Origin of the sequence: Catenovulum maritimum (assembly GCF_001050375.1) — a bacterium.
Lineage (GTDB): Bacteria > Pseudomonadota > Gammaproteobacteria > Enterobacterales > Alteromonadaceae > Catenovulum > Catenovulum maritimum.
Genome location: NZ_KQ130503.1, coordinates 1 through 57,671, shown reverse-complemented (window position 1 = coordinate 57,671; position 57,671 = coordinate 1). Strand labels below are relative to the sequence as shown.

Annotated in this window: 51 protein-coding genes (1 of these 51 running past the window's edge); 34 read left to right on the top strand and 17 right to left on the bottom strand. The window is 37.7% G+C overall.

From position 1 onward, the window contains the following. Window positions 1-443: the 5' portion of a phosphoribosylaminoimidazolesuccinocarboxamide synthase gene (locus tag XM47_RS16205; RefSeq protein WP_048694873.1), read on the bottom strand. The gene continues 661 nt to the left of window position 1, outside the view; 443 of the gene's 1,104 nt are visible here — the first part of the coding sequence; its start codon is at window positions 441-443; its stop codon lies off the left edge, out of view. 126 nt (window positions 444-569) lie between these two features. Beyond that, window positions 570-1,043, bottom strand: a complete 474-nt coding sequence (gene bcp / locus XM47_RS16200; RefSeq protein ID WP_048694870.1) for a thioredoxin-dependent thiol peroxidase — start codon at window positions 1,041-1,043, stop codon at window positions 570-572. A gap of 282 nt (window positions 1,044-1,325) precedes the next feature. On the opposite strand from bcp, the gene dapA reads away from it, so the two are divergent. The 8 genes from dapA to rmf all read left to right on the top strand — a co-directional run bounded on the left by dapA (window position 1,326) and on the right by rmf (window position 10,553). Continuing rightward, window positions 1,326-2,210 carry a 4-hydroxy-tetrahydrodipicolinate synthase gene (gene dapA, locus XM47_RS16195; protein WP_048694867.1) on the top strand — a complete coding sequence of 295 codons (885 nt, stop codon included), beginning with the start codon at window positions 1,326-1,328 and terminating at the stop codon, window positions 2,208-2,210. Continuing rightward, window positions 2,203-3,291, top strand: a complete 1,089-nt coding sequence (bamC, locus tag XM47_RS16190) for an outer membrane protein assembly factor BamC (RefSeq protein WP_048694865.1) — start codon at window positions 2,203-2,205, stop codon at window positions 3,289-3,291. The genes dapA and bamC overlap by 8 nt, the downstream gene beginning before the upstream one ends. A gap of 74 nt (window positions 3,292-3,365) precedes the next feature. After that, window positions 3,366-4,106: an esterase/lipase family protein gene (locus tag XM47_RS16185; RefSeq protein ID WP_048694862.1), complete on the top strand. Its 741-nt coding sequence runs from the start codon at window positions 3,366-3,368 to the stop codon at window positions 4,104-4,106. A gap of 90 nt (window positions 4,107-4,196) precedes the next feature. Next, complete coding sequence (rlmKL, locus tag XM47_RS16180) at window positions 4,197-6,299, top strand: bifunctional 23S rRNA (guanine(2069)-N(7))-methyltransferase RlmK/23S rRNA (guanine(2445)-N(2))-methyltransferase RlmL (protein ID WP_048694859.1); 2,103 nt, start codon at window positions 4,197-4,199, stop codon at window positions 6,297-6,299. A 34-nt stretch (window positions 6,300-6,333) separates the two neighbouring features. Then, window positions 6,334-6,567: a glutaredoxin family protein gene (locus XM47_RS16175; RefSeq protein ID WP_048694856.1), complete on the top strand. Its 234-nt coding sequence runs from the start codon at window positions 6,334-6,336 to the stop codon at window positions 6,565-6,567. Between the two features lies 1 nt (window position 6,568). Then, on the top strand, window positions 6,569-8,467 hold the full coding sequence (gene uup / locus XM47_RS16170) for an ATP-binding cassette ATPase Uup (RefSeq protein WP_048694852.1): 1,899 nt from the start codon (window positions 6,569-6,571) through the stop codon (window positions 8,465-8,467). Window positions 8,468-8,469: 2 nt separating this feature from the next. After that, window positions 8,470-10,194: a DUF3466 family protein gene (locus XM47_RS16165; protein ID WP_048694849.1), complete on the top strand. Its 1,725-nt coding sequence runs from the start codon at window positions 8,470-8,472 to the stop codon at window positions 10,192-10,194. 185 nt (window positions 10,195-10,379) lie between these two features. Then, the gene (rmf, locus tag XM47_RS16160; protein WP_048694846.1) at window positions 10,380-10,553 is read left to right on the top strand and encodes a ribosome modulation factor; all 174 of its coding nucleotides are present in this window, start codon (window positions 10,380-10,382) and stop codon (window positions 10,551-10,553) included. An 80-nt stretch (window positions 10,554-10,633) separates the two neighbouring features. On the opposite strand, the gene fabA is transcribed toward rmf, so the two are convergent. Both fabA and XM47_RS16150 read right to left on the bottom strand, forming a co-directional pair. After that, complete coding sequence (gene fabA, locus XM47_RS16155) at window positions 10,634-11,146, bottom strand: 3-hydroxyacyl-[acyl-carrier-protein] dehydratase FabA (RefSeq protein ID WP_078061943.1); 513 nt, start codon at window positions 11,144-11,146, stop codon at window positions 10,634-10,636. Between the two features lie 77 nt (window positions 11,147-11,223). Beyond that, window positions 11,224-12,855: a S16 family serine protease gene (locus XM47_RS16150; RefSeq protein ID WP_048694842.1), complete on the bottom strand. Its 1,632-nt coding sequence runs from the start codon at window positions 12,853-12,855 to the stop codon at window positions 11,224-11,226. Window positions 12,856-13,135: 280 nt separating this feature from the next. Here XM47_RS16150 and thrS point away from each other — a divergent pair, with 280 nt between their 5' ends. From thrS to rplT, 4 genes are all read left to right on the top strand, one after another. Then, the gene (thrS, locus tag XM47_RS16145; protein WP_048694839.1) at window positions 13,136-15,049 is read left to right on the top strand and encodes a threonine--tRNA ligase; all 1,914 of its coding nucleotides are present in this window, start codon (window positions 13,136-13,138) and stop codon (window positions 15,047-15,049) included. Window positions 15,050-15,069: 20 nt separating this feature from the next. Beyond that, on the top strand, window positions 15,070-15,609 hold the full coding sequence (gene infC, locus XM47_RS16140) for a translation initiation factor IF-3 (RefSeq protein ID WP_077066588.1): 540 nt from the start codon (window positions 15,070-15,072) through the stop codon (window positions 15,607-15,609). 74 nt (window positions 15,610-15,683) lie between these two features. After that, entirely contained in the window at window positions 15,684-15,881 is a 198-nt protein-coding gene (gene rpmI, locus XM47_RS16135) for a 50S ribosomal protein L35 (RefSeq protein ID WP_048694830.1), read from the top strand. A gap of 17 nt (window positions 15,882-15,898) precedes the next feature. Beyond that, entirely contained in the window at window positions 15,899-16,255 is a 357-nt protein-coding gene (gene rplT / locus XM47_RS16130) for a 50S ribosomal protein L20 (RefSeq protein WP_048694828.1), read from the top strand. Between the two features lie 92 nt (window positions 16,256-16,347). Here rplT and XM47_RS16125 read toward each other — a convergent pair whose 3' ends face one another. Beyond that, window positions 16,348-17,538, bottom strand: coding sequence for an EAL and HDOD domain-containing protein (locus XM47_RS16125; RefSeq protein ID WP_048694826.1), 1,191 nt, complete (start codon window positions 17,536-17,538; stop codon window positions 16,348-16,350). 284 nt (window positions 17,539-17,822) lie between these two features. On the opposite strand from XM47_RS16125, the gene pheS reads away from it, so the two are divergent. From pheS to XM47_RS16105, 4 genes are all read left to right on the top strand, one after another. Next, window positions 17,823-18,803, top strand: coding sequence for a phenylalanine--tRNA ligase subunit alpha (gene pheS / locus XM47_RS16120; protein ID WP_048694824.1), 981 nt, complete (start codon window positions 17,823-17,825; stop codon window positions 18,801-18,803). A gap of 17 nt (window positions 18,804-18,820) precedes the next feature. After that, entirely contained in the window at window positions 18,821-21,211 is a 2,391-nt protein-coding gene (pheT, locus tag XM47_RS16115) for a phenylalanine--tRNA ligase subunit beta (protein WP_048694821.1), read from the top strand. A gap of 2 nt (window positions 21,212-21,213) precedes the next feature. Then, window positions 21,214-21,513, top strand: coding sequence for an integration host factor subunit alpha (ihfA, locus tag XM47_RS16110; protein ID WP_048694819.1), 300 nt, complete (start codon window positions 21,214-21,216; stop codon window positions 21,511-21,513). Window positions 21,514-21,957: 444 nt separating this feature from the next. Then, entirely contained in the window at window positions 21,958-22,803 is an 846-nt protein-coding gene (locus XM47_RS16105) for an HDOD domain-containing protein (RefSeq protein ID WP_048694818.1), read from the top strand. A 102-nt stretch (window positions 22,804-22,905) separates the two neighbouring features. On the opposite strand, the gene cysS is transcribed toward XM47_RS16105, so the two are convergent. Further along, complete coding sequence (gene cysS, locus XM47_RS16100) at window positions 22,906-24,282, bottom strand: cysteine--tRNA ligase (RefSeq protein WP_048694813.1); 1,377 nt, start codon at window positions 24,280-24,282, stop codon at window positions 22,906-22,908. 138 nt (window positions 24,283-24,420) lie between these two features. On the opposite strand from cysS, the gene XM47_RS16095 reads away from it, so the two are divergent. The 7 genes from XM47_RS16095 to phoR all read left to right on the top strand — a co-directional run bounded on the left by XM47_RS16095 (window position 24,421) and on the right by phoR (window position 31,268). After that, on the top strand, window positions 24,421-24,912 hold the full coding sequence (locus XM47_RS16095) for a peptidylprolyl isomerase (RefSeq protein ID WP_048694808.1): 492 nt from the start codon (window positions 24,421-24,423) through the stop codon (window positions 24,910-24,912). 65 nt (window positions 24,913-24,977) lie between these two features. Beyond that, window positions 24,978-25,709, top strand: a complete 732-nt coding sequence (locus XM47_RS16090; RefSeq protein ID WP_048694806.1) for a UDP-2,3-diacylglucosamine diphosphatase — start codon at window positions 24,978-24,980, stop codon at window positions 25,707-25,709. Between the two features lie 122 nt (window positions 25,710-25,831). Further along, window positions 25,832-26,977 (top strand): porin, encoded by a 1,146-nt coding sequence (locus XM47_RS16085; RefSeq protein ID WP_048694804.1) that lies wholly within the window; start codon window positions 25,832-25,834, stop codon window positions 26,975-26,977. A 10-nt stretch (window positions 26,978-26,987) separates the two neighbouring features. Beyond that, window positions 26,988-27,404, top strand: a complete 417-nt coding sequence (locus XM47_RS16080; protein WP_048694800.1) for a type 2 periplasmic-binding domain-containing protein — start codon at window positions 26,988-26,990, stop codon at window positions 27,402-27,404. A 125-nt stretch (window positions 27,405-27,529) separates the two neighbouring features. After that, window positions 27,530-29,005 carry a ribosome biogenesis GTPase Der gene (gene der, locus XM47_RS16075; RefSeq protein ID WP_048694798.1) on the top strand — a complete coding sequence of 492 codons (1,476 nt, stop codon included), beginning with the start codon at window positions 27,530-27,532 and terminating at the stop codon, window positions 29,003-29,005. Window positions 29,006-29,234: 229 nt separating this feature from the next. Next, the gene (gene phoB / locus XM47_RS16070) at window positions 29,235-29,927 is read left to right on the top strand and encodes a phosphate regulon transcriptional regulator PhoB (RefSeq protein WP_048694796.1); all 693 of its coding nucleotides are present in this window, start codon (window positions 29,235-29,237) and stop codon (window positions 29,925-29,927) included. Between the two features lie 9 nt (window positions 29,928-29,936). Continuing rightward, window positions 29,937-31,268 carry a phosphate regulon sensor histidine kinase PhoR gene (phoR, locus tag XM47_RS16065; protein WP_048694794.1) on the top strand — a complete coding sequence of 444 codons (1,332 nt, stop codon included), beginning with the start codon at window positions 29,937-29,939 and terminating at the stop codon, window positions 31,266-31,268. Between the two features lie 51 nt (window positions 31,269-31,319). Here phoR and ppx read toward each other — a convergent pair whose 3' ends face one another. The 3 genes from ppx to XM47_RS16050 form a co-directional block, all read right to left on the bottom strand. Beyond that, a complete protein-coding gene (ppx, locus tag XM47_RS16060) occupies window positions 31,320-32,822 on the bottom strand; it encodes an exopolyphosphatase (protein WP_048694791.1) in 1,503 nt (500 codons plus the stop codon). Window positions 32,823-32,847: 25 nt separating this feature from the next. Beyond that, window positions 32,848-34,932, bottom strand: coding sequence for a polyphosphate kinase 1 (ppk1, locus tag XM47_RS16055; RefSeq protein WP_048694884.1), 2,085 nt, complete (start codon window positions 34,930-34,932; stop codon window positions 32,848-32,850). Between the two features lie 187 nt (window positions 34,933-35,119). Next, window positions 35,120-35,641: a glycine cleavage system transcriptional repressor gene (locus XM47_RS16050; RefSeq protein ID WP_048694789.1), complete on the bottom strand. Its 522-nt coding sequence runs from the start codon at window positions 35,639-35,641 to the stop codon at window positions 35,120-35,122. Window positions 35,642-35,807: 166 nt separating this feature from the next. On the opposite strand from XM47_RS16050, the gene XM47_RS16045 reads away from it, so the two are divergent. The 3 genes from XM47_RS16045 (at window position 35,808) to XM47_RS16035 (ending at window position 39,849) form a co-directional block, all read left to right on the top strand. Beyond that, window positions 35,808-37,775: a methyl-accepting chemotaxis protein gene (locus XM47_RS16045; RefSeq protein WP_048694786.1), complete on the top strand. Its 1,968-nt coding sequence runs from the start codon at window positions 35,808-35,810 to the stop codon at window positions 37,773-37,775. Window positions 37,776-37,878: 103 nt separating this feature from the next. Then, the gene (locus XM47_RS16040) at window positions 37,879-38,556 is read left to right on the top strand and encodes a TIGR00153 family protein (protein ID WP_048694785.1); all 678 of its coding nucleotides are present in this window, start codon (window positions 37,879-37,881) and stop codon (window positions 38,554-38,556) included. Between the two features lie 15 nt (window positions 38,557-38,571). After that, a complete protein-coding gene (locus XM47_RS16035; RefSeq protein WP_048694782.1) occupies window positions 38,572-39,849 on the top strand; it encodes an inorganic phosphate transporter in 1,278 nt (425 codons plus the stop codon). 85 nt (window positions 39,850-39,934) lie between these two features. Here the strand turns inward: XM47_RS16035 and XM47_RS16030 are convergent, their stop codons facing one another. From XM47_RS16030 to XM47_RS16020, 3 genes are all read right to left on the bottom strand, one after another. Further along, complete coding sequence (locus XM47_RS16030) at window positions 39,935-40,522, bottom strand: HvfX family Cu-binding RiPP maturation protein (protein WP_048694882.1); 588 nt, start codon at window positions 40,520-40,522, stop codon at window positions 39,935-39,937. Window positions 40,523-41,016: 494 nt separating this feature from the next. Further along, window positions 41,017-41,619, bottom strand: coding sequence for a DUF2726 domain-containing protein (locus XM47_RS16025; protein WP_048694780.1), 603 nt, complete (start codon window positions 41,617-41,619; stop codon window positions 41,017-41,019). Between the two features lie 175 nt (window positions 41,620-41,794). Further along, window positions 41,795-42,400, bottom strand: coding sequence for an ANTAR domain-containing response regulator (locus XM47_RS16020; RefSeq protein ID WP_048694776.1), 606 nt, complete (start codon window positions 42,398-42,400; stop codon window positions 41,795-41,797). A 443-nt stretch (window positions 42,401-42,843) separates the two neighbouring features. Between XM47_RS16020 and XM47_RS18910 the strand changes: the two genes are divergently transcribed. Genes XM47_RS18910 through XM47_RS15995 form a run of 6 tightly spaced genes read left to right on the top strand, consistent with a single transcriptional unit; the run spans window position 42,844 to window position 47,432 of the window. Then, window positions 42,844-43,002, top strand: coding sequence for a periplasmic nitrate reductase, NapE protein (locus XM47_RS18910; RefSeq protein ID WP_077066587.1), 159 nt, complete (start codon window positions 42,844-42,846; stop codon window positions 43,000-43,002). 3 nt (window positions 43,003-43,005) lie between these two features. Further along, window positions 43,006-43,542: a ferredoxin-type protein NapF gene (gene napF, locus XM47_RS16015; protein WP_048694773.1), complete on the top strand. Its 537-nt coding sequence runs from the start codon at window positions 43,006-43,008 to the stop codon at window positions 43,540-43,542. Further along, window positions 43,535-43,804, top strand: coding sequence for a chaperone NapD (locus XM47_RS16010; protein WP_048694772.1), 270 nt, complete (start codon window positions 43,535-43,537; stop codon window positions 43,802-43,804). Before napF ends, XM47_RS16010 begins: the two co-directional genes overlap by 8 nt. A gap of 60 nt (window positions 43,805-43,864) precedes the next feature. Further along, complete coding sequence (napA, locus tag XM47_RS16005; RefSeq protein ID WP_172656551.1) at window positions 43,865-46,360, top strand: nitrate reductase catalytic subunit NapA; 2,496 nt, start codon at window positions 43,865-43,867, stop codon at window positions 46,358-46,360. Window positions 46,361-46,370: 10 nt separating this feature from the next. Beyond that, window positions 46,371-46,844, top strand: coding sequence for a nitrate reductase cytochrome c-type subunit (locus XM47_RS16000; RefSeq protein WP_078061941.1), 474 nt, complete (start codon window positions 46,371-46,373; stop codon window positions 46,842-46,844). A 3-nt stretch (window positions 46,845-46,847) separates the two neighbouring features. Beyond that, window positions 46,848-47,432: a cytochrome c3 family protein gene (locus tag XM47_RS15995; RefSeq protein WP_048694769.1), complete on the top strand. Its 585-nt coding sequence runs from the start codon at window positions 46,848-46,850 to the stop codon at window positions 47,430-47,432. 249 nt (window positions 47,433-47,681) lie between these two features. Here XM47_RS15995 and XM47_RS15990 read toward each other — a convergent pair whose 3' ends face one another. Continuing rightward, window positions 47,682-48,563 (bottom strand): substrate-binding periplasmic protein, encoded by an 882-nt coding sequence (locus tag XM47_RS15990; RefSeq protein ID WP_048694767.1) that lies wholly within the window; start codon window positions 48,561-48,563, stop codon window positions 47,682-47,684. A gap of 328 nt (window positions 48,564-48,891) precedes the next feature. Between XM47_RS15990 and XM47_RS15985 the strand changes: the two genes are divergently transcribed. Both XM47_RS15985 and XM47_RS15980 read left to right on the top strand, forming a co-directional pair. Next, window positions 48,892-49,386: a GNAT family N-acetyltransferase gene (locus XM47_RS15985; RefSeq protein ID WP_048694763.1), complete on the top strand. Its 495-nt coding sequence runs from the start codon at window positions 48,892-48,894 to the stop codon at window positions 49,384-49,386. A gap of 37 nt (window positions 49,387-49,423) precedes the next feature. After that, entirely contained in the window at window positions 49,424-49,867 is a 444-nt protein-coding gene (locus tag XM47_RS15980) for a GNAT family N-acetyltransferase (protein ID WP_048694761.1), read from the top strand. 523 nt (window positions 49,868-50,390) lie between these two features. Here XM47_RS15980 and XM47_RS15975 read toward each other — a convergent pair. From XM47_RS15975 to XM47_RS15960, 4 genes are all read right to left on the bottom strand, one after another. Further along, window positions 50,391-50,702, bottom strand: coding sequence for a hypothetical protein (locus XM47_RS15975; protein WP_048694758.1), 312 nt, complete (start codon window positions 50,700-50,702; stop codon window positions 50,391-50,393). A 219-nt stretch (window positions 50,703-50,921) separates the two neighbouring features. Next, entirely contained in the window at window positions 50,922-54,071 is a 3,150-nt protein-coding gene (locus XM47_RS15970; RefSeq protein ID WP_053084593.1) for a TonB-dependent receptor, read from the bottom strand. Between the two features lie 661 nt (window positions 54,072-54,732). Then, window positions 54,733-56,055 (bottom strand): ABC1 kinase family protein, encoded by a 1,323-nt coding sequence (locus tag XM47_RS15965; protein WP_048694755.1) that lies wholly within the window; start codon window positions 56,053-56,055, stop codon window positions 54,733-54,735. Between the two features lie 23 nt (window positions 56,056-56,078). Further along, window positions 56,079-57,641: a cryptochrome/photolyase family protein gene (locus XM47_RS15960; RefSeq protein WP_048694752.1), complete on the bottom strand. Its 1,563-nt coding sequence runs from the start codon at window positions 57,639-57,641 to the stop codon at window positions 56,079-56,081. Between the last annotated feature and the right edge of the window lie 30 nt (window positions 57,642-57,671).

The window sequence follows — 57,671 nt, the reverse complement described above, 5'->3', positions numbered from 1 at the left end:
CGTTCACCTTTGCTGTACGCTCGCCACATAGAGCCAGTTATATACTGACGACAGATTGCTTCAATTTTAACTGGTTTGGCTTTTTGGACGATCCAAACAAAAGGATGAGGTATATCTAGGATATGGCTATCAGCTAAACCATTTTGTTTGAATAGTTTAAACCAATGGTTTGAAACGGCATTTAATGCAGCTCCTTTACCAGGCACACCTTTCATGCCGCCTTCACCTTGCCAGATGCAGTCGAATGCTGAAATTCGATCGCTAATAACCATAATAGCAAGTGGCGCATCAGGTCGGACATTGTAACCTTTTTCTTGTATTAAACGGCGACTGTCTTCTTCTGTTAACCAGTATACAGAGCGAACTTTTCCGCTGTGAACTGGTTTATTAGTACGAATCGGGAGGTCGTCATTAACTGCTAAAACTTTATCAGCTAGGCTCATCAATCTTGTTCCTGTTGCAAGGTGAATAAAATAAAAATTAGGTATTATCTGTATCGGGATAATTTCGGCGTGATAATAGCAAATTAGCTTTTATCACGCCAATATGGAAAGGGGGTTTCTTTTAATTTAAGCTTGGTTTTTTAAGAAGTCGATAACCACTTCGTGGTGATCTTTGGTCTTAAATTTATTGAAAACATGGGTAATTTTGCCATCTTGTCCAACTAAAAAACTAATTCTGTGAATACCATCGTATTCTTTACCCATAAATTTCTTTAAGCCCCATACACCAAATGCGTCAGCAACTGCATGGTCTGGATCAGATAAAAGGTCGAAATTTAAGTTTTGCTTATCGACAAATTTAGCTATTTTCTCTGGCATATCTGGGCTGATGCCAACCGCCACTGTATTAAGCTCTGCTAACTCAGATTTAGTATCACGTAAGCCACAGGCTTGAACTGTGCAACCTGGTGTTGAGGCTTTAGGGTAAAAATAAACTAACACTTGGTTTTCTTTAAGTAATTTTTCAAGACTAACAGTTTGATTTTCTTGGTTTAGTAATTCAAATAATGGCGCTTGTGCACCGGCAGTTAAGGTATTCATATTTTTCCTTATATTTCTTTTTACTCATCTTGTGTACAAAACAAGAGGTTAGTATTGATTTTATATTAACTCAAAATCAGCTACGTCAGATCTACTTTTCTTAAAATAATCTAACTTACGGCTTAAAATACACTAGCTAAGCACCTTAAATATTTGAAAAATGGGCTCAAACAGGTGCATTTTAAAAAATATATGGTTATTTGTTCGCTAATTGACGCTTTAATATTGTCTTTCGTTGCTGTCGACATTACCATAGTGCGCTTGGTTTTATGGGGGCTTTAAATGATCCGAGGAAGTATTGTCGCGTTAATCACACCTATGACTGCAAATGGTCAAGTTGATTACCCAACGCTGGAAAAATTAGTTGAATTTCATGTGCAAGCTGGAACGCACGGTATTGTTGCAGTTGGCACCACAGGTGAGTCAGCAACTTTACCTGTTGATGAGCATGTGAAAGTTGTCGAAACTGTAGTGAAAGTGGTCAACGGTCGTATCGCTGTCATTGCAGGTAATGGCGCGAATTCAACTGCTGAGTCTATAGAGCTGAGCAAAAGAATGGCTCATTCAGGCATAGATGCCTTTTTATCTGTAACGCCATATTACAATAAACCTTCACAGCTTGGTTTGATAAAGCATTTTGAAGCAATTGCTGATTCATCTGAAATTCCACAGATTTTATATAATGTACCTGGGCGTACTGCGGTTGATATGTTACCGCCGGCTGTGGCTGAATTAAGTAAACATGAACGAATTATTGGCATAAAAGAAGCAACAGGTGATATTGAGCGCTTAATTGAGATTAAAAACTTAGTTGCAGATGACTTTAGCCTACTTAGCGGTGATGATGCGAGTTCGTTAGCTTTCTTAAAAGCTGGCGGTCATGGTGTTATTTCCGTTACTGCGAATATCGCCGCAAGTGAAATCGCACAAATATGCGACTTAGCCCAAGCTGGAAAATTTGATGAAGCAAAAGTAATCGATGACAAAATCCAAGTTTTGCATGATAAATTATTTATTGAATCAAATCCTGTGCCGGTTAAGTGGGCGCTTTACCGCATGGGGCTTATCCCTGAGAGTGTATTTAGACTTCCGTTATTAAATCCGGAACCAAATTCACAATTAGTAATCGAACAAGCTTTGCAACAATCAGGTTTTTTAAATGCTTAAAGCAAACTTATGGTTTCGTAGTTCCTGTTTAGTCTGTGTTTCTGCTGCGCTTATTAGCTGTGCTGGCAAACCTAAGCAAGCGGATGATAGTTTTGAATACTTAAAAGCCAAGCCGGCTAAAAGTATTCAAGTGCCTGCTGAATTAGACAAGATTGATGTCGATTCACCTTTTGATATTGACTTAGAAGCTGAATTAGCGGGTAATTTAGGGAAAAATATATCCATTTTTCCGCCTAGATTAATCGCACCAATTGTGACAGCGAGCCATATTGATGAAATTGATCCTCGAACTTCTATTTGGTTTGAGCAAACAGAGCACATTGACAATTTACATCAAGCGATTTGGAATGCCGTTAAAGGTTACTTAGCTAAATCCGAAGTTAAAATAGAAAAATTTGATGAGGTAAACCAAGTTCTTGAGAGTGGTTGGTTTGTACAGCAAAGAGAATTTGGTTGGTGGCTTTGGTCAGGAAAATTTGATTTAGAACGACAAAAATATCGTTTTAAATTAGAGATGAAGCCGCATGGACGGTCAGGTAAGTTAACTGTCGAGCTGATTAAGCGCGAACCTCTGCTTGAAATCTATCCGGATTATGATGTTGCGGATAATCAAGGTCTAGCAACTGAAAAATTAAATGCAGTCGCTGGACATTTTGAATATCGCTTAAGGTTAGATGCTGAAAATCGTCGTACTCAGTATGTTAAAGGTGTTACTTCTAATGTAGGTCAAGCTGAAAATGGTGATCCAGCAATCATAATTGATGCGAGCTATGAGCATAGTTGGATTCGAGTATTAGAAGCACTCGATCACTATGAATTAATTTTAACAGATATCAACAAACTCCAAGGTCGTATATACGCTAGAGTTAAATCAGATAATAGCGGATTTTGGTCAGGCTTATTTGGTAGTGAAAGTAAATCATTTGGGCTTAAAAAAGGTGACTATGTCATCGAGCTTTTAAGAAATGGCGAACAGACCCATTTAATATTTAATGATATTACGTTGGATTCGTTAGATAAAAAGCAGCTTGAAAAGATTTTCCCTCATATAGCGGAACGTTTAGCTGAAGATTTAGAGTAAAATTTTCGGAGTTTGAAAAAGGCGCGTAAGCGCCTTTTTTGTGCCCGCTATACCCTTAATAGTTATGGTTACTTATGCGATTACTTAAAATTTGTATTTTAACTTTTACTTTTATTTGTCAGTTTGCTATCGCCAAAGACTGCGTTATTTTATTGCACGGTTTAGCAAGAAATGCAGCTTCTATGGCAGAGCTTGAAACCCGGTTAGAGCAAAATGGTTTTTGGGTCGCGAATATAGATTACCCTTCTCGGAGTGAGAAGATAGAAACCTTAGCTGAGTTAGCTATTCATTCGGGTATTTCGAGCTGTCAAAAATATGCCCAAAATGACCCCTTTCGAATTCACTTTGTTACTCATTCTATGGGCGGGATTCTAGTTAGATATTATTTGAGCAAGCATCCTATTGAAAATTTAGCTAGAGTTGTCATGTTGGGGCCACCTAACAAAGGCAGCGAAGTTGTTGATAAGTTTAAAACGCTAGATTTTTTTACTTGGTTAAATGGTCCAGCTGGTCAGCAGTTATCAACGGATAAAACCTCTTTAGTCAATCAATTAGGTAACGTCGATTTTCCACTTGGAATTATCGCCGGTAACAAGAGTATTAATTGGATTTTATCCGGGATTTTACCAAATGCTGATGATGGTAAAGTCACTATAGCCTCTACTAAAATACAAGGTATGTGTAGCTTTTTAGTTTTACCTGTTACCCACACTTTTATGATGACCAATGACATAGTCGAAACTCAGGTATTATCCTTTTTAGAGTCGGGTCAATTTATGCATGAAAAGGCTAAGAATAACCTATGTCTCGACTAGCTTAGCTAAAACTTTACTCTGAAGCTAATGAGTCATGCACTTTATACTGGATTGGGTATATAATGCGCGCTCAGTCAATCGGAGTAAATCATGCCGCGTTTTTTAGTTACCACCTCAAAAGGCTTAGAGAATCTGCTCGAAGCAGAATTAAAGCAACTTTCTATTACAGATATGAAAATGTCTGTCTCTTCTATTTGGTTTGAAGGTACGCTCGAACAAGCTTACAAAGTTTGCTATTGCTCGCGTTTAGCGAACAAAGTTTTACTTGAATTAGGTGATGGTGACTGTAAAGGCAAAGAAGATCTTTACAAAATAGCGGCAGATATCGACTGGACTATGCATTTTTCAGATCGTCACACCTTTAAAGTTGAGTTTAATGGTACGACAGAAAAATTAAACAATACCCAGTTTAGCGCTCAAGTGGTGAAAGATGCGGTTGTCGATGTCTTTACAGAAGAAAACGGTCGTCGTCCTAATGTGAGCAAAATTGACGCTGATATTCGAATTCAGGGCCGATTAATGAAAAATCGTGCTCATATATTCTTAGATCTGGTTGGCCAAAGCTTACATCAACGAGGCTACCGTATTGAAGCTTCAAAAGCACCGATTAAAGAAAACTTGGCAGCTGCCTTAGTCATTCGTTCAGGTTGGTTAGAAGATACAAGTAAACCATTAATCGATTATTTTTGCGGTTCAGGCACAATTGTAATTGAAGCTGCGCAGATGGCGTTGTCTATTCCGGCTCAATACGACAGAGAAATCTGGGGATTTAGTCACTGGCTAGGACATAATGCTAGCTTATTTAATAAAGTAAGAGACGAATACGACGCCTTAATTGTCGAAGAGGCTAAGTTTAAAATTTATGGTTTAGATATCAACTCTCAAGCTTTAAAGATTGCAGAGCAAAATGCGCGTAGAGCGGGTGTTGCTGGACAAATTCATTTTCAGCGTGGCGATGCGACGAAAGAGTCTATAGAAGTCGCGGATACAGGTTTTATTATCTCTAACTTACCATACGGTGAAAGATTAGAAGATGAAATCACAATAGCCCATTTGTACTTAGATTTTGGCAATCAAATTAAGCATAAACATACCGATTGGTACTTAACCGTAATTAGCTCTGCGATAGACAATTTACGTCAATTAAAATTGAGTGCAATTAAGAAATATAAAGTTAGAAATGCAGCGCTTGATTGTCAAATTGCAACTTACCGAGTTGAAGCCGCGAAAGAAGACAGCCAGCCAAGAGAAACCCTAGCACTTGAGTTTCAAAACCGCTTGAAGAAAAATATCAAACAAGCCTCTAAGCTAATCAAAGCTGCAAACACAGAGTGTTATCGAATTTATGATGCCGATTTGCCGAATTATAATGTCGCACTTGATGTCTATAATGATTGGCTGGTCATTCAAGAATATGCGCCGCCTAAGAGTATTCCGGAAGAGAAAAGCAAAGCAAGATTAAACGAAGTTATTTTAACCGCGCCAAGTATTTTAGGTATTGAGCTTAATCATGTTGTGCTCAAAACCCGTCAGCGTCAAAAAGGTAACAACCAATATAAGCGTGAAGAAAAACGCGATGAGTACATTCAAGTGCTTGAAAATGGCGCTATGTTCCATGTAAACCTGCATGATTATTTAGATACAGGCTTGTTTTTAGATCACAGATTGATGCGATTAAAAGTGCAACAAGAATCTAAGGGCAAGAAAGTACTAAATTTGTTTTCTTACACATGTAGTGTGAGTGTTCATGCGGCAGTGGGTGGAGCTGAACAAGTCACATCGGTCGATTTGTCGCAAAAGTACTTAGACTGGGGTAAACGCAATTTTGAATTGAATAAAATAGATACGCGTTGGCATCCTTTTATTGCTCAGGATGGCGTATCTTGGTTGAAAGCAAATAAAGATAAATTTGATCTTATTTTTATTGACCCTCCAAGTTTTTCTAACTCGAAAAAATTATCGAATGATTTTGATGTGCAATCGGATTATTTAACCCTGTTAACACAAGCAAAGCGTGCTTTGAATGCTGGCGGTACTATTTATTTTTCGAATAACTTAAGATCATTTAAATTTGATGATGCAGCCATTGATGAATTAGGGTTGCAAAGTAAAGAAATTAGCTCTGAAACGCTACCTTTTGATTTTAAACGCCGACCTAATATTCGTCGAGTTTGGCAATTAAGCCTAAAGTAACACCTTAAGTAGGGCTATAGAGTAAGGTAAATTTATGAGTGAATTGATTTTTTATACTACTGAAGGCTGCCATTTGTGCGACTTAGCTGAGCAGGTTTTAAAAAACATAAATTTGCACCAGGCCGTTAAATTTGTCGATATCAGTGACAGTGAAGCCTTAGTTAAGTTATACGGTACTCGTATTCCAGTAGTAGAAGACACGGCAACCTCAGAAGTATTATGTTGGCCGTTTGATGAGAATAGTTTTATAGAGTGGTTAAAAGCTTAAAATGAATTTGTATAGAATTACCCGTGGTCAACTTGCTTTTGGCGATCATGCTCTCCTAGATAAAGCAGATTTTCACATAAATAAAGGTGAAAAAATTTGTATTTTGGGACGTAATGGCGCTGGCAAATCTACTTTAATGAAAGTGATTGCGGGAGAGCAACAACTCGACGATGGCGATGTAAATTTAAAATCAAGCACACGAATTTCTAGGCTACCGCAAGATCCGCCAAAAGCGAGTCAAGGCACAGCTTATGAATACGCGGCTTTGGGTTTAGGCGAAGTTGGTAAAGCCTTAGGTGAATATTATGCTCTATCGGTCGATCCTAATTGTGACCTTAACAAGCTTTCTGATGTTCAGCATAAAATAGATGAGCTTGATGGCTGGACATATGAACCTAAAATTCAGCAAGTTTTATCCCGTTTAGGCCTGACACCCGATCTAAAACTTAATGCACTCTCAGGTGGTTGGTTGAGAAAAGTGGCTTTAGCCCAAGCCTTGGTTGTCGAACCTGATATTTTATTGCTTGACGAACCAACTAACCACTTAGATTATCAGTCGATTGATTGGTTAGAAAAATTCCTTAACGAATATAACGGTGCGCTTGTCTTTATCAGTCATGACAGGGCTTTTGTGCGAAATGTTGCAAAGCGTATCGTTGATCTAGATCGGGGGAAACTAACCAGTTTTGAACGAGGCTATGATAGCTACTTAGAAGAAAAAGCAGAGATGCTTAGAGTAGAAGAAGAACAAAATAAGCAGTTTGATATTAAGTTATCGCAAGAGGAAGCTTGGATCCGTCAAGGCATTAAAGCAAGGCGTACGCGTAATGAAGGCCGAGTCAGAGACTTAAAAAAACTCAGACAAGAACGCGCGCAACGTCGAAATGTTCAAGGTACAGCTAAACTGAGTTTAGATGATGCGAATAAGTCTGGTAAGTTAGTCGCCGAAATTACTAACTTAGGTTACTCGTATGAAAAACAAAGCATAGTTAAAAACTTTGACTCTTTGATTATGCGAGGTGACAAACTGGCACTGATTGGCCCTAATGGCTGTGGTAAATCCACCTTTATTAAACTAATTATGGGCACATTAGCACCACAAGAAGGTGAAGTTAAAATAGGGACTAAGCTAGAGATTGCCTATTTTGACCAATATCGTTCTCAGTTAGACGAAGAAAAATCTGTCATCGACAATGTTGCTGATGGCAAGCAAGATGTCATTTTTAATGGTCAAAGCCGACATGCTTTAGGTTACTTACAAGACTTTCTTTTTTCACCTCAGCGAGCTAGATCGCCGGTTAAATCTTTATCTGGTGGTGAAAAAAATAGACTTTTACTTGCCAAATTATTTTTGAAACCAGCTAATTTATTAATACTAGATGAACCTACCAATGATTTGGATGTAGAAACTTTAGAGCTACTAGAAGAGTTAATCAGTAGCTATCAAGGGACTATGCTACTGGTCTCCCACGACAGGGAGTTTGTTAATAACACCGCCACGTCAAGTTATTTCTTCCATGGTGAAGGCTTTGTTGAAGAGTTTGTCGGTGGATATGAAGTTATTATTCCACATCTTGAAAATTTAGCGGCTCAGCGGAAACAACAAGAACAAGCAATAAAAGTTGAACCTCAAGCTAAAAAAACAGTCGAAAAACCTCAATCTAACAAAGTAAAGCTGTCTTATAAGCAAAAACTTTTGTTAGAATCGTTGCCACAGAAAATTGAAGAATTAGAAGCTCTAATCGAAACTATTCAATCAGAAGTGAATCAACCAGAGTTTTTCAGCTTACCTCAAGACGAAACTGCTGAAAAATTGCAACAATTAGCCGATGCTGAAGCTGAATTTGAGCAAGCATTTGAACAATGGGAAGAGCTAGAAAGCTTACAAAATAATAATTAGTTATGATAAAAAAATTAAATACCTACTCTTTAGCCTTTGTTAGTTGTTTTACCAACTTTTTCGTTCATGCAGCACCTGCTCAATATGAATTAGAAATAATCGAGACACCAACTGATTTTAAACACAGCTATCCAGTTGATATAAATAATAGTGGCTCTGCGATTTCAGCCTTAGTGACGCGATTTAATTATCCTATAGATATGTCGCTACTTGATTTAGATGATGTGGATAAAAGCTTAGCAGATACACTTGCTATTAGAATTGATACCAGTAATGGCAACACTTTATTGAACGAAGTGAAAAGAGGGCGTTTTAACAACGTTAGTCTTTCACTTATTTTGACTTACCTAGATCAGGTTCAGTCATCCGGTCGGCATCAAAAACTAGGTGCGATTTCAATTAGAGATGCAGTGGGCGTCTATCGTGCTGGCTTATCTCACAGTAGTGAAACGAGAGAATTAGCTATTTTTGATACCATCAGTGATGCAACTGATGAATATACTTATATGAATTCAGAAGCTGCTAGAGCCATCAATAATAATGCTTGGATTGTTGGTGATGCGAGCTCTCCTTACACTTTAACTGAGTTAAACGATATTAATTGGTTGGTTCCTGAATTTTCACATCGTGCATACGTTAGGTTAAATTCAGGCAAAGTAACCCCACTCATCGCTGAAGAATCAGAGTATTTTGGCGGTGTGAGTTACGCAACAGATATCAGCGACTCGGGTTATGTTGTGGGTTATGCTTCAGTTGGTACCACAACTTCTTTATTATCAGCTCAGGCTAGCTGCGAAGCGAATGATGATAATGTTCCAGAAAACTTATGTATGTCTACTCTGATGGAAACGGAAGGCAATCAATTAGCTCTTTATAAAACCCACGCTTATCGTTGGAAAGTGAATGGTAATGGTGAAGTGGTAGAGCAAACCGATCTTGGTATTGCGATAGATGACTCAGCAACGGCCGCTCAAGCACAATATTACAGTAAAGCTTATGCGGTTAATTATGATGGTGTTGCTGTTGGTGAGTCACACGTTATCAGTGTCAATAATCGTGTAAGCTCTCAAGCTACGGTTTTTTATCAGGGTGCAGCAACTACTTTAATTGATTCATCTGACTCTCCTAGCAGTAAAGCCGTCGATATTAACGATAACGGTATTGTCTTAGGTAATGTTGTTAATGTTATTGGATTTGGCAGTGCTAATAAAAGTTTCTATTATGACTACAGTAGTAATGCGATTAACGTAACTCAGCTGGATGATTTTGCTCAAAATGCAGATACGACTGCTAGAGCAATTAATAATTTGAATCAGATAGTAGGTAAAGCTGAAAAAGATTCACTATCTGGCTCTTCAGTACCAAGCATTGCGTTTTTATATGATATTGCGACTGAGTCAATTTACGATTTAAATGATTATTTAGCTTGTGACACTGACTTACACTTAGTTGAAGCTGTCTCGATAAATGACGATGGTGTGATCTTAGCCAGAGCGACTAAGTTAGATAACCAATATAATTTGCTTGGTGAAGCAGTACAGGACACCCAGGATACGTTACAGCTTATGGTCAAGTTAAAACCAGCTGCGGTAGACTTCCAGCAGTGTGATTTAAACCTGGCAGAAGATGATTTAATTACACGAAAAGGGGCGTCAATTTCAGTGCCATTTATGCTTGTTTTCTTTATTACATTTTTGTTTAAAACATCACTTATTAATAGAAAATAATTCTATAGCCCCCTCGCTTTGTAAACCCTTTTAACTCAATAGTTTAAAATCGGTTTACAAAGCCTTTCCAATATCTGCCTATTTTATACTTGCAATGAATTTCTGATTTGGCTAAGTTTTATGTGAAGCAATTATTACTTATTGCTTAGATTCTCCATCCAGACAATAAAAGTAAGGAAGGTTCAATGAAACGACAAAAACGCGACCGATTAGAAAGAGCTCATTCAAAAGGTTATCAAGCTGGAATGATAGGAAAAGCAAAAGAAAACTGTCCTTATCATGACAATGATACTAAAGCGCATTGGTTGGGGGGGTGGCGATCAGCCATCGATGATAGAACCGTATTGGGTGTGAAGTAAATAACACTCTCAGTATAAGGAGACAAATAAAAAAAGCCCTATCGGGCTTTTTTTATTTTAACAGCAGATTTTAATCAATATTAAAATGCTGAAGTATCTTGGAATAAACCAACTTTAAGGTCTTTTGCTTCGTAGATGATTTTGCCATCAACCGCAACGGTACCGTCAGCAATACCCATGTATAATTTTCTTTTAATTACACGCTTTAAGTTGATCTTGTAAGATACTTTTTTCGCTGTCGGTAATATTTGACCGGTAAATTTAACTTCACCAACACCAAGCGCTCGACCTTTACCCGGACCACCGCACCAACCTAAGAAAAAGCCGACCAATTGCCACATAGCGTCTAGGCCTAAGCAACCTGGCATTACTGGATCACCTGGGAAGTGACAGTCAAAAAACCATAAGTCAGGTGTAATATCTAATTCAGCTTCGATATAACCTTTGTCAGAATCACCACCGTTTTCAGTAATTGAAATAATGCGATCCATCATTAACATATTTGGAGCTGGTAATTGGCTATTGCCTGGGCCAAAAAGTTCGCCACGGCTACAAGCTAGTAAATCTTCTTTAGTAAAGCTATTTTGAGTCATTAGTATTCGATAGTTAAAATAAAAACGCGCATACTTTATCGAACCCATGTTCGGTTAACAAGTCTACAAGCTATAAATTAGTTATTTTTTGACAAAAAATAGTGGAATATATGGCCAATTCGACTAAATAACGAAGTTCTCGTCGCTTCTCCTTCACTAAATTCGAGTAGTGACTCTTTTACTAGATCAAATAAGCCATCTTGGTTTTCTGTTTCAGCCGGTAAACCAGTTAAAATTGAACTCGCCTGATTGGCATGGGAAATTGGGTAGATGATCAGCTTTTTGTTTTTGACGGCTTCAATTGTTTCCGAATTCAAGTTTAAATGAGCTTGGTTCGTTGCCGGTATTATAATGTGGTGCGTTTCATCAGGAGCCATTTTTTGTGCAAGCTGATAAAAGCCCTCAATTTTTAAATCGACACCACCGACAGCTAATACATTGCCTAGTTGATCGATTGCCCCTGTAATGGCAACATTCTGGTTAATTGGCACCTTAGCGATCGCAGATAGTAAAGCATATAGCTCAGCTAATGACGCGCTGTCACCATCTACGCCATGGTAAGATTGCTCAAACACTATGTTCGATGAGATAGACAAAGGCTCATTTTCAGCAAATTCCTTACTGACGAAAGAAGATATAATCATCATCGCCTTAGCATGAATATCTCCGCCTAAATCAGATTTTCTCTCTATATCACCTATATCACCCTCACCAGAGAATATATTTGCTGTAATACGTGAAGGCTCGCCAAATTCGGCGTTTTCAGTTTCAACCACTGAAAGTCCATTAATTTGACCTACAACTTTCCCGGTAAAATCAACTTTGACTGTACCCTTAGCAATTTGCTCATGATGTAAAACTTTATCTAAGGAATTTTGGCCACTGATGTCAGCCACGCTATTTTCAACGTCGCTCAAATCAAAATTGTCTGGGAGTGAATGGAGCAACTCCTCCAGATAAGCTAGATTTAAACTTAACCACGCTTGATCCTCTAATTGCCTAGATAAAGCCCATGCAATGGCATAAAGTTGTTTAATACTGAGTGACTTTTGATAGCTAAACTCAATAAAGCTTTTTAGTGCAGTTAAGTTCGATTTAGTAACAGGGACTGCATAATCTGATTCATAAACTCTTTGGCTTGCGACTTCGTTTAATATAGGTAGTGCAGAATAAAGTTGATATAGGCTATCAGAGTGGCCGTAAAAAATAATATTTTGGGTAAAATCTAATTGCTTATGTTGAAATTTGTAATGCTGCTTATCGTCAGCATGGTTAAATAACCACCTAGAATCAAATTTACCACTTGAGAGTATTTTGCCAATTAAGCCTACTAACTTTATGTCTTGCAAAATAGCGGAAGCAGAAATTAGTACAAACGGTTTATCAGTTTGAAATAACTCCCCGCTAACGAATCTAGCCAACCTAGCCCTTTTATTAAAATAGCCAATTAAATGCTCAGTATTTAATAAAGGTTTGCTTTGCCTGTTATGTGACAGCCAATTTAAATAATATTGAGGAGAGCTACTGACATTAAGTAAGTAGACTTTAGCTGAATTGCTTTGGCAGTCACATAATAACTTTGCGAGCTTGGGGGTGAAGCTAAGTTGCTGTTGTTTATCGCAGTCTTCTGTATTCGTGAGTATATTTTTTAATGACTCTAACAGACTTAGTTCTTTTGCTTCTAACTGGGTTAATTTTATTTCACTCATTTTTAGTCGAATATACTCTTAGATATTATTTTGATTAAGCTAAATCAATTATTTAACTAAGTATACTTGCTGGTACCTTAAAAAACAGTATTTTCCTGCGTTGTAAAATTACCGAGTGAATTCTGTCATTTTAGATTCGTTACAATTGAAAATTTATCCGCACTTGTGGTGGATTCTAACTCGACAGGTTTCTGATAAGCCTGTATTATCGCCAGCTTTCGAAAATTTCATTTTAAAACATGTGGCACTTGGTAGGTGTCACCACTGGTAAGGAAAAATCATGCCTGTCATTACGCTCCCAGACGGAAGTCAAAGATCATTTGAATCAGCAGTTACACCTTTGCAAGTTGCAGCCGATATTGGCCCAGGTTTAGCGAAAGCAACCATCGCAGGCCGTATTAATGGTGCTAGAGTTGATGCATGTGAATTAATTGAAGAAGACGTTAATTTAGAATTAATCACAGCAAAAGACGAAGACGGTTTAGAAATTATTCGTCACTCTTGTGCTCATCTTATTGGACATGCAGTCAAACAATTATGGCCAGACGCTAAAATGGCGATAGGTCCAACTATCGATAATGGTTTTTACTATGATATCGATATGGAACATTCACTTTCAGAAAGCGATCTTGAAGCGTTAGAAAAAAGAATGAAGGCACTTGCTGCAACTAACTACGACGTAGTTAAGAAAAAAGTCAGCTGGCAAGAAGCTAGAGACACTTTTGCTGCTCGCGGCGAAGCGTACAAAATTGAAATTTTAGATCAAAACGTATCTAAAGATGACCAGCCTGGTTTATATCACCACGAAGAATATATTGATATGTGCCGTGGTCCACATGTGCCAAATATGAAATTTTGTCAGCACTTTAAATTGATGAAAGTGGCTGGTGCATATTGGCGCGGTGATTCTGATAATAAAATGCTACAACGTATTTATGGTACGGCTTGGGCGGATAAAAAGCAGCTTAAAGGTTATTTGAAGCGCCTTGAAGAGGCTGAAAAACGCGATCATAGAAAAATCGGTAAAGCATTAGACTTGTTCCACTGGCAAGAAGAAGCACCAGGCATGGTGTTTTGGCATAATGATGGCTGGACTATTTATCGTGAATTAGAAGATTTTGTGCGTACAAAATTAAAAGAATATGATTACCAAGAAGTAAAAGGTCCGTTAATGATGGATCGTTCTTTATGGGAAAAATCAGGTCACTGGGATAAATATGCAGAAAACATGTTCACAACTGAATCAGAAAAACGTGAATATGCGATAAAACCGATGAACTGCCCAGGTCATGTCCAAATATTTAACCAAGGTTTAAAATCATACCGTGATTTACCTTTACGTATGGCTGAATTTGGTTGTTGCCACCGTAATGAACCGTCAGGTGCTTTACATGGTTTAATGCGCGTACGTGGCTTTACACAGGATGATGCTCATATCTTCTGTACTGAATCTCAAGTGCAAGATGAAGTAAGTGCATGTATCAAGATGGTTTACGATACGTATCAAACGTTTGGTTTTGAAAAAATCGTCGTTAAGCTATCGACTCGCCCAGAAAAACGAATCGGAGAAGATGAGATTTGGGATAGAGCAGAACAAGCCTTGATGGATGCGCTAACTAATAATGGCATTGAGTATGACTTACAGCCAGGCGAAGGTGCATTTTATGGACCTAAAATTGAATTCACACTATATGATTGCTTAGAGCGAGCTTGGCAGTGTGGTACAATTCAATTAGATTTTGCATTACCAAGTCGATTAGGTGCGAGTTATGTTGCAGAAAATAACGAGCGTCAAGTACCTGTTATGATTCACAGAGCTATTTTAGGCTCAGTTGAACGCTTCATTGGTATCCTTACAGAAGAATATGCAGGTCACTTCCCGACTTGGTTATCACCAAAACAAGCAGTTATTTTAAATATTACCGATAAACAAGGTGATTATTGTCAAAAAGTTGCTAGAATATTGAACGAAAGTGGATTTAGAGCCTCTGCGGACTTGAGAAATGAGAAGATTGGCTTTAAAATTCGCGAACATACGTTAAAACGTATCCCATACATGTTAGTTGTTGGGGACAAAGAGCTAGAATCAGGCCAAGTTGCAGTCCGAACTCGAAAAGGTGAAGACCTTGGCACTATGACGATTGAAGAATTCAGACAACGTCTAGCAGCTGATGTAACTAGCAAGAATATTTAAATTTCGTGGAGGAATAAGCCATTAAAGGTGCTATAAGAAAACCAGATACAGGCAAAGACCGTATTAATGAAGAAATTGATGCAAAAGAAGTTCGTTTGATATTAGCTGACGGCGAACAAAGAGGCGTGGTTTCTTTACAAGAAGCTATGAATGCAGCAGATGATGCTAAATTAGATTTGGTAGAAATCAGCCCCAATGCAGCGCCACCTGTATGTAAGGTTATGGACTACGGTAAGTTCCTTTACGAAAAAAGCAAATCTGTAAAAGAGCAGAAGAAAAAGCAAAAACAGATTCAGGTTAAAGAAATTAAATTTCGACCTGGAACTGATATAGGCGATTATCAGGTAAAACTACGCAACCTGACTCGCTTTTTAGAAGACGGTGACAAAGCTAAAGTAACTATCCGTTTCCGCGGACGTGAAATGGCACACCAAGAGATCGGTATCGAAATGATGAATCGTGTTAAAGACGATTTAGCTGAGATTGCCAATGTTGAATCTTTCCCTACTAGGGTAGAAGGTCGACAAATGATCATGGTGTTGGCACCGAAAAAGTCGTAACTATGGCCTAAAGCAGTTAGCTTGCTAACTCGCCATATTACATTTGTTAACTGACAATGCGGAGTAAATACTCAATGTCAAAAATTAAAAGCCACAGCGGCGCAGCTAAGCGCTTTAAAAAAACCGGCAACGGTGGTTTTAAGTGCAAACAATCACACTTACGTCATATTTTGACTAAGAAAAGCTCTAAGCGTAAACGTCACCTTCGTGCGAAAACTCAAGTTCATCAATCAGATGTTCCATTGATCGTTCGCATGTTGCCATACGCATAAAAACAGGAGACTAAAAAATGCCTAGAGTAAAACGTGGTGTAACAGCACACGCTCGTCACAAAAAAGTTTTAAAACAAGCTAAAGGTTACTACGGTGCTCGTAGTCGTGTTTATCGTGTTGCAGTTCAAGCTGTAACTAAAGCTGGTCAATACGCATACCGTGACCGTCGTCAGCGTAAACGTCAATTCCGTCAATTATGGATTGCACGTATTAATGCTGCTTCTCGTCAAAATGGTTTATCTTATAGCCGTTTCATCAATGGCCTTAAGAAAGCTTCTGTTGAGATCGATCGTAAGATTTTAGCTGACATCGCTGTATATGATAAAGCGACTTTTACTGCTTTAGTATCTAAAGCAAAAGAAGCTTTAGTTTAATAACCCATTGTTATTAAACTAAAAAAGGAGCTACGGCTCCTTTTTTTATTTGTGTTTAAGCATAGGCTTAACCATATAAATTCAATTCTAGCTCATTCTAAATTCTCAAATATATAAGCCGACTTTATCGATTCTTGATATATTTTGGGCAGTATATCTGGGTCAAGCCCCATTTTACCTGCAAGTAAATTAACTGCGGACCACTGTGCTTTTTCGTATAACTCACAAATTTTTAGAATCATCCCGTATTGGTTTGTACGGCTCAGTAGTGCAGTTTTGACACTTGGGTTTAATGCCAGTTTGCTCAATATATTTTCCATTGATTGATCTAGAATGGCATTTAACACAGAGAATAAACCTACGATGAAAGCAAAATCTGGGTTTAGTTTTAGGTTTGCCGCTAGGCTCTCACAAAAACGGGATCGGCTAATACTTAGGGTGACCAGTTCTGCTGGCTTATTATGTTGTATATAGGTTGTCGCGATAATACAGATTAATTTTTTGACCGCATTTTCACCTAAAAAAGCGAGCGCCTGCTTGATGCTCGAAATCGATTCTTTTTTGTTAAAATAGCAAGCATTTACATACTTAAATAATTTATAAGTAAGGGTTAGATCTTTGGCGAAAAGTTCAGCTAAACGCTTAATATTAAAGGTTTCTCGCATTGCTTCAGTGTAAATTGATAATACATAATTGGCATCATTTGTTAATGTATTATGCTCGATGATCTCAGGCTTACAGAAGAACTCTCCTCGAAACAAATGGAAACCTAATGACCTGCATAATTCGTATTGTTCGTGATTATCGATATCGTCAGCTAAAAGAATCGTTTTTTGTTGCTTCAAAAATGGCATGAGAGGTTCGAGGGTATTAAGCGGCGTTTGGCTTATCGAAAACTTAATCATTTTTGCAAAAGGTAAATATGCTTCCCATTCGTACAAAAAAATATCGTCATTAAAGCAAAAACGATAGCCTAAGTGATATAAGCGACGACATTTTTCCAGCAAATCTGGGCTAGCTTCAGTTAGGTGAGATAAATCGATGAAAAACTTTTTTTGATCGACATAAGCAAGGATATCTTCGGTTAACTCAGCTTCCGTTAAATGCACCATCATGCTTTTATTTGACGCGAGTAAATTTAAATTACTGGTTTGATTTTGCCTTGCTAAGCCTTGTGTTGCCAATGCCCAATATTGTGAAAATCCAGCTGAGAAATTAATTTGATAAGCTTTTACAATTTTGTGTTTATCAAAGATGGGCTGTCTAGAAGTAAACTGTTTCATTAAATCTTTTCCTACTGCGATTAACTCAATATTAATACATAGATAGAATCTTGGACAGGAGATGCAAAAACTATTAAATAAATAGGCACAATTATGTGGCTTAGAGCGGTATTTTATAAAAAAATACTGTAGAATTACGCGCTTTATTTTTTCACTTTCATCTTGTGATATTAGATGTTTAGTTAATTAGATAGGTTAACTAAATTACTTGAAAAGATTGGTTTTAAAGTAACTAAACTTGGCTCTTCAAGTGATTTAGGTTAAACGCACTAAAGGTTTATTAAATGAATTTAGATGGCATAGTCGCTCAAGCGCAAGAAGCAATTGAATCAGCAAGTGATTTAATTGCTTTAGATGAAATTAGAGTGCAATTTTTAGGTAAGAAAGGACTTTTTACTGAACAAATGAAAGGCTTAGGCAAATTGCCACCAGAAGAAAAGCCAAAAGCGGGTCAAGCAATCAACCAAGCGAAACAGCAGGTTCAAGCATTATTGAATGATAAGCGAGATGCTTTTCAACAAGCTGAATTAGATAAAAAATTAGCTGAAGAAAAAGTTGATGTTACCTTACCAGGTCGCTCAGCTGAAATCGGTGGTTTACATCCGGTAACGAAAACAATTGAGCGTATTGAGCGCTTTTTTGGCGAGCTTGGTTTTCAAGTTAGAACAGGCCCTGAAGTGGAAGATGACTGGCATAACTTCGATGCTCTAAATATTCCTGATAACCATCCTGCACGAGCCGATCACGATACTTTTTATTTTAATCCTAAGTTAGTTTTAAGAACTCAGACTTCAGGCGTTCAAATAAGAACTATGAAAGCCGAACAGCCACCATTAAGAATTATTTCACCGGGTCGTGTATATCGAAACGACTATGACCAAACACATACACCTATGTTCCATCAGGTCGAAGGGTTAATGGTTGATGAAAAAGTCAGTTTTGCTGAACTTAAAGGTATTTTATACGACTTCCTAACAAACTTTTTTGAAGAAGAGTTAGAAGTTAGATTCCGACCTTCTTTCTTCCCATTTACTGAGCCTTCAGCTGAAGTTGACGTCAAAGGAAAAAACGGTAAATGGTTAGAAGTATTAGGTTGTGGCATGGTACACCCAAATGTTTTGCAATCAGTAGGTATTGATCCTGAAAAATATACAGGTTTTGCCTTTGGTATGGGCGTTGAACGTTTAGCTATGCTGCGTTACGGTGTGACTGACTTGCGCTCATTCTTTGAGAATGACTTACGTTTCCTTAAGCAATTTAAATAAAAGATTCCGGAGTAGATATGAAATTTAGTGAATCATGGTTGCGTGAGTGGGTTAATCCAGCAATCAGTAGTGAAGAATTAGTCGCACAAATTACCATGGCTGGTTTAGAGGTTGATTCAGTCGAACCTGTTGCGGGCGAATTTTCCGGTATTGTAGTCGGCAAAGTAGTTGAGTGTGGCCCGCATCCAGATGCTGAGAAGTTACAAGTAACAAAAATTGATGTTGGTGCTGAAGAATTAATTGATATTGTTTGTGGTGCAAAAAATTGCCGTCAGGGCTTAACCGTTGCGGTTGCAATGATAGGCGCTATTTTACCGGGTAATTTTAAAATTAAAAAAGCAAAATTACGTGGTGTTCCTTCTCATGGCATGCTTTGCTCTGAAGCTGAAATGGGTATGGCTGACGAAGCGCCAGGTATCATTGAGTTACCAAGTGATGCTCCGATTGGCATGGATGTTCGCGAATATTTAAAACTTAATGACAGTATTATTGAAGTTGATTTAACGCCTAATCGTTCTGACTGTTTAAGCATTGCTGGTTTAGCTCGAGAGGTTGGCGTATTAAATCAAGCAGATGTCAATTCAATTACAATTCCAACGGTTGCCGCGACGATTTCAGACAGCGTAGAAGTTAATTTAAACGCAGGCGAAGCATGTCCTAGATATATTGGTCGTGTGATTAAAGGCGTTAACTTAACAAGCTCTGTTAGCCCACTATGGTTAGTTGAGAAGTTAAGACGTTCTGGCATTCGCAGTGTAGATCCTATCGTAGATGTAACAAATTATGTCATGCTAGAACTAGGCCAGCCAATGCATGCTTTTGATAAAGCAAAAGTATCAGGCGCAATTCAAGTTCGGTTTGCCGAAGAAAATGAAACTTTAACCTTACTTGATGGCAACCAAGTTAAATTAAAAACTAACACCTTGGTGATTGCTGACCAAGAAAAAGCGCTTGCATTAGCTGGTGTTTTTGGTGGCCAAGAGTCAGGCGTTAGTGATAGCACTCAAGATATTATATTAGAAAGCGCATTTTTTGCGCCAGATGCCATTATGGGCAAGGCACGCCAATATGGTTTGCACACTGACTCGTCCCACAGATTTGAACGTGGTGTTGATAGTCAAATTCAACAAATCGCAATTGAAAGAGCAACTCAATTAATTTTAGAAATTGCGGGTGGTGAAGCGGGTGAATTGTGTATTGCAGAGCAAAGTGAACATCTAGCTCAAGCTAAACAAGTCACGCTTCGCAAAGAAAGACTAGCACTAAAACTGGGTATCAATATTTCAGACGAAACCGTTTTAGAAGTTCTACAAAGATTAGGCTTAGAACCGAAAACAAACGAGATTGGTTGGGACACTCTAGTACCTAGCTATCGGTTCGATATCTCAATTGAAGAAGATTTAATTGAAGAAATTGCACGTGTATATGGTTATAACAATATCCCTATGATTTCGCCTGTTGCGTCATTGAAAATGTCACAACACAAAGAGTCTAAATTGGCTTTACGTGATATTAGACGGGTTTTAGTCAGTTTGGGATACCAAGAAGCAATTACTTATTCATTTGTTGATCCTAAAGTACAAGCTGCATTATTTAAAGATCAAGAAAGCTTAATTTTACCAAATCCTATTTCTGCTGATATGTCAGCAATGCGTTTAAGCACTTGGTGTGGGTTGTTAAGTTCTGTTGTTTATAACCAGAACAGACAGCAATCTAGAGTTCGTTTATTTGAAACCGGGTTAAAATTTGAACCCGATCAAAACGCTGAAAATGGCATTAAGCAAACACCCGTTCTTGGCGGTGTTATCACAGGTCTTAAGCATGGTGAACATTGGTCGCTAGATTCAACACCGGTTGATTTCTTTGACTTAAAAGGCGATTTTGAAACTGTTTTAGGTTTAACAGGCAAATTAAATGAGTATCAATTTGTCTCAGAAACACATTCTGCCTTGCATCCTGGCCAATCTGCTGCTATTTATAAAAATAGTAGAAAAGTCGGTTACTTAGGTGCGGTTCATCCGCAAGCTAATAAACCGATCGGTTTGAAGCAAAAAGCCTTTGTTTTTGAGATAGAATTATCGGCTTTATTAGACGCTTCAATACCTGAAGCTAGGGGCTTATCTAAGTTTCCATCTGTAAGACGCGATTTGGCATTTGTTGTTAATCGTGACGTACAAACAGGAAATATTTTAGATGAGATAAAAAAAATTGGCGGAAATCAATTAGTTGAATTAAACTTGTTCGATATCTACCAAGGTGAAGGTATCGCAGACTCTGACAAGAGTATTGCTGTGTCTTTAGTTTTCCAAAATGTAGAACGTACCTTAGAAGATGAAGAAATCGCGGCAATTACTAATTCAGTTATTGCTAATTTAGAAGCCAAATTTAGCGCCACGTTGAGAGATTAGGTATGGCCTTAACAAAAGCCGATATTGCAGAACATTTATTTGAAAACTTAGGTATCAATAAAAGAGACTCAAAAGAAATGGTTGAGCTCTTTTTTGAGGAAATTCGTGCTTCGCTTGAAAATGGCGAGCAGGTTAAATTATCTGGGTTTGGAAATTTTGACTTACGCGACAAAGCTCAAAGGCCTGGTCGTAATCCGAAGACAGGTGAAGATATTCCTATTTCAGCTCGCCGAGTGGTTACATTCAGACCCGGTCAAAAGCTAAAAAGCAGAGTTGAAAAGTTTGAAGGCGATGCAGAATAATTGATTACCTCTAATTGAGGTAATTTGGTTCAGCTGCACAGGAAAAAACCCATGAGTAATTGGGCTTTCTATTAATTTAGGAAGCACAATTGTCCATGGGTTTTTTGTTTTCATTATTTTAAGTCAGTAAATCCTCAATTAGTGCATAAATAAAACACTTTTTTATCTATTTTCTATAGACTTTAATTTCTATGATTCTATTATAAAAAGGCGATTATGAGTCAACACGCTATAAAACGTTTTAAGATTTTCATTTGGTATTAACACGCCATATGAAGGTATACGATGTACGCAAATGCTTATCTAGATAATGGATTTTCAGTTGCCGGTGTATATTTAATAACCAATTGATTCTCAACAGCTTGTTTAAACTTGCTAAATCAAAATAGCAAGCTACATTGAGAATAAAGATAAGAAATTTACGCTATGGATGTAAGGAACGCTATGTCTACTGAAAACGCACTACTCACTATTTTAGCTGAAAAAATAAAAAACGACTCTTTAGTATTACCAACCCTGCCGGAAGCTGCTATTCGGGTTAGAAAGGCTGCAGATGATCCTGATATTAACCTTAATCAAATGGCTGAGGTAATTGCTCAAGATCCTGCATTATCTGCACGAATGCTGAAAATTGCTAATAGTGCTTATATGGGAAGGGCAATTAAAGTTGAAACGATTAATCAAGCCGTTACCCGTATTGGTTTGAGGCAGATTAAAAATATTGCTACTGCACTGGCAATGGAGCAACTGTTTGTTTCTAAAAACCCTGTTGTGAAGCTTTTCTTAAGTAAGGTCTGGGGTATAACTATTGATGTTTCTGCATGTGCTATGGCGACATTGAAAGCCTATATCACGAGAAATAAACATACATCGTTAAACTTTGACACTATTACGCTTGCTGCTATGGTTCATAACATAGGTGTTTTGCCAATCTTGACTGAGGCAGAAAGACATGAAGAGGTATTTGCTAATCCGGAATTCTTAGAAGGCGCGATTTCTAAATTAGCGGGTCGAGTCGGCGGTTCAATTATGCGAGCTTGGGATTTTAGTCCAGAGTTTGTCACAGTTGCAGAGCGTTGGAATGATAAACGATATATTCCTGAAAACGTATGTTACATAGACTTTGTACGTATTGCTGCAGTACATGCTGGCGTTATGCCGATTGAGGGTAGCAAAGAAGATTTTTACGCTGAATACGTTGAGAAAGGAGTGTTAACGGATGTTAACTTCCTAGAGTCTGATGATTTTACTGAACAGTTTAATGCGGCTAAATCTATTTTTGCTGATTAATTAAAGTCGCTCAAACCTATACTAATTAAAAAAGGCCTAAATAGGCCTTTTTTATTGCAGTAAGAATAATATGACGGCGAGGATATTATACTCGCCCCGAAATTATTTTTTACGCCACTGAGTGCCATTTGGACCGTCTTCTAAAACTACGTTGAGTGCCGCTAGTTTGTCTCTTGCTTCATCAGCTTGAGCCCAGTTTTTGGCTTTTCTGGCGTCATTTCGCATTTTAATCAGAGCTTCAATTTCAGCAACTTCTGCATTATCACCTTGTAAAAAGGCATCTGCTTGTTGTTGTAATAGACCTAATAAACTGGCTAGTTTTACGAGCAAACTCGCTAAAACTGTTACTTTAGAAGCATCATCAGATTTTGACGAATTAATCTCTTTTGCTAAATCAAATAATACTGATAAAGCGACAGGTGTATTAAAGTCGTCATCCATCGCATTACAGAACTTAACGACATGCGGATTGGTTAAATCCAATTCCAAGTCACTAATTTCAACACCACGTAACGCATTATATAAACGTTCTAGTGAAGCTCTAGCTTGGTCTAAATTTTCTGTTGAGTAATTTAGCTGGCTTCTATAATGGCCGCTTAATAAGAAATATCTGACAGTTTCTGCATCATATTTTTCTAATACTTCGCGAATGGTGAAAAAGTTGCCTAAAGATTTACTCATTTTTTCTTGGTCAACTTGTACCATTCCTGTATGCAACCAATAATTGACATAAGGCGTATCGAGCGCGCAGCAAGATTGAGCAATTTCATTTTCGTGATGCGGAAATGATAAATCTGAGCCACCGCCATGGATGTCAAAATGATTTCCTAGCACTTTACTATTCATGGCTGAGCATTCAATGTGCCAACCTGGACGTCCATTACCCCAAGGTGATTGCCATGCTGGCTCGTTTTCTTTTGCCATTTTCCATAGCACAAAATCTAGTGGGTTTTGTTTGTTGTTATCAAGCTCGACTCTAGAGCCTGCTTGCAGCTGTGACAGGTCTTGCTTGCTGAGCTGACCATAATTGTCAAAGCTATCGACTTTAAACATGACATCGCCGTTTGGTGCGACATAAGCATGATTTTTATTGATTAGGGTTTCGACCATTTCGATAACGTCTTGCATATGAGCTGTCACTCTTGGCTCTATATCCGGTCGTAATAAATTAAGGGCATCAAAATCTTGATGCATATCGGCGATTGTTCTTTCAGTTAAAGATTCGCATGTCTCGTTGTTTTCGAGAGAACGTTTAATGATTTTGTCATCAACGTCAGTAATGTTTCTAACGTAATTAACTTCGTAACCTTTAAATCTTAAGTATCTCACCATGTTGTCAAATGCGATGTAGGTACGAGCATGGCCAATGTGGCACAAATCATAAACTGTTACACCACAAACATATAGACCGATTTTGCCATCGGTTAAAGGTTTAAAAATTTGTTTTTCACGGGCGAGAGTATTATAGATTTGTAACATTTTTTTTCCTACATTTAAGATTTTAATAGGCCGTTCATTTGAATTAACTATTGTATCATTTGAAATGATAAAAGGTTAACGACTTTTAGTAAGGATAAATTGTGTATAGAATATCAGTTTTTAATTAGAGGGTTAGATATGATCACTTTTTCAACGAATCACGGCGACATTAAAATTGAATTGTTTGCTGATAAAGCACCAAAAACAGCAGCAAATTTCTTACAGTATGCTCAGGATGGTTTTTATAACCAAACTATTTTCCACCGTGTTATTGATGGATTTATGATCCAGGGTGGTGGTATGGAGGCTGGCATGGCTGAAAAAGATGGTCGTGCGCCAATTGAAAATGAAGCAGATAATGGTGTAAGCAATAAACGTGGTACCTTAGCTATGGCAAGAACTATGGACCCACATTCAGCTAGTTCACAGTTTTTCATCAACGTAGCGGACAACACATTTTTAGATTTTCGTGCAAAATCTGCTGATGGTTGGGGTTACTGTGTTTTTGGTGAAGTTGTAGAAGGTATGGACGTTGTAGATAAGATCAAAGCTGTTGCAACAGGTCGTTCTGGTATGCATTCAGATGTACCTTTAGAAGATATCGTGATTGAAAGCACAACGGTTGCTTAAAAATTTTGGCCTAAGTGTTAACTTAGGCCAATCCCTTTGCTGCTTTACTGGAATTTTAAGCATTTATGTCCACCTTTTTTATTTCCGACCTACATTTATCTCAAGACCTGCCCGAAATTACAGAGTTACTGCTTAAATTTTTGTCTGAACTGCCTAGCGATACCGAAGCATTATATATTTTAGGCGATTTTCTCGAATATTGGGTTGGAGATGATGATGATGCTAGTTGGCTAAATCCGATTAAGCTAGCTCTAAAAAAGGTCTCAGTGGAAAAGTGTCCGATTTATTTTATTCATGGCAATAGAGATTTTTTGATTGGTCAAAAATTCGCAAATGAAACCGGCATGACAATATTAGCGGAACCCAGCGTTGTGAATTTGTATAATCAAAATGTGCTTGTATTACATGGCGATAGTTTATGTACACAAGATATTTCTTACCAAAAATTTAGGAAAGTCGTTCGCAATAAGTGGATTCAGCGGATTTTTTCTTTGCTGCCATTAACCACTCGGCACAAGATTTTTGGTGTGGGTAGAAATAAGAGCCAGGAAAAGCAAAAAGGCATGAAAAACAACCAGATACTTGATGTTACTCCTGAAGCCGTTAGTCAATTGATGCAGTTTCATCGTGTTGACATAATGATTCATGGCCATACTCATAGACCGAAAATTCATACTCATACTATTTCAACTGGGAAGGGCACTCGTATCGTGTTAGGGGACTGGTATCAGCAAGGTAGTGTGTTAGAAGTAAACAATGATGGCTACTATTTATACAACTTAGCTTTTGCACAATAAAAAATTTTTCGATTAATTAGGCGATTATCTGAGTTATTGGCTATATTTTCAGTATTCAACTCTAGTAATTGAGCTTTATTCTTCTGTTGAACCAATCCGTTCGTTTTTTAAGTGAGAAAAGTATGAATCAAAAATTAAAGTTATTATGTGGGGCGTGTTTAATTACTTCCTCCTTCTATGCAGCCGCCGATATTAGGTTAAACGGTTTTGCCCGTATTGCTGCAGGAAAAACTTTGAGTGACGATCAAAATCATATGGGCTATGACAACAAACTTGATTTTAGAAACGAAAGTTTATTTGCCCTACAGGTCACAGGTGACATGGGCGATGGGCTTTCAGCTACTGCTCAATTTATGGCGCGAGGGGAAGACGACTTTGCGGTTGAAGTGGAGTGGGCTTATTTATCTTATCAGTTGACAGACTCTACTCGATTAAATGCTGGTCGATTGAGAATTCCATTTTTCCGTTACTCAGATTTCCTTGATGTTGGCTATGCATACACTTGGTTAAGGCCGCCAGCCGCAGTTTATGATTTACCTTATACCTCTTATGATGGAGTTAGTTTACTTTATAACACTTATATGGGAGATGCTGATATTGAAGTACAAGCTTTTACTGGTGCAGCCAAAGATACCATTAGCGTTGAAGGAGCTCCAGCAGAGACAGAGCTGGCAGATGTGTATGGTGCAAATGTTACCTTTAATATGGATTGGCTTTATTTGCGCGGTGTATATTTAACCTCAAAAGCGACTTTTAATGTCGGCGCGCCTGCTTTTCAAGGGTTAATTAGTAATCTTGAAGCAGCAGGCCAAGCAGAAGCTATTGATCAGGTTTTAGTCAATGAGGATACCGGAAGTTTTGCTGGAGTTGGGGTAGGTTTGTTATTTGGGAACCTGAATTTGCAGGGCGAAGTAACCAAGGTTGGTGTGGCTGATTCGTTTATTGCCGACAGAACAAGAAGCTATGTTTCAGCATCTTATCAATTTGATCAGTTAACACCTTATGTTTTAATACAAAAAATTGATGACGAAGCAAATTTAGATGGCGCTAACTCGATTCCAGATGTCGCTCCACTTGCTGGTTTGAAAGCGGGTTTAGCTGGATTTTTGCAAGATCAGGAAAATACAGAAGATGGTAAGTATTATAGTGTCGGCTTTAGGTATGACTTCCACCCATCTGCTAGTTTTAAAACGGACTTAACTCGTTGGAAAGGTGACGACGGTGAAGATGATAAAGTACTTACGTTTGCAATCGATATGGTTTTTTAAGGGGAGAGTTATGAGTAAATTCATTAAAGCCATATTTGTTTTGGCAAGCTTTTTTAGCTTCTCTGTACTAGCTGAAATTTCTATTATTGTCCACCCTAGTAATGCAGCTAGTGTGAGTTCTGATGATGTATCACGTATCTTCTTAGGGAAGAAGAAATCTTTCTCTGATGGGAATACAGTTGTTCCTATTAACCTAAAAGAAGGCAGTGACACGAGAGAAACTTTTAACTCGACTGTGTTAAATAAAAATAGCAGCCAGTTAAAAGCTTATTGGTCTAAGCTAGTGTTTACGGGTAAGGGCGCTCCGCCTAAAGAAGTCGCCTCTGCAGCTGAAATGCTGAAGTTGATAGCAAATAACCCAAACATGATAGGTTATTTGGATTCTTCAGCCGTTGATGCCAGTGTAAAAGTTGTGGCTAAATATTAAAAACCCAAAAATATAAAAAAAACCGCTTAAATGCGGTTTTTTTATGTCTGTAAAAATTTTATTTATGCCAAACATGCTATAATCCGGCGCCATTTTTTAGTTTGTCCTGATATTTCGGAGATTACATGATACCTGTTGTTGCTTTAGTTGGTCGGCCTAATGTAGGTAAGTCAACTTTATTTAATCGGTTTACTCGAAGCCGAGATGCACTCGTTGCTAATTTTCCTGGACTGACAAGGGACAGACAGTATGGCCAGGCGGAGCATGGCGAATATAAGTTTATCGTAATAGATACTGGTGGTATCACTGGCGACGAGCAAGGTATAGATGAAGAAATGGCTAAACAGTCGTTGTTAGCGATTGATGAAGCTGATGTCGTTATGTTTATGGTGGATGCTCGCGCGGGTGTAACCGCTGCGGATCAACTGTTAGCAGAATACTTACGCAAGCAAGAAAAGAAAGTTTACCTAGTTGCTAATAAAATCGATGGTATAGATGCAGATTCAGCGGTTGCTGAGTTATATAGTTTAGCTTTAGGTGAAATTCACCAAATAGCAGCATCGCATGGCCGTGGCGTTACCGCATTACTTGAAAAAACTTTACTGCCTTTAGCTGATGAATTTACTGATATGTATACCAGTGAAGTTGAAGCGGCAGAAAAAGCCGAGTTAGAAAAATTCGCGTTAGAAAATGAAACACAAGAAGAAAATAAACTAAAAGATAAGCCAATCAAATTAGCTATTATCGGCCGGCCAAATGTAGGTAAGTCAACACTTACTAACCGTATATTGGGTGAAGAGCGCGTTATCGTGTTTGATATGCCGGGTACGACTCGTGACAGTATCTATATTCCAATGGAAAGAGATGAGCAAAAATATGTGATCATAGATACGGCAGGGGTAAGAAGACGAAAACGTGTTAATGAAACCGTCGAAAAATTTTCTATCATTAAAACGTTAAAAGCGATCGACGATGCCAATGTTGTTCTACTCGTCATAGATGCGAGAGAAGGCTTAAGTGAGCAAGATCTGACTTTATTAGGATTTAGCTTAAATGCGGGTCGTTCAATTGTTTTAGCGGTTAATAAGTGGGATGGACTCGACACACATGTGAAAGACAGAATTAAATCTGAAATTGATCGTCGATTAGGTTTTATCGATTTCGCTCGATTACATTTCATTTCTGCTTTGCATGGAACTGGTGTTGGGCATTTATTCGAATCAGTTGATGAAGCATACGAATCAGCTACTCGACGCATTTCAACTTCTATCTTGACTAAAATTATGGAAGCAGCACAGTTTGATCATCAACCACCTTTAGTCGATGGACGTCGAGTTAAACTTAAATATGCCCATGCTGGTGGTCATAATCCGCCTATTATCGTTATTCATGGTAATCAGGTTAAGAAGTTACCTGAGTCATATAAGAAATATCTAATGAATTATTACCGTAAGTCATTAGAAATTATGGGTACACCAATAAAAATCGAATTTAGAGAAGGCGATAACCCATTTGCAGATAAAGGCGATAAGAAAAAATTAGCTCAGTTACGTAATAGACGAACTATGCAAAAATTCGCCAAGAAAAAACGTGAGAGATAGTCTGGATTACGGTTGTTTTATGATGTTTTTGTTACATTAAGAAGTTGTATTTATTGATAGGTTTGTAAATATTTAAAATAACTCAATAAATTCAAGGTTTAACAAATTCCATCAAGAACTTTTGATGATAAAAATATTTCAGTTTTGTCTTAAATTTTGCTTATTTTCATAAAAGTGTCAAAATTAGAGAAGATAATGAATTTATCAAAAGTAATATGAGATAAAAAATATGTCACGCCGTGTTCTTGTTGTAGAAGATGAATTGCCAATTAGGGATATGCTGGTTTTTGCACTTGAGCAAAAAGGCTATTACACACTTGAAGCAGAAACTTATACTGAAGCTTTAGATAAAATTGTAGAGCCTTATCCAGATCTGATCCTATTAGATTGGATGTTGCCTGGCGGTAGTGGTATTCAGCTTGCAAAACAGTTAAAACAAAATGAATATACCCGTCAAATTCCTATCATAATGCTAACGGCTCGTGGTGAAGAAGAAGATAAAATTAGAGGCCTAGAAGTTGGGGCTGATGATTATGTGACTAAGCCATTCTCGCCAAAAGAACTGCTTGCTCGTATTCGAGCTGTGATGCGTAGGTCAACACCGACAAGTTCAGAAGATATGATTCAAGTTCAAGGCTTGAAACTTGACCCAGTGTCACATAGAGTAACAGCAAATGAAGATGGGCTTGATATGGGTCCAACAGAATTTAAATTATTACACTTTTTTATGTCTCACCCTGAACGTGTCTATAGCCGAGAGCAACTGCTAGATCATGTATGGGGCACGAATGTGTATGTTGAAGACAGAACGGTTGATGTACATATTAGGCGTTTGCGTAAAGCGATTTCAACTCATGGACATGATAAGTTAATACAAACTGTGCGTGGCGCAGGCTATCGCTTTTCTTCAAAGGTTTCATAATTAAATTATATGCCCAGTTTATTAATTAAGGTTTTATCTAGATGCATACTCATGGTGAGTATCTCTTTTACACTAGGTTATTTTACTGGGTCTTATGCTTTAAGCTTTTTATTTGTTCTTAGTCTCGTCTTCATCTGGTTTAACTATAATTTAATTAGACTCAACGATTGGCTATGGAGTAAGAAAAATCTCTATCCGCCTAAAAGTAGTGGCTTATGGTCAGAAGTATTTGACGGTATCTACAGGTTACAGAAAAAAAATCGTTCTAGGCGTAAAGAACAAGGTCAGTTATTAAAACGCTTTAGAGATGGAGCAGAGGCTCTGCCTGATGCTGCAGTTGTTGTTCAAACTAATGGTCAGATAATCTGGTGTAATAAACTCGCTTCACATGTTTTTGGCCTGCGCTGGCCCGAAGATAGCGGCTTAATTATCACTAATTTATTACGTAATCCTATTTTTCTGGAGCAATTTAAGCTAATTAAAGACAATACTGAGATATTAGATGAATCTTTAATTATCCCTTCACCGATTGAAAGAGACTGTACGATTGAAATTAGGATTGTACCTTATGCGTTCGGCCAGCTCCTGATATTAGGCCGAGACGTGACTCAAATAAGTCGCCTCAACCAAATGCGTAAAGATTTTATTGCGAATGTCTCGCATGAACTCAGAACACCATTAACCGTACTTCAAGGCTATCTAGAAATGATGGATGACCCAGATATGGCTAATGCACTGCATAATAAAAAAGCAATTGGCATGATGTCTGACCAGTGTGAGCGCATGTTCTCATTAGTAAATCAACTGTTGGTGTTATCTAGGATAGAAGCGAATCGAGATAACATATTTGATCATCTTGTTGATGTCCCTGCGATGTTGCTCTTACTAGAAACTGAAGCCGAACAAATTAATTCGGATAGGGGGCATAAAATTAGCTTTCATGTTGATCATGACTTATTGATCCATGGTGTTGAAGACGAGTTGAGAAGTGCTTTCACTAATTTAGTTAAAAATGCGATTCGTTACACACCTAACGGTGGTGACGTTGTTGTCAGATGGGAGCTGATCAATGCTCAAGCCAAGTTTAGCGTAACTGATAATGGCGACGGTATAGAAGCCCAACATTTAAGTCGTTTAACTGAACGCTTTTATCGAGTAGATAAAGCAAGAGCAAGATCAACAGGTGGCTCTGGTTTGGGTCTGTCTATCGTTAAGCATGTATTAGCCCATCATAGAAGCCAATTAGAAATAGAAAGCGTGGTCGACGAAGGCAGTTGCTTCTACTTTGAATTTCCAGCTGAATTGGTCGTAAAAAGACAAAAGCGTTCTAAATCAGCATAGCGGTTTAGAAGGATTAACTTTATCAAGTCACTACGCTTTCAAGCAACTCACTTAGCCAAAAGTAAAATGGTAACCTGAATTACTTTGCATTAACTGCTCAGTTTCTAAGTCAGCAAACAGCAAAGTCTCAACATCTAAAAAGCCTTCAGGAAACTGAATATGCAAGTTATCTTGCTCTAAACTAACCTTGTAGCTAGGCAAATAATCGTCTCTTCTTCTTAAATTTAAAATAGCGGCGACTCTTAAGATACGAGTGATTTTTATGATGTGTTGCTTTTTAAACAGACTAAACTCGATACTGTCATCTAACTTAAATTTCTTTCTGTGGTAGCGAACAATAAAGGCTAATACAGCTTGCTCTTCCTGATTAAAGCCAGGCATATCTGTGTATTGCAAAATATAAGCAGAGTGTTTATGGAAAGCGGTTGAATGGATGTGCAGACCGATTTCAACTAGCTTACTCGCCCAAAGTAGTAAAGCATGATATTTAGGTGAAAGTGACCAATCATGTTTAATTTGTTGGAAGATAAAATCGGCACTTCGCGCAACTCTTTTGACCTGCGCTGTATCGATTTGATAGCGGGTGGTTAAACTTTCAATTGTCCTTTCGCGAATATCAAAATGTTTAAATCTGACTTCTGTCTCGTAAAGCACACCTTCCCTTAATGCCGCATCTTCATATCTGAGCTGTTTAATTTCAAACAACTCAAAGACACCGATTAATATCGAGAGTCCGCCAGCCAAAACAGGGTTTCTTTGCTCACTTACGCCTGGAATGAGTACATTCTCAGTTGAACCAAACTCGATTAATAAGCTTTTTAATTTATATAAATGGTTTAATTCAATTTTGTGTTCGGTGCTCCAATTATTCTGGATGATCGCTTCCCTTATTGCTTTTATCGTACCAGAAGTACCATGACAGCTTGACCAAGATAAATCTTTAAAATCATCGGAATAGTCTTCTAACTCTTGTTTTGCCGCTATGATGGCTTTCTTAAAAGCCCTATCTGTGATTTTACCATTAGCAAAGTAATTCTTAGTAAAGCTCACGCAACCCATAGAGCGCGAAGTGAGCTTTAATGGCTTAAAACCGTCACCTATGATGAGTTCGGTACTACCGCCACCAATATCAATAACTAATTTTCTGCCTTCATCTGAAACTGTATTGGCTATGCCTTGGTAAATTAACCTAGCTTCTTCTTTACCGGGAATTATTTCAATCGGGAAGGGAAATACAGCTTCTGCTTGTTTGATGAAAGCTCTGCTATTAATTGCTTTTCTTAACGTATAAGTGGCAACTACTCGGACATTTTCAGGCGGGATAGCCGCGAGGCTTTCTCTCATTTGAGCCAAACAAGCTAAGCCTCTATCCATAGCTTCTTGGTCTAAAATATCATCATCAGATAGCCCTTGAGCTAGCCTAACATTTTGTTTTACCTTATGCAGTACCTGCAAGGAGCCATCTATTATTCGAGCAACAATTAAATGAAAACTATTTGAGCCAATATCTAAGGCGGCTACTACGTTATTATTGCCAGTTTGCGGTTCTGTCATTGTCGCTCCAGAGTAATAAATGACATTAGTTATCTGTCATTTTAGCGGCTTCTAAATTTTTTAGGTAATCATATATTGCAATTTGAGAGCGAATTTTTCTTTTATTGCCTCTCGCCACATACTGGTTGCTCATTTTTTCATCTAAACAGCGGGCTTTAGTGGTATCTTTGAAGTGGAGATCAAATATGGTTTTGATTTGTTTTTTTAAGCTTTTATCATAAATTGGGCAACTCACTTCTATTCTGTGCTCAATATTACGAGTCATCCAATCTGCAGATGAAATAAATACTTTTTCATCACCATTATTATGAAAAATCATGACTCTAGGATGCTCTAAAAACCTATCTATAATACTGATTATTTTAATGTTCTCACTTAAGCCTTTTTTCCCGGGAATTAAGCTACACATACCTCGAATAATCATTTTGATTTTGACCCCAGCATGACTAGCTTCATATAACTTAGTAATAATAGCTTCGTCTACTAAGTTATTAATTTTAAGCATGATCTCAGCCGTATTTCCCATTCTGGCATTATTAATCTCTTGGTCAATCAACTGGGTAATGCCACTTCTGGTATTTAATGGTGACACCAATAAATGGTAAAATTTAAACCTTTTATAACTGTGTTGAATAAAATCAAAAACATTCTCTACTTCTTCAGTAATTTCAGGGTGGCAGGTAAATAAACTAAAGTCAGTATAGATTTTAGCTGTCTTTTCATGGAAGTTACCTGTGCCGAGATGCGCGTAACGGACAATCTCATTATTTTCTTTACGGTGAATTAGACACAATTTTGAATGTATTTTTAAAGTTGGGATGCCAAACTGAACTTTAATCCCAGCATCAGTCATTACCTTAGCCCATTCAATATTATTTTCTTCATCAAATCTCGCTTTTAGCTCGACAACAACAGTAACGTTTTTACCGTTTTTAACTGCATCAATTAAAGAGTTAATCACTCTAGAGTTTTTAGCGACACGATAAATATTTAAGCGGATATGTAAGACTGCTGGGTCAAAAGACGCTTGGCGAACTAACTCAGTGAAATGGTCAAAACTATGATAGGGGTAATAGAGCAAGATGTCGTTTTTTTGTATCGCTTCAAAGGCGCTGGTTGCGGTTGCAAAATCAGTATTTTCAAGCGCGGGCAAACTTGAATTTTCTAAGTAACTGCGACCAAAGTTTGGAAAGCCAATAAAATCTTTAAAATTTCTATAGCGTCCGCCGGATAGCAAGCCTTCATTGGTATTAGATATTTTTAACTGCTTCTTTAAAAATTTGAGCATGCCATTAGGCATCTCTCGGTTATAAACGACCCGAGTCGGTTCTGCATTGATTCTTTGTTTTAAGCTTTCCGACATTTGTTCAACTATACTTTGATCAATCTCATCTTCAACAAAGTAATCGGCATCTCGAGTTACCTTAAACGAATATGCGCAGATTTCGTCAAATTCAAAAAATCCGGAGAAAATTTCAGCTAAGTTGTGTTCAATTACATCATCTAGCAAGATAACTTCTTTTTTTACTTTACTGCGTTCGGGTGGTAACAAGATGAAGCGCGATAATTCATCTGTTGGTACTTCAATTACCGCGTACTGATGTTCGCCTGATTTTGAAATTTGTACCGCCAGATAGGTTTCATTGTCACTGATTAGATCAACTAACTTTTTACCTGTCGAAGGGATAATAGGACGAATGTGTTTAACAACTTTATTTTTATAAAATTGCTTTAACCAATTTTCATGAAAATCAGATAAATTAGTATGATCAACAAAATATATTTTGTATTTAGCTAAAGTTTTGGTTACGTCTTGAAAGATTAAGTCAAAATCGGCTTGCATGGTTTTGACTTTTTGCTGCACTTGTTCCAGTAAAGTTAAAAACTCATTGCTTGAGCTTGCTTCAGCATTCTCAGCTTCAATAATTGATTTTCGTTTTAACTCAGCGACTCTGACTCGGAAAAATTCATCTAAATTACTAGAAAAAATACCTAAAAATCGCATTCTCTCGACAACAGGAACAGAGGTATCTGCCGCTTCCTGTAACACTCGGGCATTAAATGATAACCAGCTTAATTCTTTTGCAATGAATAGTTTTTCTTTTGACATGAGAGACATAATTTACCTAAAACAACTAGTAGTCAATTAAACTGTTTTTTTATGACAGTATGATTTCAAATTTGAAATATATTTTGAAGAGAAAAATTTTCAAAACCTAATAAGCTCAATAAAAATAAGGGATTAAACTTATTAGGCACCATAGTTGTTGATGTAAGGTTAATGTCATAAAAGGCGATTAACCCGGCACTTGAAACTCTACTTCAACAATTAAGTCATTGGCAATATCTTCTATCGCTTCTTGAATAAGATCAAAATCTATATCTTCAGATAATTCTAAAGTGGCTGCTGCTTTGAATAGTTGACCACCCCAATTAGGTGCTGGCTCACAGCTTGATTCTAATTTAAGTAAGTTGACGTGGTGCTCAGCTAAAACTCGAGATATCTCATTAATAATGCCTAATTTATCATTACCTATTATTGATAATGAAACTGTTTTAACCGTATCGTGATGGTGCTCTTCGCCTTTAGCTAAATGCAGTTGAAACCCTTTAGACTGAAGTCGATTAAGATCTTGCTCAATCTCAGAAGAGAAATTCGTAGGGCAGCTAAATTCAACTATACCTGCAAATTGACCTGATAGGCGGGTGAAGTTACTCGCTAACCAATTGCCCTTGTTTTTGTTGATAATGGAAGAAAGTATTTCAATAATGCCAGGCTTATCAGCTGTGATGACAGACACAACAAAGTTTGATTGCATAAGGCTTTCCTATATTTGTTATTAGTTTATTTTTAGATTTAATCTACATAAAGTATAGATAATATTTATTTCTATCGTTAGTTAATTACTGGAATATGACAGGTGTAACAAAAGTGTCATAAAACTTTGCTATCTTGCCGCACAACTTAAGTCGTCAGTTTTTGTTATGAAAATTTCAAGTTTTTCCATTTTATCTTCAAGTTTGTTAGCGATCATTGCTATTGGACTTATTATTCTCATTACTTGGTCGAATACAAAACAAGATAATGCACAACTTACTTTGAATCAATATCAAGTTAACAAAAACCTTTTAACTCAGGAGTTTAGAGTTAAAGTTGATGACTATATTAAAACCAGCGACTCACTCAAACTCAATCAAGCAGTCGAACAGCTCAATAGCCTTAAAGCGAACTTTTCAAATCAAGACAACTCTGTTTTTGTCCCTTTTATTCATCAAATCGACGAGCTACTTAATTTTATTGAGCAGGACGTAAGAGCAGCAGGCAAGCTCGGCCGAAATGCCGCGGCTTTATTACAATATGCTGAGCAAGGCATGTTATCGAGTAATAAAGAGCTATATGATTATGCGTTAAAAGGTATATCTCAAAATACTGAGCTAGCGACAGAATATTTAAAACTGAGCAGTGAAGCTGGTTACTTACTCCATAAATTGAGCTATCGTCGAGAACGCACTTTTCAAGCGGAAGAAACCAATCAATCTAATGCTAACCTATTATATAAAGCGGCTGATGAGCTGCTAATTGTGCTTAAAGCATTGGATAAATTAGAAAGATTAGAAATATATTACCCACAGCAAGAAATTGAAGAAGATGAGTTTTCGTTGGGCAACGAAGATGAGGCAGAGGAAATTGGCGATACGGTTATTGCTGAGTTAGTTTCACTGGGGAAAAGGTATCCAAAAGAAGTAAAAAATACTCAGACTAATCAAAATCTAGTTAAACAGGCTTTATACAAGTTAGAATCAGCGGTTAATAATTTTGAATCTTCTTTTTTAACCATTGAAAATCAGTTAGTTAACCAGCAAAAACAAGTCTCAGCACAAACTCAGCTTTTACTATACTCTGCAGCCGCTGTTTTACTGATAGTGGCGGCTTTATTAATGGCCTTTCAGTACATTTGGGTCGTAAAGCGAATTCGTAAATTGGCCAAACGCTTCAAGAATTTGGTTGAAACTGGTGAAGTTAAGCGTATTGAAGTACAGAGTAATAGCAGCGAAATTGATATAGTCGCTAACTGTTTTAATCGTTTGTTGGATCAAATAGAAGCCGAAAATACATCCAAAAATCAAAAATTGATTAATATTTCGGACACATTAGGTAATTTGGTTGAAGAAACAAAAGACATAGAAACTTTTACGAGCCATATTCAAACGGATGTCAGAAGCATAGAGCCCATCTTGAATGAACTCATTGAGTTAGCTCAAGAAGTATTTTCTGGCTCAGAGTCTGTTCAATCTAATGCAGGGCTAACAGAGACTTCGATTTCAGACAGTAATCAAAAAATTGAATTAGTCACCTCTAATACAGAAGAAATTGTCGCGGCAATCCAAACCAGTTACCAATCAGTAGAAAGCCTATTAGTTTCCGTTGAGCAAGCTTCAACCATAGTTGACACAATTAGCACAATAGCCGATCAAACTAACCTACTTGCGTTAAATGCAGCGATAGAAGCAGCAAGAGCAGGTGAGCATGGCCGAGGGTTTGCGGTTGTGGCCGATGAAGTTAGAAATTTATCTAAGGGTACTCAGGCGTCGCTAGCGGATATTTCAAACATCTTAGAGAAGTTAAAAATATCTTCAGGTGAATTGGATTCAGTTATCTCTAGCATACACAAACTTTCAAGTATTCAAAAAACCACAGCGACTGAGCTGCATCAAAATGCGGATTCTGTTCGTTTACAAGCGCAACAATCTGCTAGTGCTGCAATGCAAAGTGTGCATAATGCTCGGGTACAACTCGATCATATAGGCAAATTTAAACAGTCGATTGAAAAAATTATTGGGGTCATAGCACAAGCACAAATTAAGGCGAATGATGTGACTAAAAGTACGCAAAATCAAGCTTCTAACATCATAGAAACGCTTGGTGAACAACAACCAAATAGATTGGCATAAGTACTTTCTGCTTATCTATTTGATACTTGTCATTTTATTGATGTGATTTTCGTGTAAAATCCGCGCCAGTAAAATTACTCAACGCAAACAAAAGGGTTTAATTATGTCTGCGAATTCATTACTGGGATTATTTGGAAAATCTCCTTTTAAAGCTTTGGAAAAGCATATAGATCTTGCAAAAGCAACATCTGAACAGCTAGCGCCATTCTTTGATGCCGTTTTTCAAGAAGATTGGACAGCCGCTGAATCCGTTCGTTTAAAAATATCTGAGTTAGAACAACAAGCAGATAAAATTAAGCGTGACATTCGTGTTCAGTTACCAAAGGGTATTTTCTTACCAGTTGATAGAGCTGATTTATTAGAGCTTATTGTTCAGCAAGATAAAATTGCGAATAAAGCGAAAGATATTGCTGGTCGTGTTGTTGGTCGTCAGTTGACCATTCCTCAAGCTATTCAAGAAGATTTCCGTAACTATTTAAACCGAAGTTTAGATGCGGTAGCTGTAGCAGCTAAAGCAATTAACGAGTTAGATGAATTGTTAGAAATGGGCTTCCGTGGTCGCGAAGTTGACATTGTTGAACAAATCATCCAAAAAATCGAAGCGATCGAAGCTGATACTGATTTAATGCAAATTAAAATTAGGCAGTCTATTCGAGCTGCTGAATCAGAGTTGAACCCGATTGATGCCATTTTCTTATACGATATTATCGAGTGGGTTGGTGATTTAGCAGATAAAGCTGAATCAGTTGGTGGGCGACTTGAGTTGCTGTTAACACGTTAATTATTGGAGATATCAATGGATATTTTACAAACTTACGGTTTACTTTTAGTTGGTTTTGCCGCTGTAGTTGGCTTTTTCATGGCTTGGGGTATTGGTGCAAACGACGTTGCCAATGCTATGGGTACATCTGTTGGCTCTAAAGCGCTAACGGTTAAACAAGCAATTTTTATTGCAATGATCTTCGAATTCGCTGGTGCTTACCTAGCGGGTGGTGAAGTTACTTCTACAATTCGTAAAGGTATTATTGATTCCACACCATTTATAGATATTCCTGAAGTCTTCGTCATCGGTATGATTTCATCTTTGCTCGCGGCTGGTACCTGGCTTGCAGTGGCTTCATACATGGGTTGGCCTGTTTCTACTACTCACTCTATTGTTGGTGCGATTATTGGTTTTGCGTTAATTAGCGCAGGGACTGAAGCGATTCACTGGGGTAAAGTAGGAGGGATTGTTGGTAGTTGGATTGTTACCCCGCTGCTATCCGGTATCTTGGCATACATCATATTTATGAGTGCCCAACGATTTATTTTTGACACGGATAACCCAATTAAAAATGCGAAGCGATATGTTCCAGTATACATGGCACTAGCCGGCTTCGTATTGGCGTTAGTGACAATCAAAAAAGGTTTAAAACACGTATTTAAAGATGCACATTTAAACATTTCTACTGGTGAAGCATACTTATATGCAGCGCTAGTTGGTTTAGTTGTTGCTGGTATCGGTGCTTATTTTATCTCTAAAGTTAAGTTGGAAGAAAAATCAACACGCCAAGTTCAGTACGAAAATGTTGAAAAAATCTTTGCTGTATTAATGATAGTAACTGCTTGTTGTATGGCTTTTGCGCATGGCTCTAATGACGTTGCAAATGCAATTGGTCCATTAGCTGCGGTTGTTAGTGTTGTAAGCAATGACGGTGAAATCGGTAGTAAAGCTGCTTTAGCATGGTGGATATTACCACTAGGCGCATTTGGTATTGTTGCTGGTTTAGCTTTATTTGGTCACAGAGTTATGGCGACTATAGGTAAAGGTATCACTCACTTAACACCAAGCCGTGGTTTTGCTGCTGAGCTAGCTGCGGCAAGTACGGTTGTTATTGCATCTGGTACAGGCTTACCTATTTCAACTACACAAACACTCGTTGGTGGTGTATTAGGTGTAGGTTTAGCACGCGGTATCGCTGCACTTAACTTAGGCGTTGTTAGAAATATCGTTATCTCTTGGGTTGTAACATTACCTGCAGGTGCTGGTTTAGCGATTATCTCTTACTTAGTATTAACTGCTATTTTACTTTAGTCAGTTAACTCACTCGCTATAATGAACTGCCGCTTAAAAAGCGGCATTTTTAGTTTTAAACTACCTAAACTGCATGATTTAGTGCTTAGTGACTTGGCTTTCCAACCTTGTTATAAAGCCAAAAATCAAGACTAGTAAAACGCCCGCCACCGGTAAATAGCAAGCTAATCAATATAATCAAATAGGTTGCAGCAAACTCAATACCGTTGTTTAAAATAACGAATTTTCCACTCGATGTGAGCCAATCAAAATGCCCATGCTGCTGTAAAATTTGATTCGCAGCGGTTAATTTTTCAGCTGAATCCATAATGTTTTGATTGAGTAGGATAGTGCCATTAGCCAACCAGCTTGACGAATCTGCTATGGCTAACCAGCCATTAGGCCAATGCACACTAAAAATAGCGACCAACATGGTAATAATTAACGGGATACTGACGAGTCGAGTGAGCAATCCAAGCAGTAATAATATCCCGCCAATTAGCTCTGCTGCTGTGGCTAAAAAAGCCATGACCATAGGTAATGGTAAGCCTAATCCCCACTCAGTATTACCAAACCAATTAACTATATCGTCAAAATTACTATATTTGCTCCAACCCGCCTGAATCATAATAGGGGCTAAGTAGATTCTAAATAATAACGGCGGTAGTCCATCTAATTGTTGGATGCATTTCATTTTACTTTGGTAATAATTTAAAGAATTTTGGATTTGGTTCATTGCGTTCTACTTTAAGTTTTTCATATTTATGTAGAACGGAAAAAGAGGGCTTGTCTTTCAATATTTGAGGTTTAATTGGATTTAAGCTTGTTGCTTAGGGTTCAGAGAACTTAAAGAAATAAAATCCAGCGGCGGGCAACCGCTGAGTTTTAAACCGAGTAGTATAGAACTAAATCAATTTATATTGGTTTAGCCCTAGCTACTCAAGCAGGTGTTCAGTAGTAGATCAAGGTTTGCTCTACTACCTGAGAATTGACGAAGGGCGGTGTCAATTCTCGACTCAAATCACATTTAGCAATTTACTAAACTAAGCGAAGTACACAAAAGCAAAGAGTGAGTTTGCTGTTGAACTTGAAACTACAAATTTAATGATTACTCCCTGTAATAATTAAGACTTCAACTCAGCTTATTTAGTTTTAAAAATACTCAATGTGATTTGAGTGTCGAACGCGTTAAGCAACAGCAGCTCTATCTGCTTGCTCGTTAATATGTTTGGTTAGCATGTTACCTATCGGTCTAGTTAGTCCCTTAGGTTTTACTTTTCTGACATTTAAAGGTGATAACTGCTGGTTTTTAATTTTGCTTGCGAGGCATTCTCTTATCTCAGACGATTTGTAACCTGCTTTTAATTTGATTCGAATATGCGGCAGGTTTACAGTATCTAAAGCGCCTTTTACAAACCAATCTTGTTTGGTTTTGTAGCCTGTTTTAGATTCCATATTGACGAGATCAATCGCTGCGATAGGCTCTAATGTGTTACGGTCAATTAATACAAAATCTAGCATCTTGCTGGCTGCTTTTACTTTTGCGTTTTGCTCACTTCTTTTGTCTGTTCCTGTGCGTACCGTGACGAGATCACTTAACCTAACGCGATTAACGATTCTGTATTGATCGCCAACCGCATGCTCTAGTTTCAGCATAAAGGCGCGCTCTGGCTCAGTAAAAAGTGCATTTTTTTTCTGGTAAGGGAAAGGCGCACCCGATTGTGTCATTTTTAAGGAAACAGCAGCAACCATTAACAATATAATCATCATTATTACAACGACAAGTTCCATAAGTATCTCCAAAATATTCAGCAACTAGCGCAACAGAAAATTGACGCTAAAACATAACTCTAAGCTTAATTGCAATGCTTGTGCCAAATAAGAAAATAAAATGGATTGGAACGGGGGTGAAAAGGTGGGCTAGGTGATTATTTAAAAAGTAGTAAGGAAACTTGGGCGGTTTAGGCTAACCCATGGTTTCCATAAAACTAATCACATTTTTTGCAACTTCGTCGATGCGTTGGCTTCTATCCATAGCCATTTTACGTAGTGCTTGATAAGCTTGATCTTCATTGATGCCTTTATTGCTCATTAACAAACCTTTGGCTTTATCAATCCATTTTCTGCCTTCAAGTTTACGTTTGGTTTCCGTGAGTTCTGATTTTAGTGACTCAACTTCTTTGAAACGAGCAATCGCAATTTGTACGGTTGGACCAACATGATGAGGTAATTTATCACCCACAATATAAGCATTAATTTTAGAGCTTAATATTTTTTCTATCATACTGGCGTCTGTAAACTCAGTAAAAATGACCATAGGTTTAGGATTCATTTCACTAATGATTAACAAACTATGTAGGTCATCATTACTTAACCTATCTATATCTAAAATAATGACATCAGGTTCTATTTCATCTACTTTTTTTAAAACCTTCATGTTCATGATATTTGGATAAACATCATAACCAGATGTGACTAATGAATTTCGTAGATCTCTGTCGTAGTTTTCCGTTTCTACTAATAAAAGCGCTTTTAGTCCTATGCTTCTATGCGACTCATACTTACTTTGCATTTTCGTTAACCGCTACTTTGCTGCTTACTGGTTACACAAGCACGAAGCATGCCTACTTTAAAATAGGCCTAAATCGGCTTAATTTAAGCCAAAATACGTGTTTTTTTCGAAAATTAAGCACAACCAATGAACATTAAAGATTTACTGCTATTGCGTGGTGCATTTTTAAAAAGCGGCTTTGCTTAAGAATAAGCATGATCTAGATCATGCTTTTTGACACTTAAAAACGAACCAATTTCATAACCTGATCTATATCAAGGTACTGCCCCTCATCATGATTCATTATCACTGCATCGAAAATCACAAATTAAAAATTCTACTAATTTAATTTGAGAGATGTCGATGTCTTACGCGAGACAGGTCAACGCAGACGCAGCGTTGACCAACTTTTATTTCTTAAGTATTTGCTCAAGGGTGAATACATTTAAAAGTGAGAACTGAAGATGAGCAACGAAGCTAATTCAACCACTAAAAAAACAGAAATGAATGTATTTTTGTTTATCACAGTTGTGCTATTTCCACTATTAAGCATTTTGTTAGTCAGTGGCTATGGATTTTCTATTTGGATTTACCAATTATTATTTGGCCCAACTGGATTTTAGATCATGGTCGATTTGGCAAAACGTAGCTTACTACGTGGCAGATTAACGCAAAAAACACAACTAGTCGTGATGCGCCCACCATGGAGCGCAGCAGAAGATACATTTACTAATGAATGCACTCAATGCAATCAATGCATTGAAGCGTGTCCAACTAAAGTGATTCAAAAAGGTGAAGGGGGATACCCTGAGCTTAATTTTGCAAAGGATGAATGTGACTTTTGTGAAGATTGTATAAAAGCCTGCCCAACCAAAGCCATTGACCAAACTAATCCCAAAACTAATCAATTTTTTCCAGTGCTAACAGACAACTGCTTGGCGCAAAAAAATATTTATTGCAGAAGTTGTGGTGAAAACTGCGAGCCTCAAGCCATAGAGTTTAAATACATTAATGGTGCCATAGCGCAACCACAAATTAACTTAGATGCTTGTATACAATGCGGTGCATGCGTATCTCCATGCCCAACCCAAGCCGTCCAGTTTAAGCCTTTAGCACAACTTAAAACCACTAACCAAACACTACAGGAGCAAACTCATGTCTGAATATCATGTCGCGAGTTTTATTGTTAGAACCCAACAAGAAAATTTAGTCACAGTGATTGACTCATGTAATCAAATTCATGGTTGCGAAGTACATGGGCATGATGGCCAAGCGAAGATTATTGTCACGCTAGAAGCGGCAAATCATAAAGAAATCGCTAATTTATCAGATCAGCTAGCTGCGGTGAAACAGGTTATCGATATTAGCCCTGTATATCACGAATACATAGATGAATCAGAAAACGAAGATGCAAGCGCAGCTTAAATCATTAATAGACAGATTAAAAAATAACAGAATTAAAAATTAGCCAATATAGGTGAGATTATGAATATAACACGAAGAGGTTTTGTAAAGGCAAGTGCCGCCAGTGCTGCAGCAACAGCAGCAGGCATTACACTGCCTGCAACAGCGAGTAATATCATTACTCGTACCGGCTCAACTGAGCTTAAGTGGGACAAAGCGCCATGTCGTTTTTGTGGTACAGGATGTAGCATTAATGTCGCAACTAAAAACGGTAAAGTCGTTGCTACTCATGGTGATATTAAATCACCCGTAAACCGAGGGCTAAACTGCGTTAAAGGCTATTTCTTATCAAAGATAATGTATGGCGAAGACAGATTAACCCAACCATTGCTAAGAATGAAAGATGGCAAGTATGACAAAAATGGCGACTTTGCTCCAATAAGTTGGGACGCTGCTTTTGACATAATGGCTGAAAAATATAAAGCCGCACTTAACACTAAAGGCGCAGGCTCTATAGGTATGTTTGGCTCAGGTCAGTGGACTGTTATGGAAGGTTACGCTGCGGTTAAACTAATGAAAGCTGGGTTCAGAACAAATCACCTAGAACCAAATGCGAGACACTGTATGGCATCTGCTGTAGGTGGCTTTATGCGTACATTTGGTATTGATGAACCTATGGGTTGCTATGACGATTTTGAAGCTGCAGATGCGTTTGTATTATGGGGCTCTAACATGGCCGAAATGCATCCTATCTTATGGACTCGCTTAACCGATCGTCGTTTAAGTAATCCAGATGTTGACGTTGCCGTATTATCAACTTACCAGCACAGAAGCTTTGATTTAGCTGATCTACCCATTATTTTTGAACCACAATCAGATTTAGCCATATTAAACTACATAGCTAACTACATTATTGAAAAAGACAAAGTGAATTGGGAGTTTGTCAACAAACACACTAATTTCCGTCGTGGTGTCACGGATATTGGTTACGGCTTAAGAGACGAGCATCCAGCACAAAAAGCGGCTAAAAATGCAGGTAATGCAAAAGGCTCAACGCCAATGACATTCGCTGAATTCAAAGAATTTGTGAGCGAATATACGGCAGAAAAAACGGCAGAAATTTCAGGTGTTGGCGAAGCTCAACTTGAGAAGTTAGCAAAACTCTACGCAGATCCAAACAAAAAAGTTATGTCATTATGGACTATGGGTATGAACCAACATACACGTGGTGTATGGGCAAATAACCTAATCTATAATATTCACTTACTAACAGGCAAAATCTCTACGCCAGGTAACAGCCCATTCTCATTAACGGGTCAGCCTTCAGCTTGTGGTACAGCTCGTGAAGTCGGTACTTTTAGCCATAGATTACCAGCAGACATGGTCGTCGCTAATCCTAAGCATAGAGCTTACGCTGAAAAAATCTGGAAATTGCCAGAAGGCACAGTTCCACCTAAACCGGGTTACCACGCCGTTTTACATAACCGTAAATTAAAAGATGGCGACTTAAATGTTTACTGGGTGCAATGTAATAACAACATGCAAGCAGCAGCAAATATTAATGAAGAAGGCTTCCCAGGTTATCGTAACCCTGACAACTTCATCATAGTCTCTGACGTCTATCCAACAGTAACAGCGCAAGCCGGCGACCTGATTTTACCAACAGCAATGTGGGTAGAAAAAGAAGGTGCATATGGTAATGCAGAGCGACGTACCCAATCTTGGTACCAACAAGTTAAAGCGCCAGGTGAAGCAAAATCTGACATGTGGCAAATGGTAGAGTTTTCAAAACGCTTTAAAATTAACGAAGTTTGGCCCGCAGATTTAATCGCTAAACAACCTGAATTAGCGGAAAAAACCTTATACGAAGTGCTATTTAAAAATGGCAACGTAGATGCATACGGCTTAAACGAAGTGCCTGACGATAGACTAAATGATGAAGCGAGAGAATTCGGCTTTTACATTCAAAAAGGTTTATTTGAAGAATATGCAGCTTTTGGCCGAGACCATGGCCATGATTTAGCACCATACGACAGATATCACCAAGAGCGTGGTTTACGCTGGCCAGTTGTGGATGGTGTCGAAACTAAATGGCGCTATAGAGAAGGCTCAGATCCTTATGTTAAAGCGGGTAAAGGCTTTGAGTTTTACGGCAAACCAGACGGTAAAGCGATTATATTTGCCTTGCCTTATGAAGCTGCGCCAGAAGTCCCAGACAAAGAATATGACCTATGGTTAAGCACTGGCCGAGTACTAGAGCACTGGCATAGTGGCTCTATGACTCAACGTGTACCAGAGTTACATAAAGCCGTGCCTGATGCGTTAATTTACATGCACCCACAAGATGCTAAAAAACGCGGCTTACGCCGAGGTGACGAAGTAAAACTAACTTCTCGTCGAGGCCATATTAATATTCGTGTAGAAACGCGTGGACGTAACAAACCACCGCAAGGCCTAGTTTTTGTACCATGGTTTGATGCGGCAAGGTTGATTAACAAAGTCACGCTTGATGCAACGGATCCAATTTCTAAACAGACAGATTTCAAAAAATGTGCTGTTAAAGTTGAAAAAGTTTAGGAGAAACGTCATGAAACAAAAAACATTTATCGGTTTTACTTTAACCATGGCCATTGCGTTTTTCTCTACGGTGATGACACAAGTAAATGCAGATCCAATTAACCCAATTTTGAAAGCTGAAATTGACGAAGAAGTGACAGCGCCAGAAATTGCAAAGCCAATTAAAAACGACATTAAGCAAGCTCGTAACTACCCAATGCAGCCGCCTTTAGTGCCGCACAATATTAGAGGTTACGAAATTAACTTAAACGTTAATAAATGTATGGCTTGTCACAACCGAACTCGAACTGAAGAAAGCCAAGCGCCTATGATCTCTGTTACTCACTACATGGACAGAGATGGAAACTTCTTAGCGGAAATTTCACCAAGACGCTATTTTTGTAACCAATGCCATGTCCCGCAAACCGACGCCAAACCCGTGGTGAAAAATGAGTTTGTTGATATGGAAAAAATGGTGATTAAAGCCGAAAAAGAAGAGGAGTAAGCTATGAAATGGTTGAAAAACTTCTGGCGGACTTTTAATCGCCCCAGCGTTCACTTTAGCCTAGGCTTTTTAGCCCTAGGCGGCTTTATCGCCGGCATTATCTTTTGGGGTGGCTTTAACACCGCATTAGAAATGACCAACACAGAAGAGTTTTGTGTTGGATGCCATGAAATGCGAGATAATGTATTTGAAGAGTTACAACCAACTATTCATTACTCTAATCGCTCAGGTGTTCGAGCAACTTGTCCTGATTGCCATGTGCCACATGAATGGTCAAACAAAATTGCACGTAAAATGGCAGCCTCTAAAGAAGTCTGGGGTAAAATATTTGGCACGATAGCAACTCGCGACAAATTTTTAGAAAAACGCCGTCATTTAGCAGAGAATGAATGGGCAAGGTTAAAAGCAAACGACTCATTAGAGTGTCGTAACTGCCACAACTTTGATTCTATGGATTTTACCCTGCAAGGAAAACGCGCAGCAGCGATGCATAGCACGGCACTGGCAAGTGGTGAAAAAACCTGTATAGATTGCCACAAAGGGATTGCCCACCATTTACCGGATATGAAAGGTGTTAAAGGCTGGTAAGCGCTAGCTTAGCTTAAAGTAATATATTGAAATGGCTTAAATATTTACAAAAAAGTTAACCAAATGGCAAATTTAAAAGGCTTTGTTTTACGACAAAGCCTTTTTTGTTTTTATGAATGTTCAAGCTACTTTGGTATTAGTGCTTTTTGTCAAATTGTGGATGTAAAATAAACAGACATTAATTTTAAGTGATTGTAATTGATATGTCTTAGCAATGCCTATCATGTAAAATAGAGTATCAACGCGCTACTATTTATAAAGTGTTGTTGGACGAGAATCAGAATATTGGTAGTGTAACCAAAGTTCAGCTCTTTCTAGTGGAACACTCTGAGGTAACAGTGGATTTTTTAACCGAATCACCTTTCGACTTCCGGTGAAAAATTCTTTAAGTATACCACTGTGGTGTTTTGAAAAAATTTTATCAAATTCGCCGTTGGCTATTATTTTCTCAAAGCCTTGATTCAAATGTTGAGCTAACTCGTGATTGTTTTTTTCAACATAAAAATAAAAACAGACGGGGTAAGTGATCAGTATATAGGGATCGACTGCAATCGATAGTTGATATTCTTGTTTATACAGTTTTGCTTCTCGTGCGGCTTCTAATATGGACATCGGGAAATAATCAAAGCGCTTTTTGTGCAACATACGAAATAAGCCAACCCAATGTGCACCTTTAGTCGATTCAATACCATTGTGTTCAAATATTTTATTGTCTGTCCAAGTATGAAACATGCCAGGTTTGTAGGTTTTAAGCTGATTTAAAGTTTTGATATCTTTAAATGTGTTGATGTTATCTTCGTGCACGAGTACTACGCGCCAGCCACTTAAGCCTTTCATTATAGGGATTGGGATCGCTTGGTATAAATCTAATCGTTCTTGTGTGGCATAACCTATTGTTATATCTATATCCCTTTTGGAGGTTAAAAGTTCAAAGGCACGTTGATGCGGTATTGTTAAATGATAACTCTTAGCGTCGTAAGCACCGTGTTTGCTATGATCTAAAATAGTTTGTAATAATTCAGTATGATAAGCATCACGGTAGACCCCAAGACCCCGATAAACGATATCTTTCGCATAGCAAGACTGGCCAACAATAAGTGCTAACACACACCACTTTATCCAAGCATACATAGCTAAAGTGCCTTAATAACTCTAATAGAAAGAGTATAGTCTATTCAAACCAATCCGCTTAAAAACTAGTATGACAGGCAGTGAGCCAAGGTAAGTTGGCATAAAACTGGAGGTGAAAGCCCTTTATTTGGTAAGGTCTAATAAGCCGTCGAAACCCCCTAAATTATCTAGACAGAAACGTATAGAAAATAATTAAGTCAATAGGTTATGAATTTTATTGCTTCTATTCTCATGTCAGGTTTGAGGAAGTAAAATTAAACAAGTACAAAAAACGGTTGGTTTTTGCTCGTACCTAGCTTATTTTATCCGTTATATATAGCTTCTTAGTATGACAGTTAGTGTGAATTCAGTGAATATTGAAAGCCTAGAATTTAAGAAATTTGAAGAAATAGCTGTCAAAGATTTTTTACCTATTTTAAATAAGTTAAAACTTCGAGAACACTTAATGAAGCATGAGCTATTTGATTTACGCAGCGCAGAGAATTGGATGCAATCTAAAGCTGAAGTTGATTCTATTAATGGGTGTAAAATTAGAGCTATATATTTTAAAGGGCAATTAATTGGTTGGTGTGGGATTCAATATGAAAATAACCACTATGAAATAGCTATTGTTATTGATGATAACTATTGGGGTAAAGGTGTTCGAGTCTTCCGTGAGGTGATGTCTTGGGCGAAATTATTTGGACATAATAAAGTTTACGTACATTTTCTTCATACACGACCTAAATATAAATTTTTACAGAAGCTAGCCAATCAGGTATATGAGACTGAATTATATGGTCATAAATTTACTACTTATGAGCTTGATGTATGGCGCACCTAGCGACTCACAGTGAAGAGCTAGCATCGAAGGATAATTTATGCACATTCGAGCCGCTAAAACAAATGATGTGGTCAAAATAAGTGAGCTGGTTACCTCTCTTTCACATTTTTATTTAACAAAGTCTGAAAATGAATTACCAGAATGGTTTGCTCAAACGCTTACTCACAGTGCTTTTTTAAAACGCTTAGAAAGCCATGAATATTCCAATTTTATTTATGAGCTTGATGGTGAAATAATCGGATACCTTGCAATGAAAGGAAATAGTCATTTGTTTCACCTTTTTGTATCGGAGAAGCATCAAGGGAAAGGGTTATCACGAGCACTTTGGGAGTTTGCAACTAGCGTATGTATATCTAATACTTATACACTTCGATCTTCCATATACGCAATCCCGGTATATAGAAAGTTTGGTTTTATTGAATCTGATACCGCAGGTGAAAAAGATGGTATTAGCTTTCAACCAATGGAATTACGAGTATAATATATAAACTATCTGGTCAGACACTTATAGAGAACAACTAAATCAATAGGTTATGGTTTGTCCAGCTTCTATTTTTTAACAATGCCTGTCATTTAGGTTTTTCTTCATTTAGGTTTTTCGCCGTTCAATATAATGTTATGCAGCTTTAACTATGCGTGAAAACAAACAATTAATTAAATTTTCAATATGGATACTTTCAATAATCGTGTCATTAATTTACGGATTTCATGAAAAATATAGTTATGACGTAAATGACGAACCTTTTTCCGATGATATAAAACAACTATCAAGTATCAAGAACAAATGGTCTATATTATCTTTTAACGATTCAGGGCCCAATATAGTCCTATCTATTCACATTACTGGGTTTGAGCGACCTTTGCCTCAAAATGTAAAATTAGCCAAAGATACCGCGCTAAATTTTGTGTGTAGTCACAACTATTTTGAAAATCAGTTACGTTTAAATAAAGCAGTGATCGTAAACTTAAAAGCTGACAAAGATAATCCAATTAACTTTGCAAGCCTAAACATAGATTACCATCGCTGCCAAAGCGCTGCATTGCCAACGAGATAAAACCTCATCAGGGCTTAAAGCATCCGCAGCACCTGTATTGATTCTTAAAACTAAGCGATAGTGATTACTCATAACAGCGAAAGCAGCTACATCTATGATGAAAATAGCGGCGAGCTTTTGAATGCGTTCAACTAACCAAACTTTTCTATGTTCAAAGCTCTTTTTAGTGGTTTTATCATAACCACACCTGACACAACGCGAAATGCAATGATAATAAGGGGTGTCGGATAATGATATTAAACTGCTTCTGGGTTTGGCCATAAGATAACTATATTTATAGTCATGCGTGGTTACTTATACAGTTAGGTTTGGAGTGGATTTTTGATTTGTCAAATTACAGATGAAAATAAATAGACATGAGTTGTAAGTATTTGTAATTTATGGTTTTTAACAATGCCTGTCATTTAGGTTTTAATTAAATAAAAAGGCCGATGTTCAATGAACATCGGCCTTTAAAGTTACTCGGCATGTTAATCGTTATTAGAAAGCGTAATTAACGTTAACCTGATAAGTACGACCAGAATAACGCATACGGTATAACGCGTCTTCATTACCACCAGTAAACTCATACTCTTGGCGGTCATTTAAGTTGTATGCCAACAAGTTTACTTTTAAGTTTTTCATTAACTTGTATGAACCTGAGAAGTCTAAACGTCCGCCAGCAGATTGTTCACGGCTTTCACTTCCTAAGAAACCAACTGAACCACCAGAACTGATGAGTTTTGTGTCTTGCCAGTTATACGCTAAACGCATGCTTAATTTTTCATTTTCCCAATAACCGATAAGGTTATAAGAGCGTGGTGATACTTTTTCCATAGGCTGTTTTTTGCCATCAACTAATGTTTCTGTATCCACGTAAGTATAGTTAAATACACCACCGAACCCGCTCCAAGGATAAGGCAAAAAGTCTAATTTTTGTTGAATTGACAGCTCATAACCTAAAACATCTGTGGTATCTTCACTATTAATCGTATATTTTACTTCAACTTCTCTGCGTACGCCTTCAACCCCATTTTCATCAACATATGGGCTTAACTCCATACAGGTTAGTTCACCAGCGGTATTTTTTGATAATTCGACGGCACCAATTTCGCCACCAAAAATATTTTCAAAACCAACTGGACAGGCGACTTGATCGCGGAATAACCCAGCAATTTCCTTAGAGAAAACGCCAAAAGAAATCGCACTGCCTTCACGGTTATACCATTCGATCGACAAATCATAGTTTGAAGAAGTGTATGGCTCTAAACCACTTTTAGGTAGCGTCACTTTTACTTTACTCGCGTTTGACGATATTGTGCCTGTTGGCAACTGCGAACGTAAGTTTGGACGTACCAGTGCTTCTGCATAGGCAGCACGAACAATCACATCGTCAGTAATGTCGAATGAAATATTTGCCGATGGCAGACTATGGCTATAATCGTTTTCCGTTACGTTCGTGATCCACTCGCCGTTAATGTTGCTGACGCCCGTAATGTCATTTTTAGTCTGAACATGGCGGATACCCGTGTTACCACGGTAATCTATATTCGCTAAACTACCTTCGAATTCGGCCATAATGTATGCGGCGTTTATTTGTTGGTCTGCCGCAAAGTTTCTGGTCAAAAAGTCATTTGGTGTTGTTGAGCTACCTTTGATATAAAAGCCAGTCGGGTCTGCTTCTACTGCACCTTCTAACTCGCGCATATTCGTTTGTAATAAAGCTTTTAAATTGTTTGAATCAATAGATTTCCAACCACCTTCACCATTGTAATATCCAGAAAATTCGCCATTAAAATATGGGTTCTGCACGTCTGAAAATAGCTGCTCTTTGAACAAGTTTTCAGAGGTTAATGCGTTGACATTAATGCCACCGGCGCCCACACGTAAATCCGTGTTATTAAGTTCTTCGTTAGAATGGCGTACACCAAATTTAACCGAGGTGAATTTAGCGGAATCAAAACCTAAATCAATAAAACGTTTTGCATCAAACTGAAAGCTTTTTTCAGTTCTTTCTGGTCGGTCAACACGGCCATTAACGAAGAATTGCACTTGTTTACCACCAGTTGCGAGTGGGTTTAGTGTGCTGCTAAAACTTGTTAGTGGTACTTCAGACCAACCTGCAGTAACCTCTTTACCTTCACTGTTCATATAGGTGTAAGTTGCATCGTAGTCTACGCTATCGAATCCAGAGGCTTTTGTGTAAGCCTTTGATAAATCGCCGTTTCCAGTGTTAATTTCTACATCAATTCCGCTGGGTGCCCAGTTAATTGAGTCGATTGTGGTACTACCTTCTTTTAGGGTATATTTTCCTGAACCTTTATTGGTATGACGAATATCTAAACCTTGGTTTTGAAATTCGTTTAAAGACTTTGAATAGCTGGCTGCGGTATTAAATACCCAGTCGTCGGTCGCATAATCTGCGTATAAAAATATACCTTTAGCTTCTTCTGTATACGACATCAAGCGATTGGCAGGAGCCCAGTTTGCGTTGGTTAATTTTACATGGCTTACTGCATAAACTGGATTGCCAGCTTCGTTATTCGCCAATTGAATTGGTGCACCAATAGGTTCAATTAACGCATTTTTTGCATTTGGATTATTCGGCACAGAAAACTGTACATCTTCAAAATTACTTTCGTCTAATGTACGTTTTGTATATAACAAATTTGTGCCAAGTTTTAAGTTGTCTGTTGGTTTAAATTCAAGATTAACGGTTGCAGATATTCGGTCGCCGCTTGATACTTCAGATACTTGACCTGCTCGTGTAACAGCTTTAACAACTGCGTTTGGGTCTAAACCGTGTTTCGTTTTATATGCAGCTAAGTCTGAATCTATGATGTTGTAGTTAGCGCTTGTTTCTTTTCTTTTGCCGTTCGCATCTAATATAAATTCACCGTTGGTATCTTTTTGATATTGGCTTTCAACTAAAGTTGAGTATTGGGTATAGTTTGCAGTGTCTTTACGGAAATTTTGCTCAGAACCTGCTACTTTAAACGCAATAGCAAATTTGTCTTGAATAAAGTGGTGTGAACCTTGAATTTTAAACTCTTTATTCCAGTCATCGGTTAATTCTTCATAGCGGCCACCCAAACTCACAGAGTATTTGCCACTTTTTTTACCTAAAGCTCGTTGTAATTTTTTATCAATCGTACCTGCAATACCACCTTCTTGCATATCTGCAGTTGGAGATTTAACTACGGTTACACCGTCAAATACGCTTGCTTCAAATGAGCCAAATGGATTTGAACCACCTTCTTCTGCTTCACTTCGGCTAGGGTTAGCAAACGACATGCCTTCAGCAGTCGTTTTAACGAAACCCCCAGATAAACCACGCAAAGTAATTTCTGAGTTACGTTGACCGTCGTCAGTTTGTAACTGGATGCCAGGTATTGCTTGTAGAGCTTCACCTAAATCTAATGCGGGTAAGGCGTCAATGTCAGACGCAGAAATAGCATCAACAACAGAGATTGCTTCACGCTTGGTGAGAAGTGCTGCTTCTAACGAGCTACGCACACCTGTAACAGCGATTACTTCAGTCTCTTCGTCCTGCGCTTGTTGTGCTAACACTGCGTTCGGAATTGACAATAACCCAACTGCAATTGCAATTTGGTTTAGTTTGAATGTGCTAGTGGTGCTTTTTTTGTTCATTTTAAAATCCTCGAAAAAAGAGCGAGGTGTTGACATTTTGTTATTAAAATGTTCCCTTGACTCATGATCGCGATTTTAGGTCAAAATTGCTTTTTGGCAATCATTTTTAATCTTTTTTAGTAATAAAAAAGCATATAAACGTGGTTTTTAATAACTAAAAGATCGTTTTTGGGACTTATGTGATTACTTTTGTTGTTTGTGTTTGGTTTTTGATTGGTTTTGATTTTGGGGTTAATGTGTTTTTCAGGTGTTTATCAGCCACATTGTTAATTCTTTATACAGGGATGATTTAAATCTTTCGGAATTTTATCGTATTACTGCGGTCAGTTCTCTCAACACTTTGAGAATAACTTTTACTACCATGGTGTTGAATGCTAACAAAGTCACTTGCATCTGAAACCTTTGACTAATTGAATAACTAACCTCAATTTGGGATAACAACTTGCTTTCTTGAGGGCCTTTTTCCTGATAACTGCGTTGAATTCGCTAGTAATAGCCAGCTATTACGTACGCAAATTCGCCTTGTTCTAAGAAAAAATATCTTTCAAGAAATAAAAAATCAATAATACCAATAGTTTAATGGGGTTAGCTAATTTCTTATCCCGAGTTAAGGTTAACTAAATTGGGTTTCTATTCTGTTTGGAAAAGCTAGTCATCTCTCTTATCTGGATTGCATCAATATTTGACTGAATATTTGATTTAAATTCACTTTAGCTTTTAATTTTGCTGCTAATAGATAAAGTCCACCGAGTTTTCTGTGTATAAATATGGCGTCTATTGGCGGCGTATGCCATTGGTCTTTATCTGCTCCGATCACGTGACTTGCTTCTTTTACTTCATTGGTAAAGTCACTGTTGGCGAAATCAAATTCGCCGTCATACCTTAAAGGTTTAGTTGCTAAGTAAAATATTTTGGTGATGTCTTTTTTATGCGAATCGCTGATATCGCTTCTGAAGAATCCTATTTTTTCAGCAGCTTGCATCATGTTCGTTTCATTTTGTTCTATAGCCGATAGCATAAATTGAAAATACCCTTGACTGACATGCTCAGGGATTTCACGAGTAGCACCAAAATCAATTAAAACGATTTTGTTATCAGCTTGGTTATACATAAAGTTTGCAAAATTAGGATCGGATTGCATCAACTTAAAACGAAATAATTCTTGAGCGAATAACTTAAACAGCGAGGCAATAATTTTATTACGCTCGTCTTGCGCTAAATAAACACAGTTTTCAATTGATTCGCCTTCAACAAACTGCATGCATAGAATATTTTCTGTATTTAATTCTGGGTAACTTACGGGCAATATAAAGTCGTCATTGTTACCGAGTGCAGTTTGATATTGAGCTAGGTAACTCGCTTCTTGGATATAATTCGCTTCGGTATGCAGTTGTTGTTTTGCTTGCGTCAGTAACTCATCAATCTCGATATGATCAGGTAACAACCGAGTTAATTTAATTAAGCTGGCTACATTATCGACGTCACTGTCGATCGTTTGTTGAATACCGGGATACTGAACTTTTACCGCAAGCTTTTCACCTCTTTCAGAATAGGCTAGGTGAACTTGGCCAATTGAAGCCGCAGCGAAAGGTTTTAAATCAAAATGAGAGAAACTATCTATCCAGTGTTCGCCCCAATTTCCTTTTAACACTGAAACTAATTGCTTATGTGGCATTGGAGTGGCATCCGCTCTTAATTTTGCTAACAGATCGCTTAATTCTTCTGGTAATAAATCTCCAGTATCCATAGAAAGAAGTTGACCTACTTTCATCGCAGCACCACGCATTTGCGAGAGTTTAGAGGCAATGCTTTCGATATTTTTAGGCGTGAGCATTAATTTTTGCAGGTTAGGCTTTTCACCTTTACTTAAATCTTTGATACTGCTCGTTAGCATATTTCCAGCAATACTGGTCGCCAGGCCACCAATTTTTGACAAACGAGCGAGCCTTGATGTGGGTACTTTAGACGACTTATAATCAGACATATTGCCCCTTGAAAGGAATAGTTTTATAAATTATTTATATTTTGGAGCAAGCCTTTAGCGTGTAGCATGATTTGCGCTTGTTCTTGTTGAGACTTTTTATACCAAAGGTTGTTCATCATGCTCATTCTGTGGTTGTGCTTAAATTTAACTTGATGCTGGGCAATAAAGTTCCAGTATAAACTATTAAACGGACAAGCTTTTTCACTTAGAGTTTGTTTTACATCGTACTGGCAATTAGCACAATAATCACTCATTTTATTGATATAATTTCCACTGGATGTATAGGGTTTAGTTGCTATTAAACCGCCATCAGCATATTGCGACATACCTAAAGTATTTGGCAGCTCCACCCATTCAATTGCATCGATGTAAATAGCCAAATACCATTGATGAATTTGCTTAGGCTCGACGCCGACTAATAGGGCAAAATTTCCTGTTACCATTAACCTTTGTATGTGGTGGGCGTATGCAGTATCGAGAGATTGTTGAATAGCTTCAGACATACATTTCATTTTGGTTTTAGCATGCCAATACATTTCAGGTAAATCACGTTTAGCTGCAAGTTGGTTATGTGTAATATATTTTGGCATATTGCGCCAATAAATCGCTCGAATGTATTCTCGCCAGCCTATTATTTGTCGAATAAAACCTTCTACTTGAGCTATATCTATCTCAGGGGGTTGTGTTAGTTGTGCATGATATTTTTTAAGAACTGCTTGTATTACCTGAAGTGGATGAAGCATTTTAGTGTTTAATGCAAAAGAAAGTCTTGAGTGGTACAAGCTCCATTTTTTATCTGATTGACAGGTCATAGCATCTTGAAAGTGACCAAATTGAGCTAAACAGGATTGGCAGAAATGCTTAAGGAGCGCTTTAGCTTGTTTGCGGTTGACAGGCCAAAGTAAATTGTTACCACTAGTGCCTATGGTTTCTATTTTGTACTTTTTTATTCTAAGCAAAATGCCGCTTATATCATTGTTAAATATGAGGGGCGTTGGTAAATCGGGCAGGTCTTGTTTTTTTAGTTTATTTCTATTGGCTTGATCGAAATTCCATTTACCGTGTAAGGGTTTGTTGCCATCCATTAATATATTAAATCGCTTACGCATTTTGCGATAAAATACTTCCATGGTTTGGTGTTTATTCTCCTCAATTTCTTGATTTATCTGCTCAAATGGCAATAAAAAATGTTCTGTTTCATACATTTTTTTTGTGATGTTAGAGTCAAAATTCAGCAGATTAAATTCGTCGGCTAACCTATATTCATCTGGTCTTTGATATTCAAATTTAGAGATTTTAAGTTGCTTACTATAGCTTGCAATCAGTTGTGTAAAATTATCAAAATTTTGGGTTTCATCTAAAGTTAAGTGGATGACTTGGTGCCCAGCATTTTTTAATGCGTTAGCAAATTCAGTCATAGCTAAGAAAAAAGCACCTATCTTTTGAATGTGATGTTTAACGTAAGTTGCTTCTTGTTTAATTTCAGCAATCATGTAGACAGTGTCATCTGATTTTTGCTTAAACCAAGAGTGGTTGGCGTTAAGTTGATCGCCTAAGATCAGCCTTAAAGTATGATATCCAGTCATCTAATCTACCCGTTCTTGTAGAGCTAAATC

Excerpts from the sequence above, each read along its gene's own strand:
- bcp (WP_048694870.1), bottom strand. The coding sequence starts at position 1,043 with ATGAATACCTTAACTGCCGGTGCACAAGCGCCATTATTTGAATTACTA.
- dapA (WP_048694867.1), top strand. The coding sequence starts at position 1,326 with ATGATCCGAGGAAGTATTGTCGCGTTAATCACACCTATGACTGCAAAT.
- bamC (WP_048694865.1), top strand. The coding sequence starts at position 2,203 with ATGCTTAAAGCAAACTTATGGTTTCGTAGTTCCTGTTTAGTCTGTGTT.
- XM47_RS16185 (WP_048694862.1), top strand. The coding sequence starts at position 3,366 with ATGCGATTACTTAAAATTTGTATTTTAACTTTTACTTTTATTTGTCAG.
- rlmKL (WP_048694859.1), top strand. The coding sequence starts at position 4,197 with ATGCCGCGTTTTTTAGTTACCACCTCAAAAGGCTTAGAGAATCTGCTC.
- XM47_RS16175 (WP_048694856.1), top strand. The coding sequence starts at position 6,334 with ATGAGTGAATTGATTTTTTATACTACTGAAGGCTGCCATTTGTGCGAC.
- uup (WP_048694852.1), top strand. The coding sequence starts at position 6,569 with ATGAATTTGTATAGAATTACCCGTGGTCAACTTGCTTTTGGCGATCAT.
- XM47_RS16165 (WP_048694849.1), top strand. The coding sequence starts at position 8,470 with ATGATAAAAAAATTAAATACCTACTCTTTAGCCTTTGTTAGTTGTTTT.
- rmf (WP_048694846.1), top strand. The coding sequence starts at position 10,380 with ATGAAACGACAAAAACGCGACCGATTAGAAAGAGCTCATTCAAAAGGT.
- fabA (WP_078061943.1), bottom strand. The coding sequence starts at position 11,146 with ATGACTCAAAATAGCTTTACTAAAGAAGATTTACTAGCTTGTAGCCGT.
- XM47_RS16150 (WP_048694842.1), bottom strand. The coding sequence starts at position 12,855 with ATGAGTGAAATAAAATTAACCCAGTTAGAAGCAAAAGAACTAAGTCTG.
- thrS (WP_048694839.1), top strand. The coding sequence starts at position 13,136 with ATGCCTGTCATTACGCTCCCAGACGGAAGTCAAAGATCATTTGAATCA.
- rpmI (WP_048694830.1), top strand. The coding sequence starts at position 15,684 with ATGTCAAAAATTAAAAGCCACAGCGGCGCAGCTAAGCGCTTTAAAAAA.
- rplT (WP_048694828.1), top strand. The coding sequence starts at position 15,899 with ATGCCTAGAGTAAAACGTGGTGTAACAGCACACGCTCGTCACAAAAAA.
- XM47_RS16125 (WP_048694826.1), bottom strand. The coding sequence starts at position 17,538 with ATGAAACAGTTTACTTCTAGACAGCCCATCTTTGATAAACACAAAATT.
- pheS (WP_048694824.1), top strand. The coding sequence starts at position 17,823 with ATGAATTTAGATGGCATAGTCGCTCAAGCGCAAGAAGCAATTGAATCA.
- pheT (WP_048694821.1), top strand. The coding sequence starts at position 18,821 with ATGAAATTTAGTGAATCATGGTTGCGTGAGTGGGTTAATCCAGCAATC.
- ihfA (WP_048694819.1), top strand. The coding sequence starts at position 21,214 with ATGGCCTTAACAAAAGCCGATATTGCAGAACATTTATTTGAAAACTTA.
- XM47_RS16105 (WP_048694818.1), top strand. The coding sequence starts at position 21,958 with ATGTCTACTGAAAACGCACTACTCACTATTTTAGCTGAAAAAATAAAA.
- cysS (WP_048694813.1), bottom strand. The coding sequence starts at position 24,282 with ATGTTACAAATCTATAATACTCTCGCCCGTGAAAAACAAATTTTTAAA.
- XM47_RS16095 (WP_048694808.1), top strand. The coding sequence starts at position 24,421 with ATGATCACTTTTTCAACGAATCACGGCGACATTAAAATTGAATTGTTT.
- XM47_RS16090 (WP_048694806.1), top strand. The coding sequence starts at position 24,978 with ATGTCCACCTTTTTTATTTCCGACCTACATTTATCTCAAGACCTGCCC.
- XM47_RS16085 (WP_048694804.1), top strand. The coding sequence starts at position 25,832 with ATGAATCAAAAATTAAAGTTATTATGTGGGGCGTGTTTAATTACTTCC.
- XM47_RS16080 (WP_048694800.1), top strand. The coding sequence starts at position 26,988 with ATGAGTAAATTCATTAAAGCCATATTTGTTTTGGCAAGCTTTTTTAGC.
- der (WP_048694798.1), top strand. The coding sequence starts at position 27,530 with ATGATACCTGTTGTTGCTTTAGTTGGTCGGCCTAATGTAGGTAAGTCA.
- phoB (WP_048694796.1), top strand. The coding sequence starts at position 29,235 with ATGTCACGCCGTGTTCTTGTTGTAGAAGATGAATTGCCAATTAGGGAT.
- phoR (WP_048694794.1), top strand. The coding sequence starts at position 29,937 with ATGCCCAGTTTATTAATTAAGGTTTTATCTAGATGCATACTCATGGTG.
- ppx (WP_048694791.1), bottom strand. The coding sequence starts at position 32,822 with ATGACAGAACCGCAAACTGGCAATAATAACGTAGTAGCCGCCTTAGAT.
- ppk1 (WP_048694884.1), bottom strand. The coding sequence starts at position 34,932 with ATGTCAAAAGAAAAACTATTCATTGCAAAAGAATTAAGCTGGTTATCA.
- XM47_RS16050 (WP_048694789.1), bottom strand. The coding sequence starts at position 35,641 with ATGCAATCAAACTTTGTTGTGTCTGTCATCACAGCTGATAAGCCTGGC.
- XM47_RS16045 (WP_048694786.1), top strand. The coding sequence starts at position 35,808 with ATGAAAATTTCAAGTTTTTCCATTTTATCTTCAAGTTTGTTAGCGATC.
- XM47_RS16040 (WP_048694785.1), top strand. The coding sequence starts at position 37,879 with ATGTCTGCGAATTCATTACTGGGATTATTTGGAAAATCTCCTTTTAAA.
- XM47_RS16035 (WP_048694782.1), top strand. The coding sequence starts at position 38,572 with ATGGATATTTTACAAACTTACGGTTTACTTTTAGTTGGTTTTGCCGCT.
- XM47_RS16030 (WP_048694882.1), bottom strand. The coding sequence starts at position 40,522 with ATGAAATGCATCCAACAATTAGATGGACTACCGCCGTTATTATTTAGA.
- XM47_RS16025 (WP_048694780.1), bottom strand. The coding sequence starts at position 41,619 with ATGGAACTTGTCGTTGTAATAATGATGATTATATTGTTAATGGTTGCT.
- XM47_RS16020 (WP_048694776.1), bottom strand. The coding sequence starts at position 42,400 with ATGCAAAGTAAGTATGAGTCGCATAGAAGCATAGGACTAAAAGCGCTT.
- XM47_RS18910 (WP_077066587.1), top strand. The coding sequence starts at position 42,844 with ATGAGCAACGAAGCTAATTCAACCACTAAAAAAACAGAAATGAATGTA.
- napF (WP_048694773.1), top strand. The coding sequence starts at position 43,006 with ATGGTCGATTTGGCAAAACGTAGCTTACTACGTGGCAGATTAACGCAA.
- XM47_RS16010 (WP_048694772.1), top strand. The coding sequence starts at position 43,535 with ATGTCTGAATATCATGTCGCGAGTTTTATTGTTAGAACCCAACAAGAA.
- napA (WP_172656551.1), top strand. The coding sequence starts at position 43,865 with ATGAATATAACACGAAGAGGTTTTGTAAAGGCAAGTGCCGCCAGTGCT.
- XM47_RS16000 (WP_078061941.1), top strand. The coding sequence starts at position 46,371 with ATGAAACAAAAAACATTTATCGGTTTTACTTTAACCATGGCCATTGCG.
- XM47_RS15995 (WP_048694769.1), top strand. The coding sequence starts at position 46,848 with ATGAAATGGTTGAAAAACTTCTGGCGGACTTTTAATCGCCCCAGCGTT.
- XM47_RS15990 (WP_048694767.1), bottom strand. The coding sequence starts at position 48,563 with ATGTATGCTTGGATAAAGTGGTGTGTGTTAGCACTTATTGTTGGCCAG.
- XM47_RS15985 (WP_048694763.1), top strand. The coding sequence starts at position 48,892 with ATGACAGTTAGTGTGAATTCAGTGAATATTGAAAGCCTAGAATTTAAG.
- XM47_RS15980 (WP_048694761.1), top strand. The coding sequence starts at position 49,424 with ATGCACATTCGAGCCGCTAAAACAAATGATGTGGTCAAAATAAGTGAG.
- XM47_RS15975 (WP_048694758.1), bottom strand. The coding sequence starts at position 50,702 with ATGGCCAAACCCAGAAGCAGTTTAATATCATTATCCGACACCCCTTAT.
- XM47_RS15970 (WP_053084593.1), bottom strand. The coding sequence starts at position 54,071 with ATGAACAAAAAAAGCACCACTAGCACATTCAAACTAAACCAAATTGCA.
- XM47_RS15965 (WP_048694755.1), bottom strand. The coding sequence starts at position 56,055 with ATGTCTGATTATAAGTCGTCTAAAGTACCCACATCAAGGCTCGCTCGT.
- XM47_RS15960 (WP_048694752.1), bottom strand. The coding sequence starts at position 57,641 with ATGACTGGATATCATACTTTAAGGCTGATCTTAGGCGATCAACTTAAC.